This window comes from Hymenobacter sp. M1-2, assembly GCF_057808495.1.
Window position 1 is genome coordinate 114221 of record NZ_JBTYZO010000007.1, and the last position, 57671, is coordinate 171891.

General features: G+C 57.4%; 45 protein-coding genes (2 of these 45 running past the window's edge). 19 read left to right on the forward strand and 26 right to left on the reverse strand.

Going from position 1 to position 57671, the window contains the following annotated elements; translation table 11 throughout:
* The 8 genes from ACYSMN_RS08795 to ACYSMN_RS08830 all read left to right on the forward strand — a co-directional run.
* Window positions 1-245: the 3' portion of a hypothetical protein gene (locus ACYSMN_RS08795; RefSeq protein ID WP_488923492.1), read on the forward strand. It extends 442 nt beyond the left edge of the window; only the last 245 of its 687 coding nucleotides appear in the window; its start codon lies off the left edge, out of view; the stop codon is at window positions 243-245.
* 647 nt (window positions 246-892) lie between these two features.
* A complete protein-coding gene (locus ACYSMN_RS08800; RefSeq protein WP_488923493.1) occupies window positions 893-1279 on the forward strand; it encodes a hypothetical protein in 387 nt (128 codons plus the stop codon).
* Between the two features lie 189 nt (window positions 1280-1468).
* Entirely contained in the window at window positions 1469-1771 is a 303-nt protein-coding gene (locus tag ACYSMN_RS08805; protein ID WP_488923494.1) for a hypothetical protein, read from the forward strand.
* On the forward strand, window positions 1768-1980 hold the full coding sequence (locus tag ACYSMN_RS08810) for a hypothetical protein (RefSeq protein WP_488923495.1): 213 nt from the start codon (window positions 1768-1770) through the stop codon (window positions 1978-1980). The genes ACYSMN_RS08805 and ACYSMN_RS08810 overlap by 4 nt, the downstream gene beginning before the upstream one ends.
* Window positions 1981-1990: 10 nt before the next feature.
* Complete coding sequence (locus ACYSMN_RS08815; RefSeq protein WP_488923496.1) at window positions 1991-4366, forward strand: TonB-dependent receptor; 2376 nt, start codon at window positions 1991-1993, stop codon at window positions 4364-4366.
* A gap of 20 nt (window positions 4367-4386) precedes the next feature.
* Window positions 4387-5382 (forward strand): DJ-1/PfpI family protein, encoded by a 996-nt coding sequence (locus ACYSMN_RS08820; RefSeq protein ID WP_488923497.1) that lies wholly within the window; start codon window positions 4387-4389, stop codon window positions 5380-5382.
* A gap of 149 nt (window positions 5383-5531) precedes the next feature.
* Window positions 5532-5981, forward strand: a complete 450-nt coding sequence (locus tag ACYSMN_RS08825; protein WP_488923498.1) for a GNAT family N-acetyltransferase — start codon at window positions 5532-5534, stop codon at window positions 5979-5981.
* A 73-nt stretch (window positions 5982-6054) separates the two neighbouring features.
* Window positions 6055-6771: a class I SAM-dependent methyltransferase gene (locus tag ACYSMN_RS08830; protein WP_488923499.1), complete on the forward strand. Its 717-nt coding sequence runs from the start codon at window positions 6055-6057 to the stop codon at window positions 6769-6771.
* A gap of 130 nt (window positions 6772-6901) precedes the next feature.
* Here ACYSMN_RS08830 and ACYSMN_RS08835 read toward each other — a convergent pair whose 3' ends face one another.
* From ACYSMN_RS08835 to ACYSMN_RS08925, 19 genes are all read right to left on the reverse strand, one after another.
* Window positions 6902-10690: a DUF8818 domain-containing protein gene (locus tag ACYSMN_RS08835; protein ID WP_488923500.1), complete on the reverse strand. Its 3789-nt coding sequence runs from the start codon at window positions 10688-10690 to the stop codon at window positions 6902-6904.
* 161 nt (window positions 10691-10851) lie between these two features.
* The gene (locus tag ACYSMN_RS08840; RefSeq protein WP_488923501.1) at window positions 10852-14574 is read right to left on the reverse strand and encodes a sensor histidine kinase; all 3723 of its coding nucleotides are present in this window, start codon (window positions 14572-14574) and stop codon (window positions 10852-10854) included.
* A gap of 87 nt (window positions 14575-14661) precedes the next feature.
* A complete protein-coding gene (locus tag ACYSMN_RS08845) occupies window positions 14662-15075 on the reverse strand; it encodes a DUF983 domain-containing protein (protein WP_488923502.1) in 414 nt (137 codons plus the stop codon).
* Window positions 15075-15332 carry a hypothetical protein gene (locus ACYSMN_RS08850; protein WP_488923503.1) on the reverse strand — a complete coding sequence of 86 codons (258 nt, stop codon included), beginning with the start codon at window positions 15330-15332 and terminating at the stop codon, window positions 15075-15077. Before ACYSMN_RS08850 ends, ACYSMN_RS08845 begins: the two co-directional genes overlap by 1 nt.
* A 155-nt stretch (window positions 15333-15487) precedes the next feature.
* Complete coding sequence (locus ACYSMN_RS08855; protein ID WP_488923504.1) at window positions 15488-16039, reverse strand: DUF420 domain-containing protein; 552 nt, start codon at window positions 16037-16039, stop codon at window positions 15488-15490.
* Window positions 16026-16688 (reverse strand): SCO family protein, encoded by a 663-nt coding sequence (locus ACYSMN_RS08860; protein ID WP_488923505.1) that lies wholly within the window; start codon window positions 16686-16688, stop codon window positions 16026-16028. The genes ACYSMN_RS08855 and ACYSMN_RS08860 overlap by 14 nt, the downstream gene beginning before the upstream one ends.
* Before the next feature lie 4 nt (window positions 16689-16692).
* The gene (locus ACYSMN_RS08865; RefSeq protein ID WP_488923506.1) at window positions 16693-17031 is read right to left on the reverse strand and encodes a cytochrome C oxidase subunit IV family protein; all 339 of its coding nucleotides are present in this window, start codon (window positions 17029-17031) and stop codon (window positions 16693-16695) included.
* Between the two features lie 78 nt (window positions 17032-17109).
* Window positions 17110-17886 (reverse strand): cytochrome c oxidase subunit 3, encoded by a 777-nt coding sequence (locus ACYSMN_RS08870; protein ID WP_488923507.1) that lies wholly within the window; start codon window positions 17884-17886, stop codon window positions 17110-17112.
* 21 nt (window positions 17887-17907) lie between these two features.
* Window positions 17908-18495, reverse strand: a complete 588-nt coding sequence (locus ACYSMN_RS08875) for a cytochrome c oxidase subunit 3 (RefSeq protein WP_488923508.1) — start codon at window positions 18493-18495, stop codon at window positions 17908-17910.
* Between the two features lie 99 nt (window positions 18496-18594).
* Complete coding sequence (cyoE, locus tag ACYSMN_RS08880) at window positions 18595-19458, reverse strand: heme o synthase (protein WP_488923509.1); 864 nt, start codon at window positions 19456-19458, stop codon at window positions 18595-18597.
* 51 nt (window positions 19459-19509) lie between these two features.
* Window positions 19510-20598, reverse strand: a complete 1089-nt coding sequence (locus tag ACYSMN_RS08885) for a COX15/CtaA family protein (RefSeq protein WP_488923510.1) — start codon at window positions 20596-20598, stop codon at window positions 19510-19512.
* A gap of 164 nt (window positions 20599-20762) precedes the next feature.
* The gene (locus ACYSMN_RS08890) at window positions 20763-22589 is read right to left on the reverse strand and encodes a cytochrome c oxidase subunit I (RefSeq protein WP_488923588.1); all 1827 of its coding nucleotides are present in this window, start codon (window positions 22587-22589) and stop codon (window positions 20763-20765) included.
* 50 nt (window positions 22590-22639) lie between these two features.
* Entirely contained in the window at window positions 22640-23701 is a 1062-nt protein-coding gene (locus tag ACYSMN_RS08895) for a cytochrome c oxidase subunit II (protein ID WP_488923511.1), read from the reverse strand.
* 93 nt (window positions 23702-23794) lie between these two features.
* On the reverse strand, window positions 23795-25120 hold the full coding sequence (locus tag ACYSMN_RS08900; protein ID WP_488923512.1) for a quinol:cytochrome C oxidoreductase: 1326 nt from the start codon (window positions 25118-25120) through the stop codon (window positions 23795-23797).
* A gap of 6 nt (window positions 25121-25126) precedes the next feature.
* Window positions 25127-25861 carry a c-type cytochrome gene (locus tag ACYSMN_RS08905; protein ID WP_488923513.1) on the reverse strand — a complete coding sequence of 245 codons (735 nt, stop codon included), beginning with the start codon at window positions 25859-25861 and terminating at the stop codon, window positions 25127-25129.
* Window positions 25861-26385, reverse strand: a complete 525-nt coding sequence (locus tag ACYSMN_RS08910) for a DUF3341 domain-containing protein (protein ID WP_488923514.1) — start codon at window positions 26383-26385, stop codon at window positions 25861-25863. The genes ACYSMN_RS08905 and ACYSMN_RS08910 overlap by 1 nt, the downstream gene beginning before the upstream one ends.
* Entirely contained in the window at window positions 26378-27835 is a 1458-nt protein-coding gene (nrfD, locus tag ACYSMN_RS08915) for an NrfD/PsrC family molybdoenzyme membrane anchor subunit (protein ID WP_488923515.1), read from the reverse strand. Before nrfD ends, ACYSMN_RS08910 begins: the two co-directional genes overlap by 8 nt.
* A 73-nt stretch (window positions 27836-27908) precedes the next feature.
* On the reverse strand, window positions 27909-30974 hold the full coding sequence (locus ACYSMN_RS08920) for a TAT-variant-translocated molybdopterin oxidoreductase (RefSeq protein ID WP_488923516.1): 3066 nt from the start codon (window positions 30972-30974) through the stop codon (window positions 27909-27911).
* 147 nt (window positions 30975-31121) lie between these two features.
* Window positions 31122-32465, reverse strand: a complete 1344-nt coding sequence (locus tag ACYSMN_RS08925; protein WP_488923517.1) for a c-type cytochrome — start codon at window positions 32463-32465, stop codon at window positions 31122-31124.
* Window positions 32466-32849: 384 nt separating this feature from the next.
* On the opposite strand from ACYSMN_RS08925, the gene rpsF reads away from it, so the two are divergent.
* The 6 genes from rpsF (at window position 32850) to priA (ending at window position 41720) form a co-directional block, all read left to right on the forward strand.
* Window positions 32850-33224: a 30S ribosomal protein S6 gene (gene rpsF, locus ACYSMN_RS08930; protein WP_488923518.1), complete on the forward strand. Its 375-nt coding sequence runs from the start codon at window positions 32850-32852 to the stop codon at window positions 33222-33224.
* A 7-nt stretch (window positions 33225-33231) separates the two neighbouring features.
* Window positions 33232-33483, forward strand: a complete 252-nt coding sequence (gene rpsR / locus ACYSMN_RS08935; protein WP_022822548.1) for a 30S ribosomal protein S18 — start codon at window positions 33232-33234, stop codon at window positions 33481-33483.
* A gap of 107 nt (window positions 33484-33590) precedes the next feature.
* Window positions 33591-34034: a 50S ribosomal protein L9 gene (rplI, locus tag ACYSMN_RS08940; protein WP_488923519.1), complete on the forward strand. Its 444-nt coding sequence runs from the start codon at window positions 33591-33593 to the stop codon at window positions 34032-34034.
* Window positions 34035-34211: 177 nt separating this feature from the next.
* Entirely contained in the window at window positions 34212-36704 is a 2493-nt protein-coding gene (locus tag ACYSMN_RS08945; RefSeq protein ID WP_488923520.1) for a GSCFA domain-containing protein, read from the forward strand.
* 65 nt (window positions 36705-36769) lie between these two features.
* Window positions 36770-38821 carry a thioredoxin domain-containing protein gene (locus ACYSMN_RS08950; RefSeq protein ID WP_488923521.1) on the forward strand — a complete coding sequence of 684 codons (2052 nt, stop codon included), beginning with the start codon at window positions 36770-36772 and terminating at the stop codon, window positions 38819-38821.
* A 355-nt stretch (window positions 38822-39176) separates the two neighbouring features.
* Window positions 39177-41720 carry a replication restart helicase PriA gene (gene priA / locus ACYSMN_RS08955; RefSeq protein ID WP_488923522.1) on the forward strand — a complete coding sequence of 848 codons (2544 nt, stop codon included), beginning with the start codon at window positions 39177-39179 and terminating at the stop codon, window positions 41718-41720.
* A 351-nt stretch (window positions 41721-42071) separates the two neighbouring features.
* Here the strand turns inward: priA and ACYSMN_RS08960 are convergent, their stop codons facing one another.
* Window positions 42072-42671, reverse strand: a complete 600-nt coding sequence (locus tag ACYSMN_RS08960; protein WP_488923523.1) for a hypothetical protein — start codon at window positions 42669-42671, stop codon at window positions 42072-42074.
* Window positions 42672-42868: 197 nt separating this feature from the next.
* Here ACYSMN_RS08960 and ACYSMN_RS08965 point away from each other — a divergent pair, with 197 nt between their 5' ends.
* From ACYSMN_RS08965 to ACYSMN_RS08975, 3 genes are all read left to right on the forward strand, one after another.
* Window positions 42869-43651, forward strand: a complete 783-nt coding sequence (locus tag ACYSMN_RS08965) for a class I SAM-dependent methyltransferase (protein WP_488923524.1) — start codon at window positions 42869-42871, stop codon at window positions 43649-43651.
* A 229-nt stretch (window positions 43652-43880) separates the two neighbouring features.
* Entirely contained in the window at window positions 43881-45119 is a 1239-nt protein-coding gene (locus tag ACYSMN_RS08970; RefSeq protein ID WP_488923525.1) for an S-adenosylmethionine:tRNA ribosyltransferase-isomerase, read from the forward strand.
* A 90-nt stretch (window positions 45120-45209) separates the two neighbouring features.
* Window positions 45210-45527: a hypothetical protein gene (locus ACYSMN_RS08975; protein WP_488923526.1), complete on the forward strand. Its 318-nt coding sequence runs from the start codon at window positions 45210-45212 to the stop codon at window positions 45525-45527.
* A gap of 186 nt (window positions 45528-45713) precedes the next feature.
* On the opposite strand, the gene ACYSMN_RS08980 is transcribed toward ACYSMN_RS08975, so the two are convergent.
* Window positions 45714-48305, reverse strand: coding sequence for a M14 family metallopeptidase (locus ACYSMN_RS08980; protein ID WP_488923527.1), 2592 nt, complete (start codon window positions 48303-48305; stop codon window positions 45714-45716).
* Between the two features lie 360 nt (window positions 48306-48665).
* Entirely contained in the window at window positions 48666-48932 is a 267-nt protein-coding gene (locus tag ACYSMN_RS08985; RefSeq protein ID WP_488923528.1) for a hypothetical protein, read from the reverse strand.
* 204 nt (window positions 48933-49136) lie between these two features.
* Between ACYSMN_RS08985 and ACYSMN_RS08990 the strand changes: the two genes are divergently transcribed.
* Complete coding sequence (locus ACYSMN_RS08990) at window positions 49137-49607, forward strand: hypothetical protein (RefSeq protein WP_488923529.1); 471 nt, start codon at window positions 49137-49139, stop codon at window positions 49605-49607.
* 61 nt (window positions 49608-49668) lie between these two features.
* Here the strand turns inward: ACYSMN_RS08990 and ACYSMN_RS08995 are convergent, their stop codons facing one another.
* Window positions 49669-51087, reverse strand: a complete 1419-nt coding sequence (locus tag ACYSMN_RS08995) for a RagB/SusD family nutrient uptake outer membrane protein (RefSeq protein WP_488923530.1) — start codon at window positions 51085-51087, stop codon at window positions 49669-49671.
* Between the two features lie 19 nt (window positions 51088-51106).
* Entirely contained in the window at window positions 51107-54079 is a 2973-nt protein-coding gene (locus tag ACYSMN_RS09000; protein ID WP_488923531.1) for a SusC/RagA family TonB-linked outer membrane protein, read from the reverse strand.
* 310 nt (window positions 54080-54389) lie between these two features.
* On the opposite strand from ACYSMN_RS09000, the gene ACYSMN_RS09005 reads away from it, so the two are divergent.
* Complete coding sequence (locus ACYSMN_RS09005) at window positions 54390-55568, forward strand: ribonuclease D (RefSeq protein WP_488923532.1); 1179 nt, start codon at window positions 54390-54392, stop codon at window positions 55566-55568.
* A gap of 156 nt (window positions 55569-55724) precedes the next feature.
* Here ACYSMN_RS09005 and aceA read toward each other — a convergent pair whose 3' ends face one another.
* Together aceA and aceB are read right to left on the reverse strand one after the other, a co-directional pair.
* Entirely contained in the window at window positions 55725-57005 is a 1281-nt protein-coding gene (gene aceA / locus ACYSMN_RS09010) for an isocitrate lyase (RefSeq protein WP_488923533.1), read from the reverse strand.
* A 249-nt stretch (window positions 57006-57254) separates the two neighbouring features.
* Window positions 57255-57671, reverse strand: the final stretch of a protein-coding gene (gene aceB, locus ACYSMN_RS09015; protein ID WP_488923534.1) for a malate synthase A. 1215 nt of this gene lie beyond the right edge of the window; 417 of the gene's 1632 nt are visible here — the last part of the coding sequence; its start codon lies off the right edge, out of view; it ends in the stop codon at window positions 57255-57257.

The following is a 57671-nucleotide window of genomic DNA, read 5'->3' on the forward strand; positions in this document are numbered from 1 at the left end:
AAACGCTGCTCGCCGACTACCAAAATCAGCGCACCACCGGCCGCCTCACCGACACCAGCGGCAGCACCGGCCGCCAGGCCCTAGAACGGCTCATTAAGGCCAACGCCCGTATCAAAACCGACCTCGAAGACTTCTTCATTCTCTACCAGGAAGACGAGCCCGACCTCTGGAACGAGTTCAAGGCCGCCGCCAAAGTGGTGCGTCGCGGGGGCAAGAATGACCTGCCACCTTTGCCCGCGGCATAGTGCTTGTTGTAGTGCTTGCTGCTTTCCGTACGGGCCAGAGGGGGTAGCATTAGAATAAGAACAGAAATTTCTGCTAAGGATACACTACTCGGTTCCGAGTGCTCGTCACCGAGCACTTGCGAGCGGACCCGTCGGTGTATTTCTGCATTGGGTTGGAGCGCCTACGCCCCAGGGGCGCCCCTCACCGGCCGCGCGGCCGGGTGGGGGCCGCCATGCGGGGATGCGCAGAAGCGGGGTGTCTGGGAGAGCGGAAGGGGCCAGCTCACGGGAGTGCCCATTGCTTACCCGCGTCCGCAATGCGCGGGCGGTTTTTCTAGCTTACTTAAGTTGCGGACTAGGGCTAGAGAGCTAGTTCCCCTCCTTGTCAACTTCCGCGCATCAAGCATTGCGTATAAAGCAATAGGGGCTAGGGGCGGTTGATTCGTTGCACGATTCTAGCGTTCTAAAAACCGTCCAACAACCGTCAACCACCCCTAGCCCCTCCTTGAAAAAGGAGGGGAACTAGCCCTAGTCCGCAACTTGAGTTAGCTTGGAAGGAATACACCTTTTTTCGCCCTATACCGCTCCCGGCTTGGCACTCTGGGCGAGGGGGCGTTTCTTTGCGGGACCGGGTGCCGACCGGATGCCGGGCCCCGCGGGGAACGTATATGCGCCAGGCCATTGCCCTTTTGCTACTTTGTTCGCTCTCGGTGCATTGCGCCGGGCGGCTGGGCCTGATGGCCCGGTGGTGGCTGAACCGCGACTACATCGCACGGGTGCTGTGCGTCAACCGCGACAAGCCCCAACGCAAGTGCAACGGCAAGTGCCACCTGGCTAAGCAACTGAGAGCCGCCGCCGAAGCCGAGCAGCGGCAACAGCCGCTGGGGAGCAAGCAGGCGTTTGAAGAGATTCAGCTGTATTGCACCAGCGTAGAGCCGTTGCGGCTGAGCGCCCCGACCGCCTACCCCCCGGCCCCGCGCCGCTACGCCGCCCTGCGCGTAGGGCGCTATTATTGGGACCGACCCGGCCCCGACCACCCGCCCGCTGAAGGCTGAGTGGTCCTCCCGCTTTTCTGAGATCTGGCAGGCCCTGCACGAGCCCAGCCCTGGCGTGCGCAGGTAGGGGAACGGGCTTGGGCCGGGGCGTGCTGTCACTTTATCCTTGATGTGGCACGTACCCCGTTTCGCTGCCTGCTGAGTATGCTGTTGAGCGCGGTTGGCTGCCAATCCCCTCCGTCTTCCCAGTTGGAAACCAGTACGCCTCCGGCCACCACGCGCGCGTCGGTGATGCGCCAGCACGATGCGCAAATGGCGCGCATGGACGCCCTGACGGCCGAGCGCCAGCGCCTGCGCGCCGCGGCCGCGGCCATGATGGACTGGATGCACCGCTACCGGGAGCCCGACACAGCGCGCCTGACGGCGCACCAGTACGAAGACTTCTGGGCCTCCCAGGCGCGGCAAATCGCTAACGTCGAGCGCCGCATGACGGCCGCCCAGCACGAGGCTGCGCCTCATTCTTTCTTCTCCCTTTCGCTCTTACTTTCATGAACAACTTTCTGCTTTTCTGCTCCCTGCTGGCCCTGACGGCCGGCCCACTCCGCGCCCACGAAGGCCACAACGGCCAGAAAGACCCGCGCTGCGCGGGCAAAGGCAAGTGCTGCGCGGCCAAAAAAGCGGCGGCTACCCGCGCCCCCGCCAAGCCGGCCAAATCCGCCGCCCTGCCCACACCAGCGGCTGCCGGCCGCGCCTCCCGCTAATGCTACCCGCATGAAACACGTGTTATTTCCGCTGGCCGTGGTAGCCAGCCTGCCCGCCTGGGCGCAAACGCAGGGCACGCTCAGCGGCACCGTCGCCACCGCCGACGGCCAGCCGGTGCCCTTTGCCACGGTGGCCGTGCTCAACTCCACTCGCGGAGCCACGGCCGACGCCAACGGCCAATTCTCGATACCTGACGTACCGGTGGGCCGGCAAACGGTGGTGGCCAGCTCGGTGGGCTACGCCGCCCGCACGCAGGTCGTGACCGTGGCTGCCGGGCAATCGGCCACGCTGCGCTTCGAGCTGACGGCCAGCACGGCCGGGCTCGGCGAGGTGGTGGTGTCGGCCCAGAAAGACGAAACCCCCTTGCAGCGCACCCCGCTGGCCGTGTCGGCGCTGGGCCCGAAGCAGCTGCGCGAATACCGGGTGTGGGACTTCAAGGACCTGACAGCCCTGGCTCCCAACCTGTTCGTGGTGGAGCACGCCAACTCCACGGGCGGCAACTTCCTCAACATCCGGGGCGTGATGGGCTTCACCAACGAGCAGGCCGTGGCCACCTACGTGGACGGCGTGTACCAGTTCGGCTACTACGCCGCCCCCACGCAGCTGCTCAACGTGGAGCGCATTGAGGTGCTGCGTGGGCCCCAGGGCACGCTCTACGGCCGCAACGCCCTGGGCGGGGTGGTGAACATCGTGACCCGGCAGCCCACCAACACGCCCGGCGGCTACGCCGAGCTGAGCGTGGGCAACTACGGCCAGCAGCGCTATTCCCTTGCCGCGCAGGCTCCGCTGGTCAAGGACAAGCTGTTTCTGAGCGCGGGCGGGCAGTACGGCCACCGGCAGGGCGTGTTTCAGAACCTGGTCACGGGCAAGGACTTCGACGAGCAGACCTCGTGGCTGTTCAACGGCACGCTGCGCTACCTGGCCACCGAGCGGCTGAGCGTTGCGCTGAGCGCCTACAACGAGCGCAACGAGGACCGGGGCTCCTACCCGTGGGTGCCGAGCCGCCGGCAAATCGAGCAGCAGCCCTGGCAGGTGTACAGCAACTTCCCCAACACCGAGCGGCGGCGCAACCTGATTACCTCGCTGAAAGCCGATTACCGCCTGCCGGGCCTGACGCTGAGCTCGGTAACGGGCTTCAACAAATTTGCCCTGGGCTATCCCAACCGCTACGACTTCGACTTCACGGCCCAGGACGTGGCCAGTGGCGACGGCCTGATTGACCAGCGCAACTGGACGCAGGAGCTGCGAGCCTCATCGAACCCCGGCAGCGACCAGCGCCTGAGCTGGACGGTGGGCGCCTTCGGCTTCCGCCAGCGCAACCTGCCGGGCGTGGTGGCCACGTTCTTCGTGGGGCCCGACTCGCCGCTGGCCGACCCTGCCAACCCCAACGGGTTGGGCGGGCCGGTGGGCTTCCAGACTACGGGCAGCACCCTGAGCCGGGGCCTGGCCGGCTTCGGGCAGCTCACCTATCAGCTCACGCCGGCCCTGAGTTTGACGGCCGGGCTGCGCTACGACTACGAGAAGCGCGAGCTGGTGAACGGCGGGGCGCTGGAGCAGCGGGGCGTCGTGACCGTGACGCAGGCCGATACCACGTTCCAGGCCAGTTTCCGGGCGTGGTCGCCGAAGGCCATTCTTTCTTACCAGGCCACTGAAAACGTGCTGGCCTACGCCAGCTACGCCCGCGGCTTCCGGGCCGGGGGGTTGAACACCACGGCCCCCACCCGCGCCCAGATTCCGTACCAGCCCGAGACGAGCGACAACTACGAGCTGGGCCTGAAAACGACCTTGCCCAGCCAGCGCGCCCGCCTGAACGTGGCCTTGTTTTACTTGCAGCAGCGCGACCAGCAGATTGCCACCAGCACCAACGGCCTGAACACGGCCATCCTGAACGTGGGCACGATGCGCAACGCCGGGGCCGAGCTGGAAGCCGCCGCCGTGCCGGTCAAAGGCCTGGAGCTGACCTGGAACGCGGCCCTGAACCGGGCCCGCTACGCCACGCTGCCGCTATTCAGTCCCACCGACAACCAGGTGCGCAGCTTCGCCGGCAACCAGCCCATCAACACGCCCTGGGTGACGTCGATGCTGGCCGCGCAGTACACCCAGGCGCTGGGCGAGGGCCAGGCCGCTCCGCGCGTGTTCGTGCGGGGCGAGTGGCGCTTTTTGGGCCGCACTTACTTCGACTACTTCAACCAGGACGGGCAAACGGGCTACGGCCTGCTCAACGCCCGCGCCGGGGTGAGCGTGCGGCAGTTTGAGCTGGCGGTGTGGGCGCGCAACGTGTTCGAGCGCCGCTACCTTACCTACGGCTCGCTCAGCCCCCAGGCGCCCACCTATCTGCAAAGCCTGCCGCGGCTGCTGGGTACTACGCTTTCGGCCCGGTTTTAACCTTTTACTCGTACACTGACATGAAAACGCCACTTCTTTGGCTGGCCAGCGTGGTTCTGCTGGCCGCCTGCTCCAGCCCCGACAAGCCCACCGCTACGGCCACCGCGCCGGCGGCCACGGCCGAAACCCACCCCGGCCTGCACCACGACAACGCCATGCCGAACCTGCTGGCTGTCATCGGCCGGCCCGACCCCGGCGTTCAGCGCATCGGCATCTTGCTCTACGACGGCTACACTACGCTTGACGCGATGGGGCCCTACCAGGTGCTGAGCGAGCTGCTGGGGCCGCAGGTGTTTTTCGTGGCCAAAAATAAGGGCCTGGTCAAGAACATGAACGGCATGGCCGTGCAGGTAGACCACGACTTCGCCGGTACCGACTCGCTGGACATCCTGGTGGTGCCGGGCGGCTTTGGGGGCACCTACCGCGCCGCCCACGACTCGGCCACACTGGCGTGGATCAGGAAAATTGACCGCACCAGCCGCTACACCACCAGCGTCTGCACCGGGGCCTGGGTGCTGGGCGCGGCCGGGCTGCTAAAAGATAAGCCCGCCACCACGCACTGGTACGGCAAAACCATCCTCGAACAAGAGTACGGGGCGAAATACGAGCCCAAACGCTACGTGCGCAGCGGCAAGTACTGGACCTCGGCCGGCGTGACGGCCGGCATGGACATGAGCCTGGCGCTCATCCAGGACCTGGCCGGCGAGAAGTACACGCAGGCCGCCATGCTCGACCTGGAGTACGCCCCGCAGCCGCCGGTATCGGGCGGCACCGAGCGCAACACTCCCGCCGACATCGTGCAGACCATGCGGGCCATGTACGACGGGGGCATGCAAGCGGTGCAGGCGGCGAAGCCCGGTACAGCGCACAACGCGGCCATTACCGACCCGGTGTGCAACATGAGTGTGCCCGTTGGAACTTCCCTTACGGCTAGGTATCAGAGCCAGGCATACAGGTTCTGCTCCGCATCCTGCCGCCGCCTTTTCATGGAGAAGCCGACCCAGTACGTGCAGTAGCTATTTTGCTCTTAGATTTTGCTCTTAGTGAGAATTTCTGTTCCTACTCTAGTACTATCCCAACAGGGCCTACTGTAGCTACGGCAGGCCCTGTTGGTAGAAAGAGCAGGGAACTCGCCATCTTCGTACTTACCAGCCACGCACCCACCATGCCCCGCCTCCTCCGCACCTCTTCCGACAATGCCGACTTCCGCCAGCTAGTGCAACTGCTCGACCAGGACCTCCGGGTGCGCGACGGCGACGACCACGCTTTTTACGCCCAGTTCAACAAAGTGGACAGCATCCGGCACGTAGTGGTAGCGTACCAGGACGATGAGCCGGTGGGCTGCGGCGCTATCAAGGCATATACCAACGAGCTGGCGGAGGTGAAGCGCATGTTCGTGCAGCCCGCGCTCCGGGGGCAGGGCATCGCGCAGGCGGTGCTGGCAGAGCTGGAGCGCTGGGCCCGGGAGCTGCACTACCGCGGCTGCGTGCTGGAAACGGGCCTAATGCAGCCCGAAGCCATTCGGCTCTATCAAAAAAGCGGCTACCAGCGCATTCCCAATTATGGCCAGTACGCCGGCGTAGAAAACAGCGTCTGCATGCAAAAGGAGGTGTAAGTTGCTTCTCTGTTGTAGGTGTTGTGCAACGACGCATTTCACTGGCCGCAACGCCGCTCTTTTGCCTTTTCTTATGACGGAACCCCTTCCGCAGCCCAACAAGCCAGAACCAGCCACCAGCCAGCCGCAGCCCGCGCGCTACCCTCCCCCACCAGCCAATGCCACGCCGGCTGAGCAGCAAGCGTATGAGCGTGGGCTCTGGAACCATTACCTGCTGGATGCTACCTGGCGCAGCACCCGCTTCAATGCCCAACCCAACGCGCTGCTGGCTGAAGCCGTGCGAGGCCGCCAGGTCGGCACCGCCCTGGACGTGAACATGGGCGAGGGCCGCAACGCGCTATACCTGGCGCAGCAAGGCTGGCAAGTAACGGGCATCGACATCGCCGACCAGGCCCTCGCCTTCGCTCAGCAATGCGCTCAGCAGCTCGGCGTCTCACTCACTACCATCGAGCACGACGCGAATACCCACGACTGGGGCCGCGAGCAATGGGACCTGATTGTGCTCTGCTACGCCGACGAAGCAACCCACGTGGGCCAGGTACAAGCGGCCCTCCGGCCCGGCGGCCTGCTCGTATTCGAAAACTTCCATACCGACGTCAACCAGGCCCGCGGCAACACCTCAGGCAAAACCATCGGCTTCGCCACCGACGAGCTGAAGAACCTCTACGCCGCCGCCGGCTTCCAGATTCTCCGCTACGAAGAGCCACTAGCCGTAGCTGACTTCTCCCAGGAAACGCAACGCCTGGTGCAACTAGTGGCGCAGAAGGGTCTTTTTGAAGGAAGAAGATGAAGCGTATACCCGTTACGATGTCAGATCTTATAGATAGTGCACAGGCATAGGTGATTCAATCGGTTGTTTTCAACGATTCACTTTCATCTCACTACTCGGTACTAATGTCTCAATACTCAGTGCTCAATACTTAAAACAGCACCGACACCTGCATGCGGCCGGTGTGCACTACGTTCAGGCCGTTGGCTTTGCGGCCATCGTAGGCTAGGCTTAGGTTGAGGCCGTTGCTGAGGCGCTGCTCGGCGTTCAGGTTCCAGGTGAAGTTGCTGCCGGGCCGCAGCGCGTTCAGGATTTCCAGCCCCACCACCGACTCCGGCGTGCCCTCGAACCCGATGCGCACGTAGCGCGTGGTGGCCGTGATGGTGCGCTTGCTTACCTGGCTGATGCGGGTTTCGATGCCTAGCTCATCGAAGGTGCCGCGGGCTTTGCTCTCATCGTTGACGGGCGCCACGTTGTTCTTGTCGGTGCGCAGGTAGGTGCCCGTGAAACGCAAGGTGCCGCTGGGCTGGTAGCTGATTTCGGGGGAGATATCGTAGACCAGCAGCCGAAAGTTGCGACTGGCGAGGTAGGTGGAATTGTTTTGCCGGACGCTGCGGGCAGTGGTGAGGCGGCCCGTGAACGACTGAGCCAGTGTGCGGCGCAGCAGCAGGCTCTGCGCCGCCAGGTTGCGAATATCGGAGCCCTGCGAGATGAGCACCTTCTGCTGGGTTTGCTGCACCGTCACCTCGGCCCCGAAAATAGGATTCGACCGGTTGAAATACAGCGTATTGCGCAGCAGCTTGTTCAGACTCAAGAGCTGATCATCTTCCGTTTGAAACGCAAACGGGTTCAGCCGCGATGACAAACTTTTGTCGACCGTGCGGCGGTCGAGCGTGACGCTGCTGATGGCCGAGAAGCGGGAAAGCGCCGCCCGCCAGCCGCCCGCGTCACGCCAGTTGCGCGGGGCATTGGTGGTGAGGCGGTAGCTGAAACGATTGGTGAAGGCCAGAATGTAGTCGTCGGTAGGCAAGTACACTTTGATGTGCGTGCGGTACACGGCATCAGTGGTTTGCGCCTCCAAAAACTCGTCCCGGTCTTCCAGATTGTTGCCGTTCACGTCGCCGCCGTAGTAGTGCGTACCCTGACCATTAGGCACCGCAATGAAGGCATAATCGCGCTTCAGCTCCCGGCCCGTCGCCACGGAATAGCTCAGCTCCGAGCGAACCTGGTTCTGGAGCAGGCTTGCGTTCCAATCCAGTTTGGAGAGGATGGTCTGCTGCCGGGCACTGTCGCGCGCCGACAGGCTCCGGTAGGTGGTCAGCACGGCCAGTTCCTGATTTTTGCCGAGGCGAGTCGTGAGCGTGCCTTGCCAGGTCTGGGCCGTACTACGTTGCTGAATCTCGGTTTGCTCCACGTTCGGCGTTTGGTCGCGGCGGTAGGTGTAGGCGGCACGGAAACGCGTCCGGGCCGAATCCTGGCTCTGAATGAACACGTTGTGCTCGTCGAAGTAGTTGGCCGACGTGATAGAGTCGCCGCTGGGCAGGGCCACGCGGTTTTTGTCGAAACGGTAGGCGTAGCCCGGCACAATGGCGCCGGCCACGTACCGCGCCGCCGCCTCGCCCCGCGCCCACCGCGACTCGCGCCGCCCGGCCTGCGAGTTGAGCAAAAACAAGCTGCCCCGCAGCTGCACATCGCCTATCTGCCGGGCCGCGTCCAGCCAGTGCTGCAAGCCGCTCACCTCCCCCGACCGGAAACGGCGGCTGAGGCGGTAGTTCACGGCGTTATTCTCGTCCTTGGCAGCGCCCACCGCGAAATTCAGAATGTTGTCGGCGCGGCCTTCGCGGCGGGTCGCGTTGCCTTGCACGGTGCTGGTCGTGCTCCAGTTGCGGTCAAACTCGATGTCCCGAAACCGGTCGATGGGTGCGAAAGCCTCACTGGTGTACTCGTAGTCGAGGGCGCTGCGGAACCGGTAATCTTTGAGCACACCCAGCCCCGGCAGGCGCCGGTCCTGCACCACGTAGCCCACGCGCATGGCCTGGCCCTTGTCGGAAGAAGGCGAGAAACGGTTCAGATCCAGGTCGGAAGCGGCCAGATCCACGAAAACCGTGGACGTAGAATCGAGCTGAAAGCTGGCCCCCGCCGATATGACCTGCTTTTGCAGCGGCGCGGGCAGCAACCGGACCGGGCTGTAGCGTCCCTGTTTCACTCCATCGAGTGGCTCTACGTACTCGTACACCCGGCCATTGGCACCAGCGTTGTTCGCGCTCAGATTATAGTCGCCGTTGCCCACGCCCACGTCCGTGAAGCTCACGTTGTACACGTCGCGCAACGAGTCGGGCGGATAGGTGTACACATCCACCAACTGCCCATCTACCGTACGGGTTGCGCGGTTGTAAAGCACCTGTCCACGCGTGTAGTTGGTTAGCTTGGCTCCCGGCGCGCGCGCCTGTGCCTCGTTGCCGGGCAGTTGGCGCAGCAGCCGCTGGTCGGTGCTATCGAGCAGCAGGTTGGGCGAGTTGTCGGGGTTGTCGGCTTCGCGGTAGAAATTGCCGTGCACTGACAACCGGCCCACTTGCTGGTAGTGGCTCAGGTGGTAGAGTGAGCGAGCATAGTTGAAGTCGGAGTACTCAAAATCAATCCGAATGCGGGAGTTGCGCGTGATGAGGTGCTGGGGCGAAAACGTGACTTCGGCTTGGTTGTAGTCGATGATGTAGTCGTTGTCGAAGCCCCGCGTCATCAGCCGCCCATCCAAGTACACCCGCTCCGAATTCGCCAGCACAATGATGAATTGCTCCCCATTGGGCCCACGCAGCCGGTACGGCCCCTGCACGTTCTCGATGGGCGCCACTTCAATGCTGGCAAACTTGCCCTTCGCCACGCCGCCCGCCACCGTCGTTGAAGACCTCACCGGCCCAAACCTTCCTTGCTCCTGCCCCGTGACGGTGTTGCTCGTCGTGCCCGGCGGAAACGGCGAGCCCGAGGCCGTGGGCGGCGCCACGCTACCCGGCGCCGTTGGCTGCCCAAACGACTGCCCGCCGTTGGTGATAGTAGTAGTCGAATACGTGCCCGGATTGACGCCCGGGTAGCTAGGCAGCGGGGTCAGCTGCGGAGTAGTGAAGCCACTCAGGCCGCCCGCCGTTTGCCCAAAATTCACTTCCAGCGCCGCGCCCTGCACGTTTTTATAAAAGCGCAGAAAGTAGTCGGGCTTGTTGCGCAGCACCACGTCGCCGGCTGTCAGGTTCCAGCGCGGGCTGGTGAGCGTGATATAAATTCGGTCGAATTCCTGGAGCTGCTGGGTGTTGCCTTCGGGCTGGAAAGGCACGCTCTGGTCGCTGATGGCCGCCGTGAGGTTGATGTTGTCGGTGAGCCGGCCTTCGAGCTGCAAGTTGAGGGCGGAGTTCACGAACACGTTCTGCGCGTTGCCGAAGCTGATGCCCCGCGCCAGGTTGCCGGTCTTGTTGATGCCCGGCGTGCTCAGAATCTGTTCCTTCACCGTGAAATCTTCCTGCCCAAACGGCTGCTGCGGAAAGCTGAGGCTATCAAGCAGGCGGCGCGGCCGGCGAAAAACCGGCGCGGCCAGCCGTAGCGGCAGCACCCGGTAGCACACCAGCACCGAGTCGATGCCCGGCACCACAATGTCGGGCTGGCCGGGTTCCGGGCTCGGTATTCGCCGGCCGGGCTGGACGTAGCGGTATCGGTCGGTGTGCGCGTCGTAGCTCAACGAACGGCCCTGGATACTGACTGAAGCCGGCACCACGGTCAGCGTATCGGCCAAGGAAAAGTCGGTGGTGTCGCGGCCCGGCGTGAGGCGCACCCACACGCAACGGCGCGTATTGGGGGGCGTTTCCGGGCGTTGCTGCGCCCACGCGCTGGCCGCTGCCAGCCAAAAAACCAGCAGCAAGCCAAGGCGCAAAAAGCGGTGCGGAAAGCTGCTGATCATGGAAGGAAATTATGCACGCAAAGATACGCCGGCTCAACAACGTAAGAAGCCTTCCGATTCGTGCCAGACCCCACCCCAACCCCTCCCCTCCGGGAGAGGGGCTCTAATTCTAGATTCTAAAACTAAAGCCCTCTCCCTTTTGGGGAGGGGTTGGGGTGGGGTTATCCGGCCAGCGGCAGCTCAATATAAAATGTGGTGCCGACGCCTTCTTCCGTCTCGAACCAGATGCTGCCGCCGGCGCTTTCTATGCCTCGCTTGGCCACGGCCAGCCCAATGCCGGAGCCGGTGGCTTTGGTGGTGAAGTTGGGCACGAATACCTTCTCGCGCACGTCCGCCGGGATACCGGCCCCGTTGTCCTGAATGATGATACGCACCCGCGCCTCGGGCCGGATTTCGAGCCGGGCGTCAATAACTGGAACCCGACTCTCGGGCACGGCTTGCAGGGCATTAATCAGCAAATTGTTGAAGGTGCGCACCAGCAAGTTTTCATCGGCATAAACAATGGCTCCGGCATCCGTCGGCAGGTGCAGCTGAATACGGGCCTCCTGGCGGCTGCCCTGGTGCAGCCCCACGCAACGGCGCAGAATAGAACCCACATCCAGCCGCTCGGGGCGCATGGCAGGCAGGTTGGTGAAGTTGCTGAACGAGGTGGCAATATCCGTCAGCACGTCAATCTGCGTGATGAGCGTCTGCGAAACCTTGCCAATCAGCTCCTGCAAATTCGGCCGGTTGTCGTCGATGGCGCGCTGCAAAAACTGCAAACTCAGCTTCATGGGCGTGAGCGGGTTCTTGATTTCGTGGGCCACCTGCCGGGCCATTTCGCGCCAGGCCGCCTCCTTTTCCTGCGTGGCCAGCTCCTGCTTGCTTTCCTCCAGCTTCAGCAGCATGGCATTGTACTCGCGCACCAGCATCCCAATCTCGTCGGCCGATTGGTAGTCGAGCATCTCGTTCTGACCCGTAAGCGTGGTTTGCTTGAGCTTTTCCGTGAGCAGCTTGAGCGGATTGGTAAGCACCCGGGAAGCCACGAAAGTGAGCAGCAGAAAGAAGATGAACATCACGCTGAAAATGTTCAGCAAGATGGAAATCAGCTCGATGAGCTTGTTGTCCAGCTCTTTCTCGGAGTCGAAAAATGGAATGCCCACGTAGCCGACAATTCGGCCGGCCTGCCCGGCTTGTTCTTCGGTGTCGCGCAGGGGCAGATAAAGCGCGTTGAAGGAGAGCGAGCCGGCCCGTTCCATCAGCAACACGCGCGGCTGCGTGCGTTCCTTGAGCGCCGCCACCGCCTGCGGATTCATCAACGGCCCCAAAAGCCCCGACTCGAAGATGATGGGCTGGCTACTGACGAGTAATTCCCCGCTGGCATCGTAGAGGTTGAGGTCGGTTTCGGTGAGCGAGGAAACGTTATCGGCCAAACTAAACAGCGCAGCGCGGCCGGCCGAGTCGGAGAGCAGCGCGCGGTTTTGCAGCAGATTTTCCTGCACTGCCCGCCCGCGCCGCTCGTAGGTGCGCCGCAAGTCCCGCTTGTACGACGACGTAACTTGGCTGGCCGTGGCAATGCTCACAATCACGAGCGGCACCAGAATTCCGAAGTTGAGGAACAGCTGAATTTTGGTGCTGAAGTTGGTACGAAAAACTTCCAGGTACTTGCCACGCGCCAATAGGTACACGCCCACGCTCAGCAGCCAGAAAAACGTGTGCAGCAGAAACAGAAACGAGAAGTTGGCTAGCCAGTTGGCAAAGGTGTACGTGGAGGTCGTCACGACAATGGTGCGCTGCTGGGCTTCGTCGCGCACGGCCAGGTGGTGGAAACGGCCGGCGGCCAGGCCCGTGCGGTAAAGGCGCGGGTCGTTGTATTGCAGGCTGCTCAGTCCGTTCACGTAGTCGAAGTCGCCCTCGCTGTACACGAGCCGGTCTTTCTCGTAACCCGCGTAGCTCAGTTCGGCGCCGAGGCCGGGCTGGAAAAACTTCTGGTCCACGAGCAGTTCGGGCACCACGCTGTAGGTGGTCAGTTTCTTGAGCGTCAGCTCCAGCAAAATGGTGCTGGTACCGCGCGTGGAAGCGGGCACCGGTACAAAATCGACGTAGCGCCGGGTGCTGAACGAGTGGTTGCCCCGCACCAGAAACAGGTTGAGCTGGTCGGTACGCATGGCGTTCTGCAACAACCGGCTCCGCACCTCCGACAGCGGCTCCGTCCTGCGTCCCGCCCCTATCGGCCGGCCAGCCGGGTCGAAGAGCGAAACAGTTACCTCGTACTTGTCGAAATAGTCGCCCAGGTAGTGTTTCACTATTTTCTGACGCACTATTTCCGCGCTGGCAAACGGACTGGCCAGCAAGGTGCGGATGAGTGGGTCCGTGGCCATGGCGCGGGTGCGTTCCGTGAGCAGAAACTCGCCTTGCAGGTCGTTATCGACCAACAGATTGCCCGCCAGATTTTGCTTGTTCTGCACCAGCTGCCGGTCGAAATGCTCGAACAAGGCCAAAGAGCCCACAATCGAGCTAATACCTAGCATCAAAAAGATGAACAGATAGATTTGATAGGTAGTCGTGGCCGCCACGCGGCGCAGACCAATGAGGCGCAGCACCAGCAAAAACCACAGCGTAATGCCAATCAGCAGCATGTGCACCTGTTCGAGCGCAATGCCAATCGGCAGAAACAGCAATGCGGCCAGCCCCAACCCAAATATTCCTTCCCGCCGCTCGCCCGCCGCCACACTCGAGCTAAACAACCGCGACAACACGTAGAAGCCCACCATGTAGGCCCCGGTGTGCAGCACAATGGCCAGGCTCAGCAGCAGCTTAAAGCGTGAAACCGAGATATCCTGGGTGATGTCAAGAATGACCTGAGTGTTGTTGACGCTGTTGGAATAAAACTGAAACAGCAACTCCAGCAACCAAAAAAACAACACCCCCACCACAGCCCCCACCATCGACCGACGGCCGGGATCCTGCATACGCTCCACCCACCGCGTGGGATTATAGCGCCGGAACAGCAGCAACCCGCAGTACGCAGCTAGGGCCAGCATCCCCGCGTTGATGAGCAAGTCGCCGAGCGAGGGAGAGCGCCAGGATGCCGCGTACACCCGCGGGTCAAAAAGCGGCAGCTCGATGAAGGAAAAAGGCAGCCCGAAGTACAGCAGCACCGCCCGGAGCGCAAGTAGCGGCAGCAGCAGAGCCGCCACAGCAGCGGGTACTTTCCCTGCCCGCAACAGGCGACGGGCCCACAGCAGCCAGCTGGCTAGGTAGAAGCCTAATCCGAGCAGCAGCAGGGCCAAAGGAAGATATTTGCCAGCAATAGGGTTGGTTTGCAGGCTTTGCAGCGAGAACAGATAGTTTCCTTCCTCGGAGTAGAGCTTCGGCAGATTGGCGCGCCGGTCATCACTCACTAGCCGCAGGTTGAGACCCCGAAATAAGGCTTTCTCCGAGCCTTGCCGTAAGTAGCGGTTGCTGATGCCGTAGCCTTTTTCCAGCGGCACGTACGTTAGCACCACGTAAGGGCCCGCCGCATCTCGTAAAGCCAGGTAGCGCCCAAACTGCATGCTCACCAGCTTCTCCTGAAAGTCTTGGTTTACGTTTTCCGGCTCGGGCCGAACAGTATGGTCCGACCAGTACTGTAGCTGCCCGCCGCGATACACGAAGCAAGGATAGGTGGTGCTGTTCACCAGCGTCCTGAAGGTCAGCTCGCCGCGCTGGGCTTTACTTAGCACGTCGACAGCTTCGCGCTCCGCTGTTAGCTCGGCTTTTATCACCAGCTTTTGCAGCCGGGCGGCATCAGTGCGCAGCAGCACCTCCGGCGCCTGGCCGTAGCGGTTGCTGAGGTAGGCACCCGCGAAACAGAGAAAGGCGGCCAGCAGAAACACCGGCGGCAGAAAGCGGGAAAACTTCAATCGGAGCGGATTTGGGCGGGAGCACACGGCTCCGCAGGAACCGGCTCCCAACAAAAATGCCGCCAATTGGCGGCATTTCCTAGTTGCTCAGTGAGCTCGTGGCGGCAAGGGCGGCGCATCGACTACGTAAGGGTCGTAGCTGATGCCGCCGAAAAAGTACAGCATCACCACTCTGGCGTAGCGAAACAGCAGCGGCGTTAGAGCTACCATCACCACGGCCACCGTCGTGACATACACCCACACGGGCGGGTCGTTAGCGAGGTAATAAAGCGACACGCCCGTCAGCACCACAATGAGGGTCGAGAAGCCGTAGCTGATGTACATGGCCCCCCAATAGAAACCCACTTCCGGCTCGTAGTACTGCTCGCAGGCCACACAGTTCTCGTACATGGCGTCGAACTTGGTGAGGTGCAGCGCGAAGTGCTTGAAAAGCGGCCCACGGTGGCAGCGCGGACACTTCTGCGCCAGCATGGCCACCAGCGTGGACTCGTACTGAGCCATTACTTGCGCACCAGCTTTTTCGTTTTGGTGTTGCGGTACCAGAAATAGCCCACTGCCCCCACCAGCAGATACGGAATAGCGGCCATGTACAGAATGCCCTTGTTCAAGCCCGAAAAATCGTAGCCGTCCTTCTGGTTCCGGGCCGACTCCACCTGCGTTTTGCACATGGTGCATTGCGCGGCAGCCATACGCGGCGCCAAGCTAAACAATACGCTCAGCAATAGAGCGAACAGCGCAGTAGCAAACATCTTTTTCATACTTCTTTCAACTGCGATTGAAGTTGAATGGTTTAATGAATTAGGAGTTACATGGCTTAATGGCTACATGGTTAAATGGTTGGTCGTTCTAGAGCCGTCAGAACGGCCAACCATTTAACCATGTAGCCATTAAGCCATGCAGCCATTCAACTATTTCAAGTATAATACGGCGCAATCATGAAGTACACGATGACGCCGGTAATGGAAACGTAGAGCCAGATGGGATACGTCCAGCGGGCAATGCGGCGGTGCTTCTGAAACTGCTCGGTCAGGGCAAAGTACAGCGTAAACAGCACCAGCCCAACCGTGACGGCGGCCAGCAAAATGTGGGTCAGCAAGAAGAAATAGTATACTCCCCGAACAACGCCTTGGCCGCCAAATGTAGTGCTAGGCACCTGCGAATGGTAAACCACGTACGACACCAAAAACAAGGAGCCCATCAGAAAGGCCAACCCCATCATAAGACGGTGCCGGGTCACGTTTTTGCGCCGGATGAAATAGTAACCGGCCATCAGCAGCAAGGCCGTCAGCGAGTTCAACACCGCATTTACGGCCGGCAGCGACTTCACCTGCGCGCCTTCAACGCGGAACACGGTGGGGAAATAATACAAGATGGCAACGGCTACCGGAATAACGGCGCCGAGCACGGCAGCTAGTACTTTGTACTTGGTGTTGTCGGGATTTACAGCCGGACTATTCGTGGTCATAGGTGTAGAGCAGCACGTTGATTTCCGTCATGAGGCGCTCAACGTCTTTGGGCTTTGTTCCGTCGTAGATGCCGCGCACACGCCGGTCACGGTCTACGAGGTACAGATTTTGACTGTGCACAATACCAGGGCCGGCACCACTGGGTTTGTCGAGTCGAAACTCTTCCGTGATTAACCGGTAAAGCGCCGTTTTGTCACCGGTCAGAAAAAACCATTTGCCGGCAATAGCTCCGTACTGCTCGGCGTATCGGCCTAGCACCGCCGCCGAATCGGTAGCGGGGTCTACGGTATACGACACGAGCTTCACACGGGGCTCTTGCCGAAACTTCTCCTGCACGCGCGCCATTTGGCTGTTCATACGGGGGCAGGCGCCAGGGCAAGTCGAGTAGAAGAAGTTGGCCACGTACACACCGCTCGCCACGTCCTTCTGTGTAATCTCACGGCCCGTCTGTGAAGCAAACCGAAAGTCGGCCAACTGGTGAAAAACAGTATCGCGCCGCCACTTTCCCTCCACCAGCGTCGAATCGACACGGTCGGGCAGGAAAGTGGGCAGCGCGTAACGGTTGGTGCCGAAGGTGTAGAGAAACACGAAAGCCAGCACCGGGACCAACAGAATGAGGCCCAACAACAGGACGTGTTTGGGCCTCATGCAGTTAGTTGAATACGTTCCAGAACGAGTTCTGATAGGTGCCTTCCGTCACCAGCGCGATGAGCAGCCAAATGAGCAGCGCCATCGGAATGAGAATGGTCCAGATCAAGGCTTTCACTTCATGCTTCAAGTGCATGAACTCGGCCACGATGAAGAAGGCCTTGAAAATCGTCAGAATGATGAAGATGGAATTGCGGAGCGTGCTCGGATTCATTAGGAACACGAACACGAATTCCAGCGCCGTAATACCAACCAACACGAAGAAGGTCCGCCAGATCCAGGCGGTATTCGGCTTCGGAATTTCGCCGTTCGGCGTATGCTCAGTGACTGCGTGATTAGCCATTGTATTGAATGGTTGAGTTGCGGAATGGTTAAATGGCTAGTCGTTGGAAAAACGAAGGAACGGCCAGCCATTTAACAATTAAACCAGGTAGAAGAAGGTGAAAACGAACACCCACACTAGGTCTACAAAGTGCCAGTAAAGACCTATTTTCTCTACCATTTCATAGTGCCCGCGCTTCTCGAAAGTACCGTTGGTGGTAGCAATGAAGCAGTATACTAGCAGGCAGACGCCCGAGAATACGTGTGTGCCGTGGAAACCCGTGATGAAGAAAAATAGGTCAGCAAACAGCACTGGGCCGTACTGGTTCACCGCCAAGTTGGCGCCGTACACTACCGTGCCGTCAGCCATCTTCAGTCCTTCTTCGGTACCATGGATAAAGTGGCTCCACTCCCAGGCTTGCGAACCAAGGAAAGTAGCACCGAAGAGAATGGTCCAGAGCAGCCATTTCTGCACGTCCTTCTTGTCCATGCGGTGGCCAGCCTCTACGGCCAATACCATCGTTACAGAGCTGAAGATGAGAATCATCGTCATCAAGGCCACGAAGCCTAGCGGCACGTTAGCATGGCCCAAACCGGGGAAAGCATTGTACACCCGGTCTGGCACGGGCCAGTAGGCGGTCGAAAACTCAAATGCTTTGCCAGCGGCGGCATCAAAAGCCGGGTAGCGGTGACGAATCAGGCCGTACGTGGTCAGGAAAGCGGCGAACGTAAAGGCGTCCGACAGCAGGAAGAACCACATCATCAGCTTGCCGTAGCTGGCCTTGAAGGGTTCATTGCCTCCGTCCCAGCTGCCGCTCCGCGGACGTTCGGCGGAGTCGGCAGTAGACAAGGGCTGCGTCGTGGAAATGGTGGACATAGCGTGCGGGGTAAGACGAGACTAGTGGTTCAAAAGTAGGAACAAATACAGGTACAACCAAAGCCCGCCCAGGAAGTGCCAGTAGATGGTGCAGTTGGCAATGGGCATCATTTGGCGCGAATGCACCTGATATCGAAGCGTTTTCAGGTAGGTCTTTACGAGAAAAATCAGCCCCGTGATTAGGTGAAATCCATGAACGCCCATCAATACATACACGAATGAGCCGGAAGGGTTGGCATCGACGCCGCCAAAATAGGTGCGGCCCGCTACCAAATCGCCCCAGGAGAACCATTGGCCCACCAAGAAAGCAAGACCTAATAACACCGTCAAGCCCATAGCCAGCTTCACGCGTCCAAGTTCGTCTTGCTTCGCCGAAGCGTAAGCCCACTGCATGGTAGCGCTGCTCAACACAATCACAATCGTATTATACAGCAAGCTAATCGGCAGGTCGAACTCCCGCCAGTTGCCTTCTTCGCGCCGCACGATAAAGCCGCTGGTGAAGGCCGCGAACATCATAATGATGCTCACAATCATTAGAATTAGCAGCAGCCGCAAGGGGTGCATGCCGGTGCCGGGTTCTTTGGTTTCTAAGGTTTCCGCGGTTTGCATAAGAGTGTTCGTTTTTCGCTGTTCGTCTTTTGTTCTTCGCTTATCTATTCAGGAGAACTAGGGCTAAAAATGAGCCGCAAAAAACGAACAACAGCCTGTTTACATTTTGTCAAGAACGAGAGCTATCTGCACAATGGGTAGATACAGAAAAGAACCAAACATGATGCTCATGGCTGCTTTTTTGGTGCAGGTGCGCATCAGGTAGAAAGTTTGCATTAGAAATAGCACGCCGCACACCACCGCAATCAGCGCCGATACTTTACCCGTAATGCCAAACTGCAAGGGCAGTAGGCTCAACGGAATCAGCAGCAGCGTGTAGGTCATGATTTGGAAAGCGGTGCGCAAATCTTTGCGGCCGGGCGAGGGTAGCATCTTGAAACCCGCGGCTCGGTAGTCATCATCTAAAACCCAAGCAATGGCCCAGAAGTGCGGAAACTGCCACATAAATTGGATACCAAACAACACCCAGCCACCAATGCTAGCGTCACCCGTGATGGCGTTGGTAGCGGCCACCCAACCAATGAACGGCGGCAAGCCACCGGGAATAGCGCCCACAAATACGCAGATGGGCGAGAGCTGCTTGAGGGGCGTGTAGATGAAGCCGTACAGAATGAGCGAAATCAGCGACAGCGCCGCCGCCAACGGATTGAAGCAATACGCCAGCAACCCCAGCCCCAGCACGCCCAACACAACAGCAAACACCCAGGCCTCAGCTATGCTCAGAATGCCGAGCGGCAACGGGCGCTGAGCCGTCCGCTTCATCAGCTTGTCGAGGTCTTTCTCGTAAATCTGATTGATAGTATTCGCCGAGCCCGTTACAGCCAAGCCCCCAAGCAGCACCAGTAGTGCTCGGCTCCAGTCGAAGGCTTGCGCCCCTAGCAGGTAGCCGATGGCACTAGAAAAGGCCACCGTCAGCGCCAGCCGGAATTTGATCAATTGAAAGTACGCCCTGACTTTGGTCATCAGTAGTAGAACAAGACAGACGGCGGAAGGGCTCCAAACCGGGCCGCAAAGTTACGCAACGACACGCGGAATAGCGGCCTGCGGCTGGGTTTTCGTCTGGTAGCTGTAGCGAATGATGGTCAGAAACTGCGCCCCGAAGAGCAGTGTCGCAACGGTGAGATGTATGGGCTGTACGGCGGCGGGCAGAGCAAAGTAGGCCAGCGTGATACCCGCCGCTATTTCCAAGCCTAGTAAGGCCAATACCGCCGTTGCTAACCGCCGCAGCCGGGCGCTTCCCAATTGATAGAGCCGGTACGCCACGTACAGGTTCAGGAGCAGCAGCGCAATGGAGAACGAGCGGTGAAAATGGAAGATGGAGCCCAGCTGTTCCACCCAACCGCTGCGGTTCAGGAAGTTAGCGCCCGAAGCCACGATATCGACCTGCTCCCGCACTTGCGTACCTAGCATTATCTGCCCGAACGTGAGCAATGCAGCTGCCCACAACCCCAGCAGCAACCCCGAAGCACGCGGCTGCACGTTGGCCACCATGTACGCCTCCCCGGCTTGTTGCGAACGGCTTACTGCGTAAATCAGCATGGCCACAATGACCAGCGCCAGCGCCATATGTACTGTCACCATTTCCGGCAGCAGATTGGTTGATACCACCAACGACCCTAGCCAGCCCTGAAACCCAGTCAGCAGAAACGAAGCAAACGTCAGCCAAAACACCATTGGGTCGCGGCGCCAATATGGCAATGCTAGTACCACAGACAGGAAAATAAAAACACCAATCAAAGCGCCCAGCAGCCGGTTGAGATACTCAATCCAAGTCTTGGTGGCGTTGAAGTCGGTTTCGATGTATTGCGTCGGGTGCGCAAATATCTGCGCCGCTACTTGCTTGAAGCCGAGTTTATCGAGCGTTTTGGCTATACGCTGGTTTTTGGCCACGCGCTGCTCGGTGTAGATTTCCTTGTAATTGGTTGGTAGCTGGCTGCTCTCCGTTGGAGGCACCCAGGTCCCGAAACACTTCGGCCAATCGGGACAGCCCATGCCAGAGCCCGTACTGCGGACAATGCCGCCCACCAGAATCAATAAGTACACCGCTACCACCGTCAGGATGCCAAAGAAGCGGAAGCGGCGCACGAAAGCAGGTTGGTTCATAGAGAAAGTAGCGCAGACTTCTTCTCGCGCTGTCAGTGATTTAACAATCAAACAAGCCGAACGATTCGCGCGATTTCAAAAATGACACGAGTAACACCCTGTTACAACAAAACGGGCCGCCGTAAGTACAGCGGCCCGTTTCGGGGGTTATTGCCAGAAGGCTATTACTCCATCTCTTTCTCGTAAGGTAGGTTAGACGACTGCGTTTTGGAGAGCGGTACGTTCTGTGGGATGAAGTCTTCCTCTGCGCCAGGCTTGCTATAGTCGTAGGGCCAGCGGTACACAGCAGGAATCTCGCCGGGCCAGTTACCGTGACCAGGGTGCAGCGGCGTGGTCCACTCAAGCGTAGTCGAGCGCCAAGGATTTTCGGTGGCGCGGCGCCCGCGGAAGATGCTGTAGAAGAAGTTGAAAATGAACACGAACTGCGCGAAGAACGCCAGGATGGCAGCAATCGAGATGAACTTGTTCAGGTCAGCGAATTGGCTGAAAGCGGAGAAGCCCGTCCAAGCGTAGTAGCGGCGGGGGAAACCGGCGATACCTACGTAGTGCATCGGCATGAACACCAGATACACCCCAATGAAAGTCAACCAGAAGTGGATGTAGCCGAGCTTTTCGTCCATCATGCGCCCGAACATCTTTGGGAACCAGTGGTACACGCCCGCAAACAAACCAAAGAAAGCTGAGCTACCCATTACCAAGTGGAAGTGAGCCACTACGAAATAGGTGTTGTGCATCTGAATGTCCAAGGCAGCGTTACCCAGGATGATACCCGTCAAGCCACCGGAGATGAACAGCGAAACGAAGCCGATAGAGAAAAGCATGGCGGTGGTGAAACGGATATTGCCGCGCCACAGCGTTGCTAGCCAGTTAAAGGTCTTCACGGCCGAAGGTACGGCGATGATGAGCGTCAGGAACATGAATACCGAGCCGAGGAACGGATTCATCCCTGTCACGAACATGTGGTGAGCCCACACAACAAACGACAAGAGAGAAATCCCGAGCAGCGAGCCAATCATGGCGCGATAACCGAAGATAGGCTTGCGTGAGTTGGTAGCAAGAATCTCAGACACCATGCCCATAGCTGGCATGATTACAATGTACACTTCTGGGTGACCTAGGAACCAGAACAAGTGCTGGAACAACACCGGCGAGCCGCCCGTGTGGTTAAGTGCCTGCCCGGCGATGTAGATGTCAGACAGGAAGAACGAGGTGCCGAAGCTACGGTCGAAAATCAGCAGCAGTGCGGCCGAGAAAAGAACAGGGAACGAGAGCAGGCCCAAAATAGCCGTCAAGAAGAACGACCAGATGGTGAGCGGCAATTTGCTCATGCTCATGCCCCGAGTACGCAAGTTGATAACAGTGGTGATATAGTTAACACCACCCAACAGCTGCGAAACAATAAATAGAGCCATCGATACCAACCACATCGTCATGCCCGCGCCAGAGCCGGGAATAGCTTGCGGCAAGGCGCTCAGTGGCGGGTAGATAGTCCAACCTGCGGCAGCCGGCCCCGTCTCCAAGAACATCGAGGAGAACATAATAATGCCCGACACGAAGAAGAACCAATAGGAGAGCATGTTCATGAAACCCGAGGCCATGTCACGCGCGCCTACTTGCAGCGGGATCAGGAAGTTGGAGAACGTGCCTGATAGGCCAGCTGTAAGCACGAAGAACACCATGATGGTGCCGTGCATCGTCACCAGTGCTAGGTAGAACTCCGGGTTCAGCTTGCCGGCTTCAATCCATTTACCGAGTACCGGGGTCAGCCAGCCGAGAGTGGCCTCGGGCCAGCCAAGCTGCAAACGGAACAAGCTCGACAACGTACCACCCAGTATTGCCCAGAAGATACCCGTGATCAGGAATTGCTTGGCAATGACTTTGTGGTCGGTGCTGAAGACGTATTTGAACAGCCAGTGCTGATCGTGGTGGTCATCGTGCAGATGCTCGTCGTGCGAGATGTCTGGTTGGGTTACCCCGACACCACCCGGCATTTGCGTGGGAAGATTAGCAGCCATAGAAAGCTTTGGTTAACTGCGTTGAATTAGAGCGAAGGATTAGCGGTAGGCGTCGCTACGGCAGCAGCAGCCTCTTTTACAACCAGCTTTTCCTCTTTCTGTTTGAAGGATGCGAGTACGTCAGGATTTTGCTCCGAGAAGGACTTTTGCTGAGCAAACCAGGCTACATAGTCATCTGGTTCATCCACTACAATGTTCAGCTTCATAGCGAAGTGACCGCGGCCGCAGATTTGGTTGCAAGCTAGTTCGTAGTTGAAATCAGGCTTACCGAGTTGAGCACGCATTTCGTCCGTAGTTTTGGTCGGGATAAACCAGAACTTGGTTGGCATACCCGGTACGGCATACATCTGCACGCGAAAATGGGGCATATACACCGCGTGGAGCACATCGCGGGAACGAATCTTAAGCTCCACTGGGTGGCCCTTCGGAACGTGAATCTCACCAGCTACGAAGTCGTCGAGGCCCCGCTTATCGGTCAGGTCGAAGCCAAACTCGTTGGTAGCGTCAATCAAGCGATAGTTTACTACGCCCAACGTTTGGTCGCGGCCGGGGTAGCGTACCAACCAGTTGAACTGCTTGCCCATCACTTCCAGCACCACGGAATTCTTCGGCGCGGCGCCTGTAATGCGAGTCCATTCTTTCCAACCAGCGAAGACAAGGCCAGCCATTACGATGGCGGGAATCACCGTCCAGATGATTTCAATCTTGTTATTATGGGGGAAGAAGTACGCCCGACGACCCTCTTTATGCTGGTACTTGTACGAGTACACAAACAAGGCTACTTGCGTCAGGACGAACACGATGCCGATAATGATCATCGTGGTCCAGAACATACGCTCCGTCGCGTGGCCGTGTACCGACGCGATGGGCGGGTTCATTTTATTGAAATTGTCGCCAAACGACCAGGCGAAGGCCGCGCCACCAACTACCATGAAGATGAGCATCAGCACCCCGTTAACACGGTTGCTGGTGCCAAATTCACGGGCGGAGCTGCCAGAAAAAATCGAGGTTAGGATCTGGAGGCGGAACAGCAGGCCGAACACGACCAGCAGCAGCACCAATACCAGCAAAATACCAAGAGTAGTCATCAGAAGGGAAAAGAAGTGAGAGTTGAGAGCAGAAGTGAGTTGTCGTTATACCGTCCAGTCTAACTTCTCACTCCTCAATACTCATGTCTAGATTTAGGTGGTATGGTGCACGCTCTCGTCGAGGAACGGGTGATGCAACGGAACCAGTGAGGCTTGCGAGAGGCGCCTGGTCATCAACAGCAGGAAGCTCCCCAAGAATACCATTGCGACACCGAACTCTATTATGAACCCGTTATTCTCCTGCATAGTTGCAGGCATGATCATTAAATAGAAGTCGAACCAGTGGCCAATCAGAATGGCAATGCTCACAATTTTAAGCATGATCATTTGGCGCTTGGCATCGCGGGTCATCAGCACCAAGAACGGGAAGGCGAAGTTGATGAGTAGGTTGAAGAAGAACAGCCAAGTGTACTGGTTGTTAAACCCACCCAGGCGCTGGTTGTAGTAAACCGCCTCTTCCGGCAGGTTAGCGTACCAAATCAGCATGAACTGCGAGAACCACACGTAGGTCCAGAAGATGCTGAAGCCGAACATAAATTTACCAAGATCATGCAGGTGACCGGGCTGAACCCAGCGCAGGTAACCAGCTTGCTTCAGCAGAATGGTGCACAGCGTAGTAGCCGCGATGCCCGATACCCACCAAGAGGCGAATACGTACCACCCGAACATGGTCGAGAACCAGTGCGTGTCAATGGACATCACCCAGTCCCAAGCCGAAATCGAAGAGGAAACCGCGTACAGCACCAAGAATAGGGCTGACACGTTGATGCACTTATGGAAGTAAGCGGTACCGCCATTCAGGTCCTCAGCCAACGACAAGTCGCGGAGACGCTTGGTAAAGAAGGCCCAGATACCAATGAAAACCACCATGCGGCCAAGGTAAAAGCCTAGGTTTAGGAAACCCGACTTACCCGCAATCAGGGCGTCGTAGTTTTCATTGCCCTTCTCCATGATGCCCGGCATCGTCCAGTGAAAGATGTCGTGGTTGATGAGGCTTAGCAGGAAGATGGTTACCATCAACACGCCACCCGGAATTACCCAGGCGCTGAGGGCTTCGTTCACGCGCTTAATCAGCACCGACCAGCCAGCATAGGCTACGTACTGGATAGCCATAAACACGGTGCCAATGGTAGACACGCCCGTGAAGAACACGTTGTTGTGCCACAAGCTCACAATAAGGCGCTTCAGCCAAGCTGGGCTGCCGTGGTGGCCGGTTCCTTCGTGGCCACCGCCAGTGGCGCCATGAGTGGCGGCCGCACCTTCGTGATGTTCAACTCCTACCCCGAGGTAGGATAGGATCATGCCGATAACCAGCAGCGCAACGCCGGCCACAATGATCATGATGAATCTCTTACGGGTACCGGACGAAACTTCCAGGTATTCAGCCGTGGCGCTTTCTTGATGCGTCAGAGTTGCCATAGTGGATTAATAGGCGGTGCCGTTACGTGCTTCATCTCCCTGTCCTGGAGTTTCCGATTTCTTGTCGGCTTGAGCTTCCTCCACTGGGGCTTGGTTTTGCTGATCTGTCGACTCCGAATTCTGACCGGAGCTTTGGCCGCGGGCTTTCAGGAAATCCGTCAGACCATCGGGGCCCTTGCCTTCCTGGAGCATGCGCACGTACATGGCTATTTTCCACCGCTCGTTGGGGTTCACCTGCGAGCCGTGCGGCATCATGCGGTTGCGGCCCCACTGAATGACGTGGTAGATGTGCCCGTCGTTCATGTTTTTGTAGGCGCCGGCTGCGTAGTTGGGCACACCCTTAAACTTAACGCCAACCGGCCCTTGACCGTCGCCTTGCTCGCCGTGGCAGTGCTGGCAGTTGCGAACGTACAGCACCTGGCCTTCGAGCAGGTTTTCCTTGGTGTAGGAGAAAGGGTTCCGCAGTACCCGCTCGGCAATGGTCACGCTATCCTTGGGAATGTGCGAGTAGTAGTCCATCTTACCTAGTGGCACCGTGCCTACCGCGGGGGTGCGCTCGTTGATGCCCATCGGGTTGATGGTGTTGGCATCTACCTGCTTTAGCGCATCGTACGGAATGGACTCGTACATCTCGGGAGCGTACTGGACGCCCGGATCATCGGCGCGGTTGCAACCGGCAGCCAGCACCGAAGCAAACAGAATAGCCGACGCTTGCCGACCTATTTTCAGCGAATGCGTCATTAGAATTTGGTCATTTCTTTTTCGTTCACCTCTGAGGCGCCGTTAGCGCGCAGCAGCTGCGTCAGATGGTTCAGATCGGTCTTCTCGTTCACCTCAATGGCCATCACGAACTTATCGTCGGTGGAGCGCACGTCCAGCACGGGAGTTTTCCAGCGCGGGTATAGTTTGCTGATGGTATAGAAGGTAATAACCATACCGTGGCAGCAGAAGAAAACCGTCAACTCGAAGGAAACTGGAATAAAAGCGGGCAGCGCAATGTGCGGCTTGCCACCAATTATCATCGGCCAGTCGAAGCCCAGCATGTAAATCTGCATCCACAGCGCAAAAGACAAACCTGTCAGACCGTAGAAGAAGGCCGCGATAGGCAGACGGGAGCGCTCAATGCCGAGCGCCTCGTCTATGCCGTGAATCGGGAACGGAGTGAATACTTCGTAGATTTTTACGCCCGCTTCGCGAACGTTTTCAACGGCGTGCAGCAGCACGTCCTCGTCTTCGAAGATGCCGAGGGCGAAGCGCTTAGTCATGCTTATCGTAGTTTACGGGAGCCGAAGCTGGCACACCGTGGGTGGCGGGTTGGGTGATAGTCTGATGATGTGGGTCGTGGCCAGTGTAAGTCGGCCCGTTGTCTACGGTGTACTTCAGCACCGCCTTCACCTCGGCCATGTTGATCACGGGGAAGAACTTAGCGAACAGCAGGAACAGCGTGAAAAACAGACCCAGCGTACCAACGTAGATGCCGATGTCGATGATGGTAGGCGAGAACATCACCCAGCTCGACGGCAGGTAGTCGCGGTGCAGCGAGGTTACGATAATCACGAAGCGCTCAAACCACATCCCGATGTTTACAATAATCGACAGTACGAAGGTGGCCGGGATGCTGTAGCGAATACGACGAATCCACACCAGCTGGGGCGAAATAACGTTGCAGGTCATCATCGACCAGTAAGCCCACCAGTACGGACCGGTAGCACGGTTAATGAAGGCGTACTGTTCGAACTCAACGCCCGAGTACCAAGCAATGAAGAACTCCGTGATATAAGCTACACCTACAATAGAGCCAGTTACCATCATGATTTTGTTCATGAGGGCAATGTGTTCCAGCGTGATGTAGTCTTCCAGCTTGAATACCACCCGCGTGATAAGCATTAGGGTGAGTACCATGGCGAAGCCGGAGAAGATAGCACCGGCCACGAAGTAGGGCGGGAAGATGGTGGTGTGCCAGCCCGGAACTACCGACGTAGCAAAGTCCATCGATACGATGGTGTGTACCGAAAGTACCAGCGGCGTAGAAACACCCGCCAGAATCAGCGAAACCGTTTCGTAGCGCGACCAGTGCTTGGCCGAGCCTTTCCAGCCCATGCTCAGCAGCGAGTATGCTACCTTGGCGATAGGACCCTTGGCACGGTCACGAATGGTAGCGAAGTCCGGCACCAAACCCGTGTACCAGAATACCAGCGACACGGTGAAGTAAGTCGAGATGGCGAAAACGTCCCACAGCAGCGGCGAGTTGAAGTTCACCCATAGCGAGCCAAACGTGTTTTGCAGCGGGAATACCCAGTAGGCAAGCCACGGACGGCCCATGTGCAGTACCGGGAACATAGCCGCGCAGATTACGGCGAAGATGGTCATGGCTTCGGCCGCGCGGTTGATGGAGGTCCGCCACTTCTGACGGAACAGCAGCAGAACTGCCGAGATAAGCGTACCAGCGTGGCCGATACCTACCCACCATACGAAGTTGGTAATATCCCAGGCCCAGCCAACGGTTTTATTTAGGCCCCATTCCCCGATGCCGTACCACAGCGTGCGGTACACGGAATAGAAGAAGATGCCGAGGAAAAAGAGTGCCACGGCAAGGGCAGCCATCCAACGGACGTTGGGAGCGGCTTCTACCTGGCGGCACACGTCTTGGGTGACGTCGTGGTACGTTTTCCCCCCGGTTACGAGCGGCTCCCGTACAGGCGATACGTGCTGCATAGTGTTTGGACTTAAAGGAATGGATGGGGGGGCTACCGGCTGCGAGCTTGCAGCCCTCCCCACGGCTCAGTTTTTAGGCGTTGAACTCCGTTTTGCTGGCGTTCCGGATTTTAGTCAAGTACGTGATGTTCGGCTGGGTGTTGATGGAATCCAACACGTGGAAACCTCTTTCCCCATCCTCCCGACGCGTGATCTGCGAAACCCGCGAGTTAGGATCACGCAGGTCACCGAATACAATGGCTTGCGTGGGGCAAGACTGCGCGCAAGCAGTTACTACTTCACCATCTTTCGGACGGCGCTTCTGCTTTTTGGCTTCCAGCTTACCAAGCTGAATTCGCTGTACACAGAAAGAGCATTTTTCCATCACCCCACGAGCCCGCACCGTTACGTCTGGGTTCAGCACCATGCGGCCAAGGTCGGTGAACATGTGACCGTTCTGCACTTCGAACTTCTCATTCGAGTAGTACGAGAACCAGTTGAAGCGGCGCACTTTGTAAGGGCAGTTATTGGCGCAGTAGCGCGTACCTACGCAACGGTTGTAGGTCATCTGGTTGAGACCTTCCGAACTGTGCGTGGTAGCAAGTACCGGGCACACCGTTTCACAAGGCGCGTGGTTGCAGTGCTGGCACAGCATGGGCTGGAAGATAACCGTCGGGTTTTCCGTCGGGTCTTCCATTGCCTCGTACGTATCGAGCTTGCCCTTCTCGGCGAAATCCTCTTTGCTGGCCGCGGAGCTGTAGTAACGGTCGATGCGCAACCAGTGCATTTCGCGCCGGTTAATTACTTCCTGCTTACCTACTACAGCTACGTTGTTTTCCACTTGGCACCCAATCACGCAAGAGCCGCAGCCGATGCACGAGTTGAGGTCGATGACCATGCCCCAGTGGTGGTTCTTGTATTCGTAATCCTGCCACAACGACACCTTGTTGGGCTTCTGCGGACCGTCCGGGGTGGAGATGGTTTCGTACTCGGTAACCTCTTTGGGGTTCTTCTGGTACATCGCCAGCGTCGACTCCTGAACCACTTGTGAGCGGTCCATCATCGTCTGGTGCGTCTGGGTCTGGGCAATGGGCGAAGTAGCACCGGTTGCTTCCAACGTTACAACGTTGCCATACATGATAGCATCGTTGCGCATCGTAACGAAGGGCAGCACATTCTGTCCTACTTCGTTGCCTACCCGGCCTGCTTTCACCCGGCCGTAGCCAAGTGCAATAGCTACGGAGCCGGCTGCTTGGCCAGGCTGGACCAGCACGGGCAATTCAATCGGTTTCACGTTAGGGGCCGAAACCTTCAGCACGTCGCCCTGCTTCCAGCCCTTCTCTTCGGCCATTTTGCGTGGCACGGCCACGTAGTTGCCCCACGTGGCTTTCGATACTGGATCGGGCAACTCTTGCAGCCAAGGGTTGTTGGCTTCGGTACCATTGCCTACCCCTATCTTTTCGTAAATGGTCAGCTCAATGCCAGATGGCTTGGGAGCTGAGTTGATGGCTGCAATAGCCGCTTCGGGGCTCATAACAGCTCCCGCCTGCGCGGCTGGAGCAGCTAGCACCGAACCTCTTGCTACGCCATCGTGCACGGCTTTATCCCAAGCTTTAGCATCATTACCGATGATACCTTTCCACTGAGCGCGGAGGTAGCTGTAATAGCTGTTAGAATTGCCAGCCCACGTCAGCAACGACTCCTGCGCCTGACGAGTAGCAAACAGTGGCGAAATAGCTGGCTGCGCGAGGCTCAGATAACCACGCTTGGGCTCGTAGTCGTTCCACGATTCCAGCCAGTGGTTGTTGGGCGCGATATACTTACAGAACGAAGCGGTTTCGTCGAGGCGGTCGTTGAGCGAGATGGTGGTTTTCACCTTGCCACCTTTCAATGCCTCACCTAGCTGAGCACCCATTGGGTGGTTGTACACCGGGTTGGCACCGTAGAAAATAACTGCTCCTACCCGACCAGCAACAATGTCTTTCACCAGCCGGTCCATGCGGGCGTCGTCACCTTGGCGCAGCATAGATGGCGTAGTCAAATCGACGGCGGCACTGCCCAGGCTACGGTTGATAGCAGCTACTAGGGTTTGAATAGCGGGGTCGTTGGAACCGGATACCACAAGACCACGGCTGCCAGCAGCCTTCAGGTCTCTCGCAGCTTGAGCAAACTTGGCATTTTCGGCCGAGCTCAACCCGCTAATCGAAGCAGTGCCACCGCTCAATATGTTGTTGTATAACGCTACCGCGGTGGTGCCAAGCTGCGAGGGCTTTACTGGTACACGAATGTCAGCGTTGGAACCCGTGAGCGTGAAGGCACTCTCAATCTGGTAGTGGCGCGACATGGTGCGCTTTTCGCTGCTCACTTTACGGTTGGTGATGTACTGCTGAGCGAACTCCACCGGCGAGATCCAAGTGCCGAGGAAATCGGCGGCTAAGCTTACAATTACGTCAGCTTTGCTGAAATCGTAGCTTGGCAGTACGCCACCATTAGCGCGCAGCAGACCCGAAGCCGAATTCACGTCGTACATCACGTGCTCGGTGCTGGGGTAACGGGCTGCAAACTCTGCAATGACCTTCTTCGTGCTAGGGCTAATGATAGTCGGCGATACGATGGCGATGCGGCCCGCACTAGCCAGTGCCGTACGAATTTGCTGATCGACTACGTCCTTGGCCGCGTCATTGAACTTGCCATCCTTGTCTTTGATGGCAAACTTCTTCAACCGGGCACCGTCATATAGGTCCAGAACCGAAGCTTGGGCACGGGCCGAAAGGCCGCCGCGCGTAATTGGCGACTCCGGGTTGCCTTCCAGCTTGATGGGACGGCCCTCGCGGGTTTTTACCAGGACGCTATTATAATCCTGACCGATGAAGTAAGTGGAAGCGTACCAGTTCGAAATACCTGGATCTACTTCCTCTGGCTTGTTCAGGTAAGGAATTGCTTTTCTAATTGGGGTTTCGCAGCTGGCAAGGGTGGCGGCGGCGATGCCGAAGCCCATTAGCTTGAGGAAGTCACGGCGCGGTGCTACGCTGGCATCGGATGTTCCGTGGGTCTCTTTCACCGGGAGGAAGTCTGCAAACTCCGTGAGTGCATTCTTCACGAACTCCGGTGAGTTCTCTAGTTCCTCAATTCCCTTCCAGTACTTAGGCGACTCTTGCATTTGTTTGGGGACTTAGGGTCTTGTGGACACAGGGCCTATGAGTAGTGCCCTGACACGGTCCGCAAGTTTAAGGCTTGTTTAAAAGGCTTTTCGGTAGCGAGCCCCGCTAGCTTGAGACTTAACTCAGCGTAGCGAGGCTCTATGAACTTAGTAGTGGCACTTCGAGCACTCCGTGCCACCGTTCGACGAAACCGTGAACGGTGCACCACCGTTGGCCGTGTCGTGCAGTTTCACGAGGTTGTTGTAGTAGCCGTTGCCTTTCGTGTTAAGCGGCGTTTCGCGGTGGCAATTGATACACCAGCCCATCGTGAGCGGCGAATACTGGTACACCACTTCCATGTTCTGGATGGGGCCGTGGCAGGTTTGGCATTCGATGCCGCCCACTTGAGTATGTTGCGAGTGGTTGAAGTAAGCCAAGTCTGGCAGGTTGTGCACCCGCACCCACTGAATGGGCTGCTTACGCTCAATAGAGCGGTAAATCTTCTTAATTTCCGGCGACTCCGTTTTGATCTGCGAGTGGCAGTTCATACAGATATTAGCCGACGGGATATTGGCTGATTTGCTCTTGTACACCGAGGTATGGCAATAAGCGCAGTTGATCTGGTGCTCGCCAGCGTGCAGCTTATGCGAGAAGGCAATGGGCTGCGTGGGCTGGTAGCCCTGCGTCAGACCTACACCCATGGCGCCTTGCACCGACGCATATAGTACGGCCAGTACGAACACCGTTCCAGCAATGCCACGCAACACCGGCGACTTGTACAGCTTAGTCCAATCGGTGCGCTGCTCCAGCAGCTCCACGTCCCGACCATCAAGGTCTTTGCGGCCGCGAAGCACGTCTTTCATGATGTTGGCGATAATAACCAACGTTACCACCAGCACAATCAGCACTACCACTAATACGATTAGCAGAACATCGACGTACTGGCCGCCACCACCAGCACCAGCTTCCGTACCAGGAGTCTCAGTTCCTTTCTCAGGAGTAATTCCTGTAGCAGCGCCGGGAGCACCAGCAGATTTGCCTTCCTCCGCTGTGATGTAAGATATAATCGAAGTAATTTCAGTGTCGCTCAGCTGGAAGCTGGGCATCTGCTGCTTTTGGTACTGGTTATACAGCTTCACGGCGTATTCATCACCGCTGGCTACTACTTTACTGGAGTTTTTGATCCATGGAATCAACCAAGAGATAGGACGGCGCTTGGTGATACCACCGAGGGCTGGACCTACCACTACATCGTTGATGGCGTGGCACTGGGCGCAGTTGCCTTTGAAGAGAGCGTCGCCAGCGGCAATGGTAGCGGCGTCGCCACCGCCAGCGGCGGGAGCAGCAGCCGTAGCTGGGGTTGCGGCGGGCGTAGCGCCAGGTGTTACGCCTTCTTTGCTCACGGCCGGAGCCGCGCCAACATCTTGAGCCGAAGTGTTATCTAGGGCAGCAAATGTTAGGAACAGAGCAAGAAAGAGGCGAAAAAGAGGACGAAGTCGGATGCTATCCATAGCACAATTTGACTGGGAAAAAGAAACGCGGGGGTGCTTCAAGGCCACAAATGTAGGTCGGGATTGCTAGAGAACAAACCCAGGTAAGCTAATTTTCGCCCCCTGAAGCTTGCTTAGATGTATTCTAAAAAGGTCGAAACACTCCTTCTATTAGATGTGGCAAAACCAATATTGGCTCGCCTGCCTATACTCCCAAATGAGGAGGCTCCCACTCTTTCCCTTAGTTAACTGCTGGCTGGAAAATAAGGTTTGGTAATTGACAGCCAACTTCTTAATTCCACTCATATTTCAACTATTTATAGATAAGGCATACGGGGCGTGTTGGAAAAAGCGTATCTTTGCCCCCTCATTGATTTTTTCACACAACAATTTCACCCCGTCGTAATGGAAGTAAGAAATTACGAGACGGTCTTCATTCTGACTCCCGTGCTGAACGAGAGCCAAGTGCAAGAGACGGTCGAGAAGTTCTCGCAGGTGCTTAAGGAAAATAGCGCCGACATCATCAACACTGAAGCTTGGGGCCTAAAAAAGCTGGCGTACCCAATTCAGAAAAAAAACACCGGCTACTACTTCCTCGTGGAGTTTACTGGCGCCGGCAACATCGTGGATACGCTGGAGCTAGCATTCCGTCGTGACGAGCGGATCATCCGTTTCCTCACCACGGTGCTCGACAAGCACGCCGTAGCCTACGGGGAGCGTCGTCGGAAAGGCGAGATGAACCAGCAGAAAGCCAAACAATCGGAAGCCGTAGCCCAGTAGTAAGAAGATGAGCCTCGCCAACGAACGTATCCACAAGCAGGATACCCGCAAGAAGTACTGCCGCTTCAAGAAGAACGGCATCAAGTATGTCGATTACAAAGACCCGAACTTCCTGCTGAAGTTCGTGAACGAGCAGGGCCGCATTCTGCCTCGCCGCATCACGGGCACCAGCCTCAAGTTCCAGCGCAAAGTGGCCCAAGCCGTAGCAAAAGCCCGTCACTTGGCCCTGATGCCCTACGTAACCGACTCGTTGAAATAGAAAATTAGTATTGGGTAGTTAGTATTGAGTAGTGAGACACCCGCGGAGCTTTTCCGCATCGTTATTACTCAATACCTACTACTCACTACTCAATACTAGAGAAAGACATGGAAGTAATTCTGAAAGACGACGTTAAGGGCCTGGGCTATAAGAATGACACCGTAAAGGTGAAGCCTGGCTTCGGCCGCAACTACCTGCTCCCGCAGGGACTGGCCGTGTTGGCCGACAAATCGAACAAGAAAATCGTAGCCGAGAACATCCGCCAGGCCGCGCACAAAGCCGATAAAGTGAAAGCTGATGCGCAAGCAATAGCCGACAAAATCGGTGACGTGGTACTGGATATCGCCGCGAAAGTGGGGGAAAGTGGCCGCATCTTCGGCCGCGTGACCACACTGCAATTGGCGGACGCGCTGAAGGCAAAAGGCATCGATGTAGAGCGCAAGCGCCTCTCGTTCGACCAGGAGCCTAACGCAGTAGGCGAATACACGGCTACCGTGGATTTGCACCGCGAAGTGAAGCACAAAGTGCGTTTCAACGTAGTAGCTGAATAAGCTACGGCGTAATAGAAAAGGCCCGGCTGTTTGCGCAGTCGGGCCTTTTTTTTAGCTCCTCTTTTATGACTTACAAACAAGGGTAGACTCCGTTGCCATTCGGCTTCGTTTTGGTTGGATGCCCGATGTTGAGTAGGTTGCCTGTCCGTTGGCCCTCATTGGCCGTATATTTTAGGGATGTTTCGCACTGAATTACCGCTTACACCTCATGCAGAGCAGCTGCCGCTTTCGGCGCGCGTGCTGACGGTGGGCTCCTGCTTTTCAGATACTATAGGTGCCCGCTTAGCTGCCGATAAGGTTTCCACATCAGTCAATCCTTTTGGAACGGTCTTCAATCCTTTGTCGGCTTGCCAGCTGTTGCGGGCCGCGGCCGGGGAGGATGTGGACTGGCAGCAACACGTAGTAGAGGCCCGTGGCCGCTGGCAGAGCTACGACCTGCACGCCAACATCGGGGCCGATTCGCCGGTGGAGCTGCTCCAAGATATTCAGCGTCTTTTGCGCGACACAAGCGTGTTTCTGGCCACTACCGATGTGGTAGTACTTACGCTAGGCTCAGCTTGGGTTTATCGGCTCAAGGAAACCGGCGAGCTGGTGAATAATTGCCACAAAGTGCCCGCGGAGAAGTTTGACAAGGAGCTGCTCACTCCCGACGAAATCATCAATGCCGTAGCGGAAACGCACGCTTATCTGCGGCGGCGCAACCCCAAGCTTCGCTTTGTACTGACAGTGAGCCCGGTACGCCATTTGAAGGATACGTTGCCGCTAAATGCGGTGAGCAAGTCGGTGCTACGGGTGGCCTGCCACTACCTCAGTGAGCTGCTGCCCGATGTGTCTTATTTTCCGGCCTACGAACTGCTGCTCGACGATTTGCGCGACTACCGCTTTTACGCGGAAGACATGCTGCATCCTTCGAAAGTAGCGGAAGACTACATCTGGGAACGGTTTGCCCGGACCTACTTCAATGCTGAGTTTGGCCGATTCCGCAAGGAATGGGAAGCCGTACAGAAGGCGCTAGGTCATCGGCCGCTGCACCTGGGCGCGCCAGAACATCGGCAATTTCTGGAAAGCACGCTGGAGCGGTTGGAACGGCTATCTGGCCAGGCTGACTTGCGCATGGAAATTTTGGATGTGCGCCGCCAGATTGAAAGTCTGCCGCAACCCAAAGTGCCCGAACCGGCGCCCGAGGATGACGAGGAGCGGATTGACATCGGTGGTTATGCTGGTGAGGCAGAGGAAACCAGGACAGTAGTAGTCGCAAGAACCCCTGTTCCGCAGCCGCAAGCTGCCGCACCGGAAGCAGCCGAGGACCAGGATGAAGACGAGACTTTTATCACGGCCGAAGCGGAGACCGAGGAAATACTCGACGCTTTAGTACCCAATAAGAAAAAGCGCCGTAGCCGTGGAGGAGCCAAACGCAACAAGAAGAAACACGCTGCTCGCCTAGCCGCGGAGGAAGCTAATGCTGAAGCGCCCAACTCGGCCACCATTAGCAGCACGCCCGACGAGCAGCCAACCAATGAAGCAACCGTTGCACCACGTCCAGCCGCACCGCCGGTAGTTATTACAGCTGCCGACGCGGATATGCCGCTGCAAACGGCTTTAGAGCGCCGCAAACGCAATTCACGGCGCGGCCGGGGCCGTAAAACTGGATCAACTGCTGAGCAAGAAACTCCACTAATTGAAACGCCGACACAGGAACCAGCAGTAGTTGAGACACCTATTGCGGAGCCCGATCCTGCTGAGAATGCCGTAGCTGCGACTCCCGCAGCAGTACCTGATGCCCCTGTGTCGCCCATTCCAGCCATTGAGCCAACGGTGGGGAGCAAACCAGCACGTTCTGGCCGCTCAGCTAGCGAGAAACGCGCCGCAGCTCTGCGCAAGCCACACCGCCCAGCTTCGCGCATCAAGACGCTGTACGCTACCGATACACCGACAGCTGATGCGCCAGCCGCAGCCGATACGACACCGCCACCGGTGCCGGCTTCAGAGCCAGCCATAGAAGTGGAAGCGCCAACGGTTGCGGCACCTGCGCCGGTAACTCCGCCCGCACCTCAGCCGGAGCCTATTTCTCAAGTCGAGCCGGCTATTCCAGACACCAAAGGCACGGGGGCTTCTGGACAGTTGAGTGCCCGCGGTGCTGCTACTCGGCATAACCGCCCTAGTCGAAACCGGCCCACGCCAGCTGCTACCCCAGCAACGGAAGGTTCAGTTTTAGTTGCCGCGCAACCAGTGGGAACTCCTGTGGATGCACTGGCCCCTACTACGTCTGCCGCACCGCCAACACCAGCAGTGGAGCCTCCAGTTGCTCCAGCCGCACCACGAAAGCCACGGCGCGCTCCGGCCCGCTCAGCACACGCATCCGCTGCACCGGTTGAGGCTCCAACCGCTCCAATTCCTGAGCCATCCGCTCCTGCTAAGGCACCAACTGAGGCACCAGCTCAAAGCCGTCCGCCCCGCAAGTCACGGGCAAAGCCTAAGCCTGCTCCACCAGCTGAGGCGCCGGCTGAAACTCCAGGAGCAGCCAGTGCCCCAGCTCGGCGTAGTCGTAAAGCACCGGCACCGCCTACTCCCAAGGCTGAAGCTGAAGCACCCGCAGATCCTCCAAAAAAGCGTAGCCGTCCGCCGCGCCGTAAACCAACGACGCCCGATAATCCGACGGACGAAGCATAAAGAATCTTTTTTCGAAACCCGGCCCCAACAGGTCGGGTTTTGTCTTCCCAGTCCTTGCCCTGCCGATGTCCAGCCCCGCTCCTACTTCCAGCCCCGCTCCTACTTCCAGCAACCGCCTCGCCCAGGAATCCAGCCCTTACCTCTTGCAGCACGCCCACAACCCCGTGGACTGGTATCCGTGGGGCGAGGAGGCCCTAACGCGGGCCCGAACCGAAGGGAAGCCTATTCTGGTAAGCATTGGCTACGCGGCTTGCCACTGGTGCCACGTGATGGAGCGCGAATCATTCGAAAACCGGCAGGTAGCAGCGGTGATGAACACGTATTTTGTGTGCATTAAAGTGGACCGGGAAGAGCGGCCCGACGTGGACCAGGTGTACATGGATGCAGTACAGGCAATGGGCGTCCGGGGCGGTTGGCCGCTGAACGTATTCTTAAACCCGGAAGCCAAGCCATTCTACGGCGGCACGTATTTCTCGCCCGGCAACTGGCTGCAACTGCTCACCAGTATTGGGCAGGCCTATCAGAATGAGAACCGCCAGGAGCTGGAAGCCTCCGCCGAGCAATTTGCGCGGGAGCTGCAAGCCAGCGAACTGGAAAAGCATGGACTCTCCACCTCCGCCGAGAGATTGTCTGACGATGAATTTACGCAGCTCCTATACAATTTGGCGGCGAAGTTCGACGGGGAGAAAGGCGGCCTGAACCGTGCTCCGAAGTTTGTGATGCCCAGCGTGTGGCGCTTTCTGTTACGGGCGCATCACGCCACTGGCAGCCAAACCGCGTTGGAGCAAACCACGCTCACCTTGCGCGAAATGGCCTGGGGCGGCATCTATGACCAAGTGGGTGGCGGGTTCGCGCGCTACTCCGTGGATGAGGATTGGCTGGTGCCGCACTTCGAAAAGATGCTCTACGACAACGGCCAGCTGGTAAGCCTGTACGCCGAAGCCTACCAGGTGACGCAGGATGAGTTGTTCCGCGAGGTGGTGTACGACACCGTGAGTTTTGTTGAGCGGGAACTGACCAGCCCGGAAGGCGGGTTTTATTCTTCCCTGGACGCCGACAGCGAAGGCGAAGAAGGAAAGTTTTACGTCTTCACTAAGGAGGAGCTGCAAGAAATACTGGACGACGAGGAGCCCCTGGCAGCAGTCTACTACAACTGCACTGCCCTTGGCAACTGGGAGCACGGCCGCAACATTCTGCACCGCCGCCAGACGGACGCCGAATTTGCCGCCGAGCACCAGCTTACGCCGGGCGTAGTAGCAGAATTGGCGCAGGGCTGGAAGCAGAAACTGCTGGCCGCACGCGCCCGGCGCGTGCACCCCAGCCTCGACGACAAAATCCTGACCGGCTGGAACGCGCTGATGCTGCTGGGCTTGTTGGACGCCTACCGGGCCTTCGCGGAGCCAAAATTTCTGGCCCTGGCGCTGCGCAATGCCGAATTTCTGCAAGCCAACCTGCGCAACGGTGCGGGCCTCTGGCGCAGCTTCAAAAACGGCCGCGCCACCATTCAGGGTTTTCTGGAAGACTATGCCTTGGTGATACAAGCCTACATCGGCCTTTACGAAGCCACGTTTGAGGAAAGCTGGCTGCGTGAGGCTGAAGACTTGACGGAATACGTGCTGGCCCACTTCTTCGACCCCGCGGAAAATTTATTCTTCTATACCGATGTGACCGGCGAGCAGCTCATTGCCCGCAAAAAAGAGCTGTTCGACAACGTCGTTCCGGCTTCCAACTCCCTCATGGCCCACAACCTGCACCGGCTGGGCTTGCACCTCGAAAACAGCCGCTACAGCGAGTTGGCTGCTACTATGCTAGGCCAAGTGCGGGCGCTAGTAGTACAGGAGCCACAGCACCTCAGCAACTGGGCCTCGCTCTACGCCGCGCTACTCAAACCCACCGCCGAAATTGCCATCGTCGGACCCGAAGCGGAGAAGAAACGCCAGGAACTCGCCCGCCATTATCTATCCAACACCGTGCTGGCCGGTACGGCAAAAACCAGTGCGCTGCCGCTGTTACGGGAGCGCCTAGCAATCAATGGCCAAACTACGCTTTACGTGTGCTTTAACCGAACCTGCCAGTTGCCGGTTCATACAGTGGCCGAGGCCCTAGCGCAGCTCTAAGCCCCAAAACCCGCTCTCCGCCGCGAATAAGCCTCCCCTGCTCAACGGCGAGCATCGTGTCGGGACACGGAGGACCACGGACGGGTACTTTGCCCGGTGTGTCGTGACACGATGGCACAAGTACGCGTGTTTTGCCCGACGTGCCACGACACGATGCGCCGCGTACAGGTGCTTTGCCCTATGTGTCACGACACGATACCCGAAGTACGTGTACGCGGGCCTATGTGTCAGGGTACGATGCCCCAAGTACGCGTCCGTGAGGCATCGTGTCGTGACACGTAGCCTTCCGCAGTTTGCTATGGCAAGTGGCGGCGCGCTCCGTACCTTTATCTTCCGCTTTCAGACTGATTTCCTTTTGAGCCTTACGTTCGACTTTGTTCAGCCGCTGCCGGAACCGGCCGCCGACCGGGTTACGCTCTTCGCCGACGTGATTCTGCCGCTGCCGCTGCCCAAGCTCTACACCTACCGCGTGCCCTTCGAGCTCAACGACCAGGTCGTGATTGGCGGGCGCGTGATTGTGCAGTTTGGGGCGAAACGTACGTTGAGCTGCATTGTAGCGGCCGTGCATGAAACGCCGCCCAAGGACTACCAGGCCAAGTACATTCTGGAGTTCATCGACGACGCGCCCGTCGTGACGCAGCCGCAGCTCAAGCTGTTTCGCTGGATGGCCGACTATTACCTCTGCACTCTAGGCGAGGTAATAAACGCCGCGCTGCCGGCGGCCCTTAAGCTTAGTTCTGAGAGCCGCGTGCAGCTGCATCCGGCCTGGGTGATGGCCGAAAATCCGTATCCGCTGAGTGAGCAGGAACAGAAAATAGTCGATGCGCTGACCACCGGCGAGGAAGGCAAGTCTCTGACGTTTACGGAGGTGGGCGAAGTGCTGGGCGTGGCGTCCTTCCACAAAGTCATCAAGAGCCTGATGCAGAAAGAGGTCATCTTCCTGTTCGAGCATCTGGCCGATAAGTACGCGCCCAAAGTGGTGAAGAAAGTGCGACTGGCCCACCATCTGGTGGCGGAAGCGGCACTAGAGGGCCTGTTCGCGCAGCTGGCTGCCAAGCCCAAGCAGCTCGACGTGCTGATGCGCTACCTGCAAAAGGTGCCCGTGTACCAGAACGAGCACACCAACCAAGCGGGCATCGAAAAGGCCTACCTCACCTCGGCGCCCCACCTCTCCCCTTCCGCCGTCAACACGCTCATCAAAAACGGCATTCTGGAGCAGTTCGACGTGATTGTGTCGCGCTTCCCGCTCGACGATGCCACGCAGGCCAACATGCACTTCCGCCTGAGCGAAGCCCAGCAGGCGGCGCACGACGATATCCTGGACCAGTTCCAGCAGAAGGATATCGTGCTGCTGCACGGCGTGACGGGCGCGGGCAAAACCGAAATCTACATTGAGCTGATCCGGCAGGCGCTGGAAGGCGGCGGTCAGGTACTCTACCTGCTGCCCGAAATTGCCCTCACCGCCCAGATCGTAACCCGTCTGATGCGCGTCTTTGGCTCGCGGCTGGGCGTGTATCATTCCAAGTTCTCCGACAACGAGCGAGTGGAAGTGTGGAACGGCGTGCTCTCCGGCCGCTTTCAGGTAGTGGTGGGCGTGCGCTCGGCCGTGTTCCTGCCCTTCGATAACCTCTCACTGCTCATCGTGGATGAGGAGCACGAGTCGAGCTACAAGCAGTACGACCCGGCTCCGCGCTACAACGCCCGCGAAGTAGCCCTCATGATGGCCAACTTCCAGGGAGCCAAAGCCTTGTTAGGCTCGGCCACACCCGCCGTCGAAACCTACTACCAGACCCGCACGGGCCGCTATGGTCTCGTCACGCTTACCAAGCGTTTCGGCGAAGCCGGCTTACCGGAAATTGAGTTGGTGGATACCCGCAAGGCCCGCGAGAGTAAGACGCTGCTCAACCATTTCACGCCGGAGCTAATGACGGAAATGGAAACCAAGCTCAGTCTGAAAGAGCAGGTCATTTTATTCCAGAACCGCCGCGGCTACGCGCCCTTCATCAATTGCCTCGATTGCGGCTGGATTCCGAAGTGCCTCAACTGCGCCGTGAGCCTAAGCTACCACAAGCAGGCCCACGAGTTGCGCTGCCACTACTGCGGCCACCATGACCGAATGCCGGTACAGTGCCCCGCGTGCGGCTCGCGCAACATCAAAACCGTAGGCTTCGGCACCGAGAAGATTGAGGACGACCTGAAAGTAATGTTGCCCCAGGCCAACGTGCAGCGCATGGACCTCGACACCACGCGAGCCAAAAATGCCTATCAACAAATCATTGCTGACTTCGAGCAGCAAACCACCAACGTGCTCGTGGGCACCCAAATGGTAACCAAGGGCCTCGATTTCGCCAATGTCAGTCTAGTTGGCATCATCAACGCCGATAGCATCATTCACTACCCCGATTTCCGGGCGCACGAGCGGGCCTTCCAAATGTTCGTGCAGGTAAGCGGCCGGGCTGGGCGCAAGGGCAAGAAAGGTAAGGTCATCATCCAGACCGGCGACCCGCAGCAGGTGATTTTCGACAAGGTGATTCGTAACGATTACCTGGAGTTCTACGAGTACGAAATCACGCAACGGCGTGAGCATGGCTACCCGCCGTTCATGCGCATCATCCGGCTCACGGTGAAGCATATGGACCAGCTGCAAGCCGAGCGGGCCGCTATTCTGCTCACGCAGGAGTTGGTAGACCGTCTGGGCCGCGAAGCTGTGCTGGGCCCCGAGGCGCCCTACATCTTCCGCATCCGCAACTTTTATCTCCAGGAAATCACCATCAAGCTCAGCCGCGAGCACACCGTCCTGAAAGCCGCCAAAACCGACATTCTGGATGCTATCAACGCCGTGCGCGACCATAAAGACTACAAGCAAGCCCGCTTCGTGGCCGACGTGGACCCTATGTGAGATCTTAGATCTGAGAAGTTAGATATTAGAACGGTTTCACGGGACCTCACCCCCGGCCCCTCTCCATAGGGAGAGGGGAGCCTGACGCCAGCGCAAGACCGGTGCCCCCTCTCCCCAGGGAGAGGGGGTCAGGGGGTGAGGTCCCGCGAAACCGCTTCTAGATATTTTGCGGCCCACTTCTCAAAGCGCAGCAGCTCCTGACTGAATCATTTTCAACAGAAAGAGCCTCCTGATACGTCAGGAGGCTCTTTCTGTTGAGATTTTATCGGGTAAGACGCCCAGGCTGTAAAGCTTTACTTACTAAAAGCTAGTCTAACTTCTCACCTCTCAGTTCTAAGATCTCACTACAGGCTAGATTTCGTCGAGCAGGTAGAGGATGATGAAGATGAGGCCGATGATAGCGATGATGCCCCCGATAACGCCGAAAATGCCACTGATACCGCTTAGCAGCGACACCAACAAACCAACCAGCAGCAGAATTACGCCAGTGCGTAAGTTACCTTCCAGCGCCTTGGTGCCTGCTGTTTCGCTGCGCTGTTTGAATTGAGCTTTGCTGGCGAGCTTGTCTATTTTCTTGGTCACTTTGTTGAGGGCCAGCTTCTGCACCGGATTGAGCTTGCGCGGTGTTGGAGCGGCGGCTACTGGCTTAGCAACAGTAGCCGGAGTGGCCGCCACGCTAGCGGCTGTGAGGGCTGCTTCTGGTGCTGAAGTCGCAGCAGTTTCAGAGGCCACATTTTTTTCTTCCGTTGGCGTGGCCGATGCCTCCGCTACTGCTACTTCCTCTTGTCCTGAAGCCGAAGCTGCGGCTGGCGTAGCAGTACCATGATAGGTGGCGTGATACGGCGTAGTCTTGGGCAGCATAGCATACTCGGCGCGGTTGCAGCTGCTGGCACTCAGGGCAATGGCAGCAATAGCAGCCAGCTTGGGCAGGTGGTTGAAAAGGTGCTTCATGAGAAGAAGAGGGTTGGTAAAAGGTTCTAGAACGGGGTTTGTACGGGGCAAATTAGAACTTGGTGGAAAAAGAACGCCGCCAAAATCATTTTTCGTACTACCACTCAACCGTCTGCCGTTTAGCAACCCAAGCGCTGGCCGAACGCTTCCGTAGAATAGGATGTTAAACGAAACACGGTTTATTTGCACCTGTGCGTATGACTTTTTATCCCTTGCTCCAGACGGTGGCGTTCCTAGCGGTACTCTTGCCCAGCGCCTGCACCCAAACGCCAATGGAAAGCTCGGCAGCCGTAGCAGTCGAGCAGCAACCAAACGGCCAACCAGCCACTAGCCCTGATACCAGTGGCTACCGCCTGGCCGCCCCGCAAGACCCAAACGGCATCGGCAAGTACTACCAGGGTCGCCAGATTGCCCACGTAATGGGCCACGAAGGAGCCGATTGGTTGGAGCGCAACGACCGGCAGGAAGAAGAGGGCACCGATATTCTGCTCCGCGAGCTGCAACTCAAACCCACCGACGTGGTAGCCGACATCGGTGCTGGAACGGGCTATTTCTCTTTCCGCATCAGCCCCATAGTGCCCAAAGGCAAGGTGCTGGCGGTTGATATTCAACCGGAAATGATTCAGTACCTGCGCGATAATAAAGCCCGCAACAAGGCCCCGAACGTGGAGCCAGTGCTAGGCACGGTTCAGAATCCTAACCTGCCAGCTTCGGCCGTTGATCTGGTGCTCATCGTGGATGCTTACCATGAGTTCGACCATCCGCGAGAGATGTTGCGCGCCATCAAAACCGCCCTCCGCCCCGGTGGCCGGTTGGCGCTGGTAGAATACCGCGCCGAAGACCCGAACGTCCCCATCAAGCGCATTCACAAAATGAGCGAGGCCCAAGCCCGCAAAGAGGTTCAGGCCGAAGGATTGGAATTTGTAGAAAACCGCCAGACCCTGCCGCAACAGCATCTGCTCATTTTCCGCAAGAAGTAAGCACCCAAGGCACTTATTGTCATTGCGAGCAGAGCGAAGCAATCCTTCCTCTACGTGCGGAGAACTTCACTTGCAAGATTAGCCTTTGGCGTTAGCATACGTCAAGAGCTTTTTGCGTCAATAGGCTTTGCGCTGTGAGAGGGAAGGATTGCCGCGGCTGCGCCTCGCAATGACAGTTGGGCCTTCTCGTCAGGATATATGGTTACATGGCGTGTTTTACCTTTGTGGCATGCCGATTTCCTTGCCTGACCCGCGCCAGCTTTCCATTCAAGACTATACTTACGAGCTTCCACCGGAGCGTATTGCTTCCGAACCCCTCCCCCAACGCGACCAATCACGCCTGCTCGTGAGCCGCGGCGGTAAACTGACGGACCATACGTTCCGAGAATTGCCTGCCCAATTACCCGTCGATGCTTTGTTAGTGTTCAATGACACGAAAGTCGTGCGGGCGCGGCTGTTTTGCCAGAAGCCCACGGGTGGCGTCGTTGAGCTGTTTTGCTTGGAACCCGTAGCCCCGCACCGGGCCATAGAGCCGGCCATGCAGCAAACCAGCGAGTGCGTATGGAAGTGCTTGGTGGGCAATGGCAAACGCTGGAAAAGCGGCCCCGTGACCCTGGAATTCGCAGCCCTGGGTGAATCCGCTACGCTCACGGCCGAGCGGCTGGAAGCCGCGGCGGAAGGCTACTCGCTAATTCGGTTCCGCTGGGAGCCTGCCGCTTTACCGTTTGCCGAGGTGCTACGCGGAGCGGGCCATTTGCCCCTGCCCCCCTACCTCAACCGCGAAGACACCGCCGTTGATGCCGTGCGCTACCAAACAGTATATGCTGCGCACGAAGGGGCCGTAGCCGCGCCCACCGCGGGCTTGCATTTCTCCGACGAAGTTCTAACTGATCTTACCCAACGAGGCATCCGTTCGGCGCGCGTGACGCTGCATGTGGGAGCGGGCACGTTTCAGCCCGTGAAAGCAGAACGGATGGAAGGCCACGCCATGCACGGCGAGCCAATCAGCGTTTCAGCAGCGGTGCTACGTCAATTGCTAGACCACGCGCCACAACCGATTATTGCGGTAGGCACTACCAGCCTGCGCACCCTCGAAAGCCTGTACTGGCTGGGCGTGCAGGCCGCCGAAGGAAACTTGCTTGCCGATGCGGTGCCGCACGTAGGCCAATGGCAGCCATATGGGCCCGGCTCCAGCTTATCTACCGCTGAGGCTTTTACAGCCCTACTCGACCATTTAGCCGCCCAGCAGCTGGATACCCTTCACGCGACTACGCAGCTGCTCATAGCGCCTGGCTACCGGTTTCGGGTGGCGCGAGGGCTGGTGACGAACTTTCATCAGCCGGAAAGCACGCTGCTGCTCTTGGTGGCGGCTTTAATTGGACCAGACTGGCGCCGAGTGTACGAGCACGCGCTGGCAAACGGTTATCGGTTCCTTAGTTACGGTGACAGTTCGTTGTTACTTCCGTAGCGCAGTGGTGGCCTATACCACAACAACCTATTTTTTCGGAGCCGTATAAGGGCGCAGGTTGCTTGTTGACCTCCCCTTATCTCTGAACTCATGAAAAAGATACTCATGCTGCTTGCAGCCACCGCTTTCTCCGCCACGGCCTTCGCTCAAGGCGATAAAGTGGTAGTGAAAGATGACGCCACCGGCGCCAAAACCGAAACCACGGTCCGCGACAATGGCACCGTGAAAACCGAAACCCGCACCGGCCGCACCGAGGCTGGCGAGAAAGCTTACAACACGAAAGAAGACGTGAAGGTAGCGGGCCAGAAAACCGGCAAAGTCGTGAAAAAAGGCGCTCAAAAGACCGGCAAAGCCGTGAAGAAGGGCGCCAAAGCCGTAAAGAACAAGGCAGAGGACGTAGTAGACTAAGCCGATAGTGCTTGGTTGCTGGTGCTTGGTGCTTGGTGCTTAGATAATGGAGTTTACCGCCTTTTAAACATCTTACACGCCACGCGCAGCCGGCAACTGAGCTGGATTATGAACTACTCTCCATCCAAAGAAAAAGGCCCCGTTGCTGTAGCAACGGGGCCTTTTTCTTTGGATGATATTATGTGTCTACTGGCTCACGAAAAACAGCGCATTGCTGAATAGCAGCTTGCCGCCTTGCCAGAAACCCCGGAACAGCGGATTGTCGGCGAGGTAAATGACTTGGCCACGGCCCATATCCTGGACGCCGAGCACGAAAGTATCCGTGAGCTTGCGCCGGGCCTGACTACCGGCGAAACCGGCCGCGTAGTTGTTGCGCTTGAGCACGCCCACGTTCCAGCCACCTTCGCCTAGAAAACGATAGTTAAGCGTATCGCGCAGCAGCGCGAAGTAGGTGTCGCCGTAGCCAAAAGCCAACGGGTGCGTGTTGTCGAGCTGTACGCGGTAGACACTGCCTTGCACGCGCTGGCCAATCTGTTCTCGCTCGGCGTTAGCGTAGGGCTTCAGCAGACGGTAAGGGTTGGGCTTTTTCGTGTTGGCGCTGTCGGCTGGTTTCGCGCGCAGCAGGAAGTCTTTTTTGCCCGCCAGAAACGCCGAGGCTCCTTCCAGCGCAATCAGCCGGCCGCCACCGCGCACCCAAGTTTTGAGAGCCTCTAGCTGCCGCTCATTGTACAAATCCGCGTAGTCGCCGTCAGGCAGAACAAGCACGTCGAACTTGGCCAGCGGTACCGTCCGCAGATAGTCGGTACCGAGCACCGTGACGGGGTAGCCGATCTGTTGCTCGAAGAAGTGCCACACCTCGCCAAAAGCCGTGGGCGAAATTCCTTCGCCCGCCACTACGGCCACATTAGGGCGGCCCACACTACGCACGTAGCCCGAACCCAAATCGGCGCCGGAGGTAGCAAAGCCTGACTTCACGGCCTGCACCCGCACCCCCGACGAGTCGGCTTGCGCCCGCACCAGGTGGTCGAGCTTGGCACCCAGACTTTCGTTGCCAGTGCGCGTGATGACGAGCGTGCCCGGCTGGTATTTTTGGCCTTCCGCTTCGAAAGCCCGGCCTGCCACGCGCACTTTCACTTTTTGCTGAAGCAACCGGCTCAGAAAGCGCACATCCTGCAAATTGTTCCAGCGCGCCACGTAGGCGTAGGGAGCAGATGGTTGTTGATTGGTGGTAGTTGGTTGCTGATTATTAGATGCTTTGCCGGCAGTTAGCTTATCTTTCAGCGCATAGGCTTTCAGGCCAAAAGAGTACGGCAGCGCCCAGGCGGTGATATCGTAGGTGAGCGAGTCTTCCAGGGTCGGGCGCGGCTCGAACAGCACTTTCACCAGCGTCGACTTGGGCTGATCCATGCTCACTACCACGTCTTGCGCTTCCACTTGCACACTTTCTTCTTTCCCTGAAAAGTAATTGAAGCCCCGAGTCCGCAATTGACGCGGCGCGTAGCCGTACTGTATCTGCTGCCGTTGCAGGTACTCAGTGAAAGCCCGTAGCTGACCAGGGTCACCGGAGCCTGCCACCACAAACGTCTTGTATAGCCCACGGGGTTTGGTGCGGGCATCATCGAAATACTTCTTGAACTCCTGAACCAACTCCGTCTGCCGCTCCGAAGCGGCCCGAATGGTAGCCAGGCTGGCCGCGTGGTGGTGGCTAATACGCTGCGTGAGCGTGAGCGTATCGCCATCAGACTTGGCGTAGCGCACCCCGGCCCGGCCGGAGCCACCCTGCTCGTAAGTCATGCCAATAGCGCCGTTGAACGATGGATACGTGTCGCCGTAGCTGGGATAGAACAGGTCATAGGTTTCGCGGGTGAAGTAAAGCCAGTTATTTTGGTCGAACACGGCCCGGTTGTAGTCGCCGATGATGCCTTGGAACTTGCGCTGGAAATCGGTGATGTCCTCGTGATAAGGTTTGGCGGCCGGGGAAAAGTAGTACGGATCATCGGGGCCCATTTCGTGGAAATCGGCGTGTACCTGCGGCAGCCACTGGTTGTAGAGCGTAAGGCGCTGGCGGCTCTCCTGCTGCGTTTGCCAGGCCCAGTCGCGGTTCAGGTCGAAATAATAGTGGTTGAAACGGCCACCAGGCCAGGGCTCGTGGTGCTCCCAGGCGTAGGGCGAGGCATTAGGTACGTTGGCCCGCGCCCGGTTGTACCACTGCGCGTACCGTTCCCGCCCGTCGGGATTCACGCAGGGGTCCACGAGCAGCACCGTATGCTCCAAATACTGCCGGGTTTGCTCGTTCTGGGGGTTGGCCAAGTCATATAGCACTTGCATCACCGCCTCCGACGACACGGCTTCATTACCGTGAATATTGTAGCTCAGCCACACCACGGCCGGGGCATTGGTGAGCGCCGAACCCGTTTCCAGGCCCGCGAGGCGCAGGTTGTTTTTGCGGATTTCCTCTAGCCGCGCCAGGTTTTCGGGCGTCCCGACCTGTACCACTTCCAGTGGACGGTTTTCGTAGGTGCTGCCATATGGCTGCACCCGCATCCGCCCGACCGAGTGCGTAGCCACGTGCTCTACGTAGCGCAGTAGCGTGGCGTGCGGCGTGAAACGGGCCCCTAGTTCATACCCCAAAAATTGCGTAGGCGTAAGCAGCGGGCCATTTTCGGTGGCTCCCACCGATGGTTGAGCCACAACAGGTTGGGTGAGGCCAGCCAGCAGCCACAGCCACGCCAAGATTCCAACATACGCCTTACGGGGCGTGGAGTACCGATTTCTCATCAAGGAAGGAATGAAATTCAAAGCAAAAGGTAAGACGATGCCAGCCACTCACGCCATTCACGATCAGTAAAGCGGCGTTTGGCTGGTATGATATAAGTGCAACGTGCTTACGGCAAGTAGCTTCTCTCGCTTTGTTCGCTTAGTTCTTGTATTGACACCCACAGCGGTTCTCACTAGGAAGTATAACTGTTGTTCCAAGCGGAGGAAGGAATGTGGGCGTTCTGAAGGGAGTATCTCAGATTTCTCCCTGCGGTCGGAATGACACTTGTACACTAACCTAAGAACCGCCTGAGCGCCATTTTCCGCTCACAAAAAGGCCCATTGACGTTAGCCAATGGGCCTTTTTGATTATTCACGGGCCTAAAAGCGGGCTACGTTGCTATAATCGAAGTCTTTCTCTTGCTCTTTTTCTCGCACCTGATACAGCACGCTCTCAGCCACGCCGCGCCCAAAAAGACTCAGACCCGCATTGAACACGCTCAGCGCCACCGTGCCCGCTACAACCCACTCGCCCGTGGGAGCGCCGCGCTCCTTTTTGCTGGCTGCCCACTGCACCAAGCAGGAGCCGAAGCCAATAACAACCAGCCCGGCCGGGGCAAACAACAACCACTTTTTCTTGTGCGTCATAGCGGGGAAAAGCTTAATCAAGGAGAGGGAAATATGAAGCGCGGAAGGTAAGCAGGAAACGGCAGGAAAACCGCACTAGCATCCGCTATTTCCAATCGTACCTTTGCTACTCAAGGTTGCGGAAGACTGCGCCTTGCCCCAAATTTTCATTTACGCCGAGCCCGCCGCTTTCCGAAAACTGCTGGTATCCGCCATGTTGTTGCTATGTCCGCCTACGAAGACCTACTGCGCGAAGCTTTCCGCCGCGTACCCGAACCCGCCCGCTTCCTGAGTCCGCCCACGCTAGCGGCCTACACCGATTTGCAGCGGGCTCCCGCCGCTGAGCTATCCTTTCGCTTCGAGCGGGTCCGGCTGGCCGTAGCCATGAGCATCTTGCAACTACTCGCCGACCTCGGCGACCACGACGACAGCCGCCGCGTGGTAGACGTGCTGCACCGCGCCCTACGTGCTCGCTCCGTCGCCGAAATCGACACCACGATGCACAAAGAGGCCAAAGCTTTCGAGCGGCTCTACACCAACCTCTACGTAAACGAAGAAGGAGAACAGCTGCTCAACCTTTTCGAGCGCACTCTAGACGCCGACTCCAAACCACTACTGGATGGGGTGATTATTGAAGCCACTGAGTTAACCCACGAGCTAGACTTTACTCGTGAAGACGAGGATGAAGAAGATTAGTAGCTGTTTATCAAACAAAAAGGCCGTCCCGAGTGTCGGGACGGCCTTTTTGTTTTCTAGGTTAATAGCCTTCGTTTTGGACTAAAGCTCCACTGCTGACATTGATTTCTCGCTGAGGAATCGGGAATAGTAATCTGGGGTCGGTAATGGGCAGATTACTTGCGGGAGTAGTAGATGTGGCCGGGATGAACAAGGGCGTATTCGTACGCTTTAGGTCATGAATCCGAAATCCTTCGAAGGCCAGTTCCAACTGACGCTCTTGCAAAATAGCTCCTAGTGTGAGAGTAGCTGCCGTAAGCGGGGTAGCGTTGGACCGAGTCCGGATGCGGTTGATGTCATTTAGGGCGCCGCCTGGGTTGCCAGCACGGAAGTCAGCTTCAGCCCGAATGAGATACATCTCAGCTAACCGAATAATTGGAATATTTTGACCGAATGAGCTCCATTTTCCGGTTCGCAAACCCGTACGCGCGCCCACTCCGTCATAAATTAACTGCGTTCTACGTACATCCGTTGTACCATACTGATTGCGAAAAGCACTGAGTACCTGCACGTCGGCACGGCCTATACCATCAAGGCTGGCATAAAACGTAGCTAAACCATCATTAGCAGTACCCGCGTTGTTTTGGTCGTTCTGCTCTATTTCAAACAGCGACTCAGAAGAATAGTCGTTAGTGAAAACTGATTGCGGCGAAGCGGTCAACGCCTTGCCACTATTAGTAATCACGTCATTGGCCAACCTGCGTGCCTCCGCGAAGTTGCTTTGTTGCAAATACACCCGCGCTAGTAAGGCTTCGGCACTATACTTCGAAGCTCTAAATGCATTGGTTTGCGTGCTATACCCATTCGGCAGCTTTGCAATAGCAGCTTGCAAATCTTGAATTACCTGGGCATACACTTCTGCCACAGTGGCGCGGGGGACTTTTTGCGAAGCCTGTTCAGGTGTTTTTACGGCCAGCAAGTTGATGGGCACGCCTAGTTGATTATTTGCTTGACCCGGCTCCCATTGCTTGGCATACAAACGTACCAGCTCGAAGTACATAGCAGCCCGAATAAAGCGTAGCTCACCTTCGTACTGGTCACGCAACGCGGTAGTAGAAGTTACTACGGGCAGTGCTTCTAACACCAGATTAGCTTGATTGATCGTCTCGTAGGCCCGGCGCCATGTGCGCTCCGCTTCGGTATTAATAGAAGTCATCGTTCTGTTAGCTACCTCACGGTAGCCACGGAACGTTCCTTGCCAGCGAATGTAGTTGTCGGCGGCTAGCAAGTCTGGCAATAGCAGCAGGTTGGTACCGTACAGCGCTGCATTATCCAGCTTAGCGTATGTGCCTATTACCCCGCTACCTACTTTTTGTTCGGTGTTCAGTGCTGTATCAGCCTCTACCGATTGCAGAGGTTTCAATTCCAGCTTTTTTTCGCAGGCAGCCAAGCTCAGAGCAAAGACTACGGCGGTTAGAGGACGCAGAAATATCGTTTTCATGAGAAGTCTTTTCAACAGATTAAAAACCCAGATTCACACCCACCGTGTATGTCTTAGCCAGCGGAGGCGTGTAAAAGTCATGCCCCAGCAAATAGCTTGGCAAGCCAAAAGCGGTGGTGTTGACTTCAGGGTCGTAGCCGTCGTAATTGGTGATGGTGAATAGATTCTGACCTGTCACGTATACACGCGCTGATTGCAGAAAGCCCTTTTTCACTAGTTCCGTTGGCAGAGTATAGCCAAGGGTGACGGTTTTAAAGCGGAAGAACGAACCACCCGTTACCCACCGAGACGAAGGATCTACCCCGTTGCCTTCGTAGAGACGCGCTTGTGGCACATCAGTAACGTCACCGGGTTGACGCCACCGACGCAATTGATCTACTGTTTGATTATCGAAATAGTCGCCGTTCACTGCTTGGAACACACCACTGATATTGTAGATGTCGTTGCCGTACACAAACTGATTGAGAATGCTCAACTCCAGGCCTTTCCAGGAAAACGTGTTTGTAATGCCGCCCGTGAATTTAGGATTGGGATCGCCTAGTTTCTGGTCAGTGGCGAGTCGATACACGCTTGTGGTTGTTACTTCTCCCGTCACGGCATCTTTTATCTCGTACAGCGCGTCTCCGGTTTCACGGTCTACACCCGCGTACCTTTTGCCCCAGAACACGCCAATAGATTCTCCTTCACGCACTCGGCCAAGATTACGGCCACCAGCAATCAACTCATCCGACAGTTTGGTGATTTTGTTGCGGTTGATAGAGATGTTGAAGTTAGTGGACCACTTAAATTTTCCATCCACGTTGCGCGTGTTAAGCGACACTTCCAGCCCGCGGTTGCGCAAATCGCCAATATTTTCGGTTACAACACTGTAGCCGTTAGAGCGCGGCAGTTGCCGGTCTAGTAGAAGGTCCCGCGTTTTCTTCTCGTAAACGTCTACTTCCCCGGAGATACGGTTATTCAAAAAGCCAAATTCCAGTCCTATATCAGCTTGCGTGGTGTTTTCCCAGGTGAGCCGACGGTTGCCCGTGTTGCTATTGAACTGAATACCAGCTAAAGAACCATATGGCAAGCTAGAGGCAGTGTAGAGGTAATCGAAGTTGCCAATCTCAGCATTGCCTGTCAGGCCGTAGCTGGCGCGCAGCTTTAAGTAGTTCAGTACATTGTTGTCCTTCAGAAAATCTTCTTCTGAAATCAACCAACCGAGTGAGCCCGAACCAAAGTTGCCATTCTTACGGTCTTGTCCGAAGCGCGATGATCCATCGCGCCGTATGCTAGCCGAAGCCAAGTACTTGCTCCGAAACGCATAGTTAATGCGCCCGAAGTAGGACAGGAAGGTGTAGAAAGTCTGTGAGGAGGCTGTACCGCCCGTTTTAATGGCGGCACTAGCAATTTTGGTGAAGTCGTTGGTAGGAAACCCGCGCCCTTCCGATGTAGTAGTTTTAGTATCGGAGCGCTGAAACGAGAAGCCTAACAGCCCTTCGATGTTATGATCTGCGCCTAAGTTACGATTGTAGGTGGCCGTGTTGTTGCTAGTATAATTTATGGTTTGCGCCTGATTGTTGTAGCCGTATCCAATAGCTCCGCCGTCGAGCGTGCCTTGGCCTCGAAAAATTTCTTCATTCAAATCCAAAAAGTCAGCTCCATTTTCCGTGCGTAGCGTTAGGCCAGCTACAGGCTGAAAAGTCAAGAAAGCCGAACTAAAGGAACGGTACGTGCCCGCCCGATTAAATCCGTTTTCCAGGTCAATCAAGTTATTATAGTACAGGGTGTTGGCATTAAGCTTGCCCGCAGCCGGATCAAATTTCGGCTGCATGGGCGGCAGTGCATTCAACTGGATGGGGTTCGAAAACGAATTATCGTCGGGAGTTCGATCATTCACGGAGCGCGACAAAGAGAGATTAAGCCCCACTTTCAGCTTATCGCTGATGGAGTGGTCGAGGTTAATACGAGCGCTGCCCCGCCGGTAGCGGTTGCCAATGATGATACCCGTTTGATCGTTGTAGGTGGTGCTGAGGAAGAACCGAGTTTTAGCATCTCCTCCGCTCACGTTCGCGTCGTATTGGGCCACCTTGCCGCGCTGGAAAGCTGCATCCACCCAGTCCACATCGTAAGGAGCGTTAAAGTCGCTTTTAGCTTCCGCTAGAAATTCTTCCGCTGCATCCAGACCTACGTTATCAGCTGCTTCCGTAAATAGTTCTCGGTATTGCGCGGCATTCAGGAATTTGCGCCTTTTCGTAGTCGTGCTCGTGCCCACGTAGTACCCTACATTTACACGGGTCTGGCCTTGGCGGCCTTTTTTGGTGGTAACAAGTATAACCCCGTTGGACGCGCGCGATCCATAGATGGCCGACGCGGAAGCATCCTTCAAAATTGAAATGGACTCGATATCGTTGGGGTTCAGATCGGCCAATGGGTTTACTGGCTCATCATTGGCAGCTCCCACATCCTGCGACGTAACCGGAATTCCATCAATTACATACAATGGCTGGTTAGACGCGGTAATAGACGAGGAGCCGCGTACTCGTATCTGTACGCCTGCTCCGAGCTTGCCCGACGATTGATTGATCTGCACTCCTGGGGTGCGTCCTTGAATGGCCTGCTCAAAGCTTACAGTTGGGACATTTTGGACATCCTTGCTGCTAAGCTGCGTAACTGATCCTGTTAAATCTTGCTTAGCCTGTGTCCCGTAGCCAATTACTACTGCTTCTTGCAACGCTACAGCGTCCTCTTTCAATGCTACCGCTATAGTTGCGCGGTCACCAACAACGATGTTCTGCGTTTGGTAGCCAATGGAGCTTATAACGAGTGTAGCTCCTGGTTGCACGTTCAGCGTGAAACTGCCTTGTGTGTTAGTGCTAGCACCATTGCTGGTACCGCGTTCCAAGACCGTTACGCCTGGCAAGCCGGCGCCATCGGGTCCTGTTACTTGCCCACTTACGGCGCGCGTTTGCGCCAAAGCAGGTATTGATGTGGCCGCTGCAACGGTACACATCAACGGGAGAAGTAAGCTTTTTTTCATGTCTACTTGACCCCTGTTAAGGGCCGATTAGAGTGAAGAATACCGGCACTATATGCCGGGAAAAGTGGTGTTGCTCTCTTCAAAAAGCGACTACCTAGTCTGATGCTAAAGAATGTACATCTGCACGCAAAATCACCATATATTTTTAATAAAGCTTCTGCGCAAACTATTATCAACCTTATAACTCATTGGGTTTGCCCGGTTCACCTGCCTACCTTTACTTAAATTGGCTTAGCCAGTATTCGGCAGCTTGCAGTAGCTGCCGCCTCTTTTTTGTTTGCGAATGTCTGCCATTCAATACCTTACTACGGCTGCCGAAGTGCAGCAAGCAGCCCAAAGTCTCGTGGCGGCTCCCCGCATTGCCATTGACTTGGAATTTGACGACATGCGCCACCGATACGGCCGCAACCTCGCCCTAATCCAGGTTTTTGACGGCAAAACTACGTTTCTCATCGACCCATTGCCGCTCACTAATCCAGCCCAGGAGCTAGAGCCGCTCTGGGCTATTCTGCGAGATCCAGCCATCGAAAAGGTATTTCACAGCTGTAAGTCCGACATCTTGTTACTCGACGAGTTATATGGCGTGCATGTGCGTCACATCACCGATACCAGCGTACAGTACACGCTGCTCGGGGAATCGGACAATAACATTTCACTGGGCCGGCTCATCCAGGCCGAATTAGGCATTGAAGTAGACAAAGGCGAGCAGAAGTCGAACTGGTTGAAGCGCCCGCTTACGGAGGCTCAGATGCTGTATGCCGCCAACGACGTGCTGTATTTGTTTGAGCTGACGGACCGGCTGCGCGACAAACTGGTGGCATTGGGCCGTCAGCACTGGGCCGATGAAGAAAATGCGGCCTTGGAAGAAGTGCGCTACACCCGCGATGAGCGGCCATACCTGCGCATCGCGGGCAAGTACCGCATTCTACCCCAGGAACTTCCGCTGTTCCGTGACTTATACTTGCTGCGCGACCAAGTGGCGCGCCAGCTCGACCGGCCGCCCTACATGGTGTTTGCCAACGACCGGCTCTCGGAGCTGGTGCGCGATACGCCCCGCAACCTCAACGACTGGAAAGCCGCCCGCGGCTTACACCCCGAATTGAAACGTACGCCTTATTTGGAGCAGCTCACCGCGCTTTCCCCCGACAACTTCGTGTCCGTGCCGGAGCCGGCCAGCACGGAGCAGCGCCGCTTCCCATTCAGACGGCGCTTAAATGGCGAAAAAGCCGCCCGCGCCGACGCCCGTGAACAGTTGCTCACGCAACTCAAAACTCACATCACAACCGACATCAACGGCTACGTAGCCAACCTCGTGCTTTCCAACCGCCTCATCGCCGACATTATCGAGTTTGGCGCCGAGCAAGTATTACGCCCCTGGCAAAAGACCATCCTCAAGGAAACCACCCAGCGCCACAATCTCAATTACGAACAAATCTCCCAGCCCTTCCAGATCACGGATTAGCACGGATTTTAGCGGATTTCACGGATTTTGTAGCTGGCGCGAATGCCGCCTAACGTAATCCGCCAAAAGCAAGAGAGCTTGCCACACGGCAAGCTCTTCCGTTTTTAATCGTCCACAAAATCCGTGAAATCCGCTAAAATCCGTGCTAATCCGTGATCAGAATTGCGCTTGCTCGGTGCTGCCTATGAGGGCGGCTGTGCTGGTTTGGCCGGCAGAAACCACGTTTTGCACGGCGTCGAAGTAACCAGTCCCGACAAAGCCTTGGTGCTTCACGGCTTTGAAACCGTGCTGTTGTAGGGCAAACTCCCGTTCCTGGAGCTCGGAGTAGCCAGCCATGCCCCGGTCGCGATAGGCTAGGGCCAGTTCGAACATGCTGGTGTTGAGGGCGTGGAAGCCAGCTAGCGTGATAAACTGAAACTTGTAGCCTAGCGCGGCTAGCTCTTCCCGGAACGTTTCCATTTCGCGCTTGCTGAGCTTGCTGGCCCAGTTGAAGGAAGGCGAACAGTTATAGGCCAGCAGTTTGCCGGGGTATTGGGCGTGAATTGCTTTTGCAAACTGCCGGGCCTGCTCTAAGTCGGGGTGGGAAGTTTCCATCCAAATCAGGTCGGCGTAGGGGGCGTAGGCCAGGCCGCGGGCAATGCAGGCTTCCACACCGCAACGCACCCGGTAGAATCCTTCGGAGGTGCGCTCGGCTTCCTGGAGCACGAAGGGCTGGTCCCGCGGGTCTACGTCGGCGGTGAGTAGGTCGGCCGCATCGGCGTCGGTGCGGGCCACTATGAGCGTGGGCACGCCAAGCACGTCGGTGGCCAGGCGGGCAGCTACCAGCTTCTGGATGGCTTCCTGCGTCGGCACCAGCACTTTGCCACCCAAGTGCCCGCATTTCTTCGCCGACGATAATTGGTCCTCGAAATGCACCCCAGCGGCCCCGGCTTCAATCATCATCTTCATCAGCTCGAAGGCATTGAGGTTGCCGCCGAAACCAGCTTCCGCGTCGGCCACGATGGGAGCCATCCAGTGCACGTTGCCTTCGCCCGACAGGTGCTGAACTTGGTCGGCGCGGAGCAGGGCGTTGTTGATGCGCTTCACCACGCTGGGCACGCTGTCGGCGGGGTAGAGGCTTTGGTCGGGGTACATTTGTCCGGCTCCGTTGGCATCGGCGGCCACTTGCCAGCCGGAGAGGTAAATGGCGTTGAGGCCAGCTTGCACTTCCTGCACGGCTTGGTTGCCAGTGAGAGCGCCTAGCCCAGCCACGTATTCTTCGGAATGCAACAGCTGCCACAACCGCTGAGCGCCTTGGCGGGCTAGGGAGTACTCAATCGTCACGGAGCCTTGCAGCTTCACAACGTCTTCGGCGGAATAGGGCCGCTCGATGCCCTGCCAGCGGGGATTCGAGGCCCAGTCTTGTTTGATAGCGGCAATACGTTCCTGCTTGTTCATGAGAAATGGTAGTTGCGCGGACCAAAGGCCGCTGGTGAAAGAAAGGTTCTAGGACGACGCAGAAGGCAAGGCGCTGCCCGCCAGGCCCGCAGGTCGGTTTTTGAGGTTCACAGAAAAGGAAAGGCAGCTGACTGTCTGGTGAAGTGATGCCCTTGCCCGCCGCTCAGTAGCAGACCTTCAGGCGGGCTCCACGGTGCGGTTCCGGATGCCGCCACGCAGAACTCAGAGCACCACTTCCAGACCAAAAAATTACGGCAGCTGCTCGTAAGCGGGCACCGTCAGGAATTCAACGAATTTTTCGCTCATCACGAGTTGGTCGAAGAGGCGGGCGGCTTCGAGGTAGCGGCCGGCAGCGTAACGCTCCTCGCCTACCAGGGCTTTGATTTTTTCCAGCTGGCCGGGCACCAGGCTACGGTACAGCTCCACCGTTACGGGGCGGCCGTCATGGAGCGTGGTGCCAGGCGTGTGGAGCCACTGCCACACCTGCGCCCGGCTAATTTCGGCGGTGGCGGCGTCTTCCATGAGGTTGTAAATCGGTACGCAGCCATTGCCCGACAGCCACGATTCCAGGTACTGCACGGCCACGTCGATGTTCAGCTTCAGGCCTTCTTCCGTAATGTTGCCGGCTGGGGCTCGCACCAAATCTTCGGCCGTCACGGTTAGGTC

Bases quoted from the DNA above. Each gene is read 5' to 3' on its own strand.
- ACYSMN_RS08875 (WP_488923508.1), bottom strand. From the start codon at position 18,495: ATGCAAACCGCGGAAACCTTAGAAACCAAAGAACCCGGCACCGGCATG.
- ACYSMN_RS08835 (WP_488923500.1), bottom strand. From the start codon at position 10,690: ATGATCAGCAGCTTTCCGCACCGCTTTTTGCGCCTTGGCTTGCTGCTG.
- ACYSMN_RS08890 (WP_488923588.1), bottom strand. From the start codon at position 22,589: ATGCCGGGTGGTGTCGGGGTAACCCAACCAGACATCTCGCACGACGAG.
- ACYSMN_RS08945 (WP_488923520.1), top strand. From the start codon at position 34,212: ATGTTTCGCACTGAATTACCGCTTACACCTCATGCAGAGCAGCTGCCG.
- ACYSMN_RS08925 (WP_488923517.1), bottom strand. From the start codon at position 32,465: ATGGATAGCATCCGACTTCGTCCTCTTTTTCGCCTCTTTCTTGCTCTG.
- ACYSMN_RS08950 (WP_488923521.1), top strand. From the start codon at position 36,770: ATGTCCAGCCCCGCTCCTACTTCCAGCCCCGCTCCTACTTCCAGCAAC.
- ACYSMN_RS08885 (WP_488923510.1), bottom strand. From the start codon at position 20,598: ATGAACCAACCTGCTTTCGTGCGCCGCTTCCGCTTCTTTGGCATCCTG.
- ACYSMN_RS08980 (WP_488923527.1), bottom strand. From the start codon at position 48,305: ATGAGAAATCGGTACTCCACGCCCCGTAAGGCGTATGTTGGAATCTTG.
- ACYSMN_RS08860 (WP_488923505.1), bottom strand. From the start codon at position 16,688: ATGAGGCCCAAACACGTCCTGTTGTTGGGCCTCATTCTGTTGGTCCCG.
- ACYSMN_RS08845 (WP_488923502.1), bottom strand. From the start codon at position 15,075: ATGGCTCAGTACGAGTCCACGCTGGTGGCCATGCTGGCGCAGAAGTGT.
- rpsR (WP_022822548.1), top strand. From the start codon at position 33,232: ATGAGCCTCGCCAACGAACGTATCCACAAGCAGGATACCCGCAAGAAG.
- cyoE (WP_488923509.1), bottom strand. From the start codon at position 19,458: ATGACCAAAGTCAGGGCGTACTTTCAATTGATCAAATTCCGGCTGGCG.
- ACYSMN_RS08865 (WP_488923506.1), bottom strand. From the start codon at position 17,031: ATGGCTAATCACGCAGTCACTGAGCATACGCCGAACGGCGAAATTCCG.
- ACYSMN_RS08800 (WP_488923493.1), top strand. From the start codon at position 893: ATGCGCCAGGCCATTGCCCTTTTGCTACTTTGTTCGCTCTCGGTGCAT.
- ACYSMN_RS08855 (WP_488923504.1), bottom strand. From the start codon at position 16,039: ATGACCACGAATAGTCCGGCTGTAAATCCCGACAACACCAAGTACAAA.
- ACYSMN_RS08905 (WP_488923513.1), bottom strand. From the start codon at position 25,861: ATGACGCATTCGCTGAAAATAGGTCGGCAAGCGTCGGCTATTCTGTTT.
- ACYSMN_RS08825 (WP_488923498.1), top strand. From the start codon at position 5,532: ATGCCCCGCCTCCTCCGCACCTCTTCCGACAATGCCGACTTCCGCCAG.
- ACYSMN_RS08870 (WP_488923507.1), bottom strand. From the start codon at position 17,886: ATGTCCACCATTTCCACGACGCAGCCCTTGTCTACTGCCGACTCCGCC.
- ACYSMN_RS08960 (WP_488923523.1), bottom strand. From the start codon at position 42,671: ATGAAGCACCTTTTCAACCACCTGCCCAAGCTGGCTGCTATTGCTGCC.
- ACYSMN_RS09005 (WP_488923532.1), top strand. From the start codon at position 54,390: ATGTCTGCCATTCAATACCTTACTACGGCTGCCGAAGTGCAGCAAGCA.
- ACYSMN_RS08995 (WP_488923530.1), bottom strand. From the start codon at position 51,087: ATGAAAACGATATTTCTGCGTCCTCTAACCGCCGTAGTCTTTGCTCTG.
- ACYSMN_RS08910 (WP_488923514.1), bottom strand. From the start codon at position 26,385: ATGACTAAGCGCTTCGCCCTCGGCATCTTCGAAGACGAGGACGTGCTG.
- ACYSMN_RS08990 (WP_488923529.1), top strand. From the start codon at position 49,137: ATGTCCGCCTACGAAGACCTACTGCGCGAAGCTTTCCGCCGCGTACCC.
- ACYSMN_RS08810 (WP_488923495.1), top strand. From the start codon at position 1,768: ATGAACAACTTTCTGCTTTTCTGCTCCCTGCTGGCCCTGACGGCCGGC.
- ACYSMN_RS08970 (WP_488923525.1), top strand. From the start codon at position 43,881: ATGCCGATTTCCTTGCCTGACCCGCGCCAGCTTTCCATTCAAGACTAT.
- ACYSMN_RS08920 (WP_488923516.1), bottom strand. From the start codon at position 30,974: ATGCAAGAGTCGCCTAAGTACTGGAAGGGAATTGAGGAACTAGAGAAC.
- aceA (WP_488923533.1), bottom strand. From the start codon at position 57,005: ATGAACAAGCAGGAACGTATTGCCGCTATCAAACAAGACTGGGCCTCG.
- ACYSMN_RS08900 (WP_488923512.1), bottom strand. From the start codon at position 25,120: ATGGCAACTCTGACGCATCAAGAAAGCGCCACGGCTGAATACCTGGAA.
- ACYSMN_RS08815 (WP_488923496.1), top strand. From the start codon at position 1,991: ATGAAACACGTGTTATTTCCGCTGGCCGTGGTAGCCAGCCTGCCCGCC.
- ACYSMN_RS08985 (WP_488923528.1), bottom strand. From the start codon at position 48,932: ATGACGCACAAGAAAAAGTGGTTGTTGTTTGCCCCGGCCGGGCTGGTT.
- nrfD (WP_488923515.1), bottom strand. From the start codon at position 27,835: ATGCAGCACGTATCGCCTGTACGGGAGCCGCTCGTAACCGGGGGGAAA.
- ACYSMN_RS08820 (WP_488923497.1), top strand. From the start codon at position 4,387: ATGAAAACGCCACTTCTTTGGCTGGCCAGCGTGGTTCTGCTGGCCGCC.
- ACYSMN_RS08895 (WP_488923511.1), bottom strand. From the start codon at position 23,701: ATGACTACTCTTGGTATTTTGCTGGTATTGGTGCTGCTGCTGGTCGTG.
- rplI (WP_488923519.1), top strand. From the start codon at position 33,591: ATGGAAGTAATTCTGAAAGACGACGTTAAGGGCCTGGGCTATAAGAAT.
- rpsF (WP_488923518.1), top strand. From the start codon at position 32,850: ATGGAAGTAAGAAATTACGAGACGGTCTTCATTCTGACTCCCGTGCTG.
- ACYSMN_RS08965 (WP_488923524.1), top strand. From the start codon at position 42,869: ATGACTTTTTATCCCTTGCTCCAGACGGTGGCGTTCCTAGCGGTACTC.
- ACYSMN_RS08975 (WP_488923526.1), top strand. From the start codon at position 45,210: ATGAAAAAGATACTCATGCTGCTTGCAGCCACCGCTTTCTCCGCCACG.
- ACYSMN_RS08830 (WP_488923499.1), top strand. From the start codon at position 6,055: ATGACGGAACCCCTTCCGCAGCCCAACAAGCCAGAACCAGCCACCAGC.
- ACYSMN_RS08850 (WP_488923503.1), bottom strand. From the start codon at position 15,332: ATGAAAAAGATGTTTGCTACTGCGCTGTTCGCTCTATTGCTGAGCGTA.
- ACYSMN_RS09000 (WP_488923531.1), bottom strand. From the start codon at position 54,079: ATGTGTACCGTTGCAGCGGCCACATCAATACCTGCTTTGGCGCAAACG.